This is a genomic window from Streptomyces sp. NPDC005141 (genome assembly GCF_053599975.1).
Genome location: NZ_JBSFYW010000001.1, coordinates 288,237 through 335,990, shown reverse-complemented (window position 1 = coordinate 335,990; position 47,754 = coordinate 288,237). Strand labels below are relative to the sequence as shown.

Below are 47,754 nucleotides of genomic sequence, written 5' to 3'. Positions count from 1 at the left end.
ATCCGTCACACATCAAGGCTGAGACCTGATGCCGAGCCGATTGTGGTGAAGTGGATGATCCTATGCTGTCGAGAAAAGCCTCTAGCGAGTTTCATGGCGGCCCGTACCCTAAACCGACTCAGGTGGTCAGGTAGAGAATACCGAGGCGTTCGGGTGAACTATGGTTAAGGAACTCGGCAAAATGCCCCCGTAACTTCGGGAGAAGGGGGGCCATCACTGGTGATCCGATTTACTCGGTGAGCTGGGGGTGGCCGCAGAGACCAGCGAGAAGCGACTGTTTACTAAAAACACAGGTCCGTGCGAAGCCGTAAGGCGATGTATACGGACTGACGCCTGCCCGGTGCTGGAACGTTAAGGGGACCGGTTAGTCACATTTCGGTGTGGCGAAGCTGAGAACTTAAGCGCCAGTAAACGGCGGTGGTAACTATAACCATCCTAAGGTAGCGAAATTCCTTGTCGGGTAAGTTCCGACCTGCACGAATGGCGTAACGACTTCTCGACTGTCTCAACCATAGGCCCGGTGAAATTGCACTACGAGTAAAGATGCTCGTTTCGCGCAGCAGGACGGAAAGACCCCGGGACCTTTACTACAGTTTGATATTGGTGTTCGGTTCGGCTTGTGTAGGATAGGTGGGAGACTGTGAAGTGCGGGCGCCAGCCCGTGTGGAGTCGCCGTTGAAATACCACTCTGGTCGTGCTGGATGTCTAACCTGGGTCCGTGATCCGGATCAGGGACAGTGTCTGATGGGTAGTTTAACTGGGGCGGTTGCCTCCTAAAGAGTAACGGAGGCGCCCAAAGGTTCCCTCAGCCTGGTTGGTAATCAGGTGTTGAGTGTAAGTGCACAAGGGAGCTTGACTGTGAGACCGACGGGTCGAGCAGGGACGAAAGTCGGGACTAGTGATCCGGCGGTGGCTTGTGGAAGCGCCGTCGCTCAACGGATAAAAGGTACCCCGGGGATAACAGGCTGATCTTCCCCAAGAGTCCATATCGACGGGATGGTTTGGCACCTCGATGTCGGCTCGTCGCATCCTGGGGCTGGAGTCGGTCCCAAGGGTTGGGCTGTTCGCCCATTAAAGCGGTACGCGAGCTGGGTTTAGAACGTCGTGAGACAGTTCGGTCCCTATCCGCTGTGCGCGTAGGAATATTGAGAAGGGCTGTCCCTAGTACGAGAGGACCGGGACGGACGAACCTCTGGTGTGCCAGTTGTCCTGCCAAGGGCATGGCTGGTTGGCTACGTTCGGGAGGGATAACCGCTGAAAGCATCTAAGCGGGAAGCCTGCTTCGAGATGAGTATTCCCACCCCCTTGAGGGGTTAAGGCTCCCAGTAGACGACTGGGTTGATAGGCCAGATCTGGAAGGCGGGCAACCGCTGGAGGTGACTGGTACTAATAGGCCGAGGGCTTGTCCTCAGTTGCTCGCGTCCACTGTGTTGGTTCTGAAACCACGAACAACCGTCGTAGCCATGCCACGGCTCCGGTTGACAGTTTCATAGTGTTTCGGTGGTCATAGCGTGAGGGAAACGCCCGGTTACATTCCGAACCCGGAAGCTAAGCCTCACAGCGCCGATGGTACTGCAGGGGGGACCCTGTGGGAGAGTAGGACGCCGCCGAACTAAAATTAGAGAGCTGGTCCCTGAACTTCGGTTCAGGGACCAGCTCTTTTTTGTTTTGCGTCACTTGCAGTTCACGTTGCGCGACAAATATCCACAGCATGAGTACTGCTGCAATGCTCAGGGCCGCGGGCGTCGGAGCCGGTGACGAGGTCATCGTGCCGGCCTTCGGGAACGTGGAGGTCGCCGACGCCGTGACCCAGGCCGGCGCCACGGCCGTCTTCGCCGACATAGACCCGCTGACGTACTGCCTCGACCCTCGTGCGATCGAGGCCGCCGTGACGCCCCGGTCGGCGGCGGTCGTTGTCGTGCACCGCTTCGGGCGGACGGCCGGCATGGTGCGGCTGCGGGAACTCGGACAGCGGCATGGGCTGCTGGTGCTGGAACAGGGCGAGTCCGAAGCGCCGTACGACGAGATCGCGCAGCGCAGGCAGCGGGCCGCCTATCTCGACGCACGGCTGAGCGGCGTGCGGACACCCGACAGCGGCGACGGGCACACCTACCAGCAGTACGTCGTGCGCGTGCCGGGCAACGGGCGGCCGGACCGGGACGCGTTCGCACGGGCCGTGCGGGCCAGGGGAGTTGAGTGCCGGGTGCCGGTGAAGACGCCGGTCCACCGTGTGCCCGGGTTCCGACGGGACGTACACCTTCCCGAGACCGAGCGGGCCGCGGACGAGACGCTTTCGCTGCCTGTGGACGGGACGTTGACGAAGCGGGAGATGCAGCGGATCGTCTCCGCGTGCAACGCGCTCGGCGGATTGCTGCAGCCGGCCTTCTGATCCGGCCGAATCGGTCGGTGCCGGACTGGTTGGGAGCACGGTTCGGTTCGGGGTATGATCTATTTCGTTGCCGCGAGGGAAACCTCGAAGGTGACAGGCCCCCCTAGCTCAGTCGGCAGAGCGTCTCCATGGTAAGGAGAAGGTCAACGGTTCGATTCCGTTGGGGGGCTCCAGCAGAAAAGGCCTCCGCCCTTGTGGGCGGGGGCCTTTCGCATGTCCGGGGCCGACGGGACCTCAGTCCGTCTGGAGGCCCGGAACCCGCATCGCCAGGATCGCCATGTCGTCCGACGGGGCGTCGGAGGCGAAGCGTTCCACAGCGCGCATGATGCGCGCGGCGACGGCGCCGGCCGTCAGGCCCGTACACGTGGTGAGGACGTCCGCGAGGCCGTCGTCACCGAGCATGCGGGTGCCCTCGCGGCGCTCCGTGACGCCGTCCGTGACGCAGAGCAGGACATCGCCCGGATCCAGCGTGACCGTCTGCTCGTACAGCTCCAGGTCCTCCATGACACCGAGCAGCGGCTGCGGCTCGGCCGCCGGTTCGACCGTGCCGTCCTGGCGCAGGCGCAGCGGCAGCGGGTGGCCGGCGCAGACGACCTTCAGGACGGCACTGCCGTCCTCCTGGGGCCACAACTCGCCGTAGAGGAGGGTCAGGAAGCGGCTGCGGGCGCCCTCGTCGAGGATCGCGGAGTTCAGCCGCTCCAGGACCGCGGGGCCGCCGTAGCCCTCGCGGGCCAGCAGGCGCAGTGCGTGCCGGGCCAGGCCGGTGACCGCCGCCGCCTCCGGGCCCGTGCCGCAGACGTCGCCGATGGCGAAGCCGTACGCGCCGTCGCGGATCGGGAAGAGGTCGTAGAAGTCGCCGCCGACTTCGTTGCCCTCGCCGGCCGCGCGGTAGATGACCTCGACCTCGACGCCCTCGATGTGGGGGAGTTCCGGGGGCAGGAGGCTGCGCTGGAGGGACTGGCTGATGGCCGTGCGCTCCGAGTACAGGCGGGCGTTGTCCAGCGCGAGGGCCGCTCGCCGGGAGAGGTCCTCGGCCAGCTCCAGGATCTCCTGGCGGAAGTGTTCGTCCGACGGCTTGCCGAGGGTCAGCATGCCGATGACACGGTTGCGGGCCACCAGGGGGAGGACGACGGTCTCGCCGCCGACCGCCGCGGCCGTCGCCAGCGTCGTACCGATGCCAGAGGTCATCGAGGCCTGCTCGCCGAGGCTCAGGCTGCGGATGGAGGTCCGCAGGGCCGCCTCGTGGGCCGCCGCGGCGGGGGCCGACCAGACGCGGGCGCCCGGGGTCGTCACCGGATCCGGCGGGGCGATCTTCGAGAGCAACGCCTTGAGGCCGTCGATGCGTTCCTCGTCCTCGTGCAGGACGTACGAGAGGTACGGCTCGGAGGCCTGGTCGGCGATCGTGTAGACGGCGCACCAGGTGGCCAGGGTCGGAACCGTCATCTGGGCCATGAGGGCGAGGGTCTGGTCGCGGTCCAGTGTGCCGGCGAGCAGGTCGGAAGCCTCGACGAGGAAGGACAGCGAGCCGCGGCGCAGGCGTTCCAGCTCGCCGAGGCGGGCCGATTCCACCGCCAGGGCGATGCGGTCGGCGGCGAACTGGAGGCGCAGGGCCTCCTCGTTCGAGTAGCGGCCGGGCGATTCGGCCGCGACGCCGAGGGAGCCGGTGAGGCGGCCTTCCACCTTCAGCGGGACCGTGACGACCGAGCGCATGCCGGTACCGCCGAGGAGCGGTACGGCGCCGGGGACGACCGTCAGGTCCTCGTGGACGGCGGGCATCCTGGCCGAGCCGTAGCGTCCGGGGCCCGCTTCGACGGGGACGCGGGCGAAGCGCTGGCGCGCGGAGGGCAGGCCCGTGGAGGCGCGTACCTCCAACTCCGTTTCGTCGTCGGTCGCGAGGAGCAGGAAGGCGGAGTCGCCGTCGAGCATGTCGCGGGCGCGCTCCACCGTGCGCTGGAGCAGGCCGTCGAGGTCGTCCGGGGCCGGTGAACCGATGAAGACCTCGAACGGGTCCGTGGCCTGGCCCTCGGCGCTGCTGCCCGAGTCGGAGGCGGGCAGGCGCAACGGGGTCTGCAGGACGGCGCGTTCGTGGTCGCGGACCAGGAGGCAGACGGTGGAGGGTTCGCCGCTCGTGTCGCGGACCCGCAGGTGTGAGGCGTACACCGGCGTGACGCGGCCGTCGGCGCAGCGGATGCCGTAGCTGCCTTCCCAGCGGGAGAGCTGGAGGGCCTCGACGATGCCGGTGCTGGTGCCGGGGGTGTGCGGCCAGGCCGCGAAGTCGGTGAGCGGCTTGCCGGTGACCTGCTCGGCCGCGTAGCCGAAGAGCTCCTCGGCGTCTTCGTTCCAGGCGTTGATGGAGCCCGTGCGGTCGATCTGGACGACCGCCACGCGCACGCGGCCGTCGGCCAGGGGGAGGAGGTGGGCCGGGAGCGCAGGGCCGGCGGCGCGGGTGCCGACCGCGCGCTCGGGGAGGTCGAGCTGGAACCAGACCTGTTTGTGGGTGGGTGTGTACTCGACACCCCAGCGGCCGGCCAGGGCCGCGCACAGTTGGAGGCCGCGGCCGCCCTCGCGGTCGGGGCTGCCCATGTTGACGGCCGTTCCCTGGAGTGGGATCTCGCGTTCCGGGTAGTGATCCGCCACCTCGATGCGTACGCCGTCGTCGCTGCGCAGACACAGAACGTCGGCGGAGGTGCCCGCGTGCACGACGGCATTGGTGACCAGTTCGCTGGTCAGAACGACGGCGTCGTCGACGACGTCGGCGAAGCCCCAGCCCTGGAGAGTGTCCCGGACGAACGAGCGGGCGGTCGCGACGGACCGTCCAACGGGCTCGAAACTGGCGGCCGCGCGCGCGGTGATCACAGAACTCCTTGTCCGGCTGTCGGCATGCGGGGTTCCGTGGCCGACCCGCTCCTGCGTGGGCAGAGAGTGGTTCCCCGTCGGCCGGGGATCCTGTGGCGTTCCCCCAGGATGCAGTCCGGTGGTCATGGTGCGGTGCCCCTCCGATGCCTGCCCGCTCGTACTCGTGCCACCGCCCAGGCCGGACGGGACCGGCACGGTTGGACAGCCGCATGCAAGGTTACTTACCTTCGCCGTCCCTGCGGATGCCGGTCACCAGTGTTTCCGTCTTGAAGAGTCCGGTGTTTTTGTTCGGACAGGTGTATGTCGTCGCGTCCGGCCAGGGCCGGGCCGCCGTCCCGATGGTGTGCGGACGATGTGCGAAGCTGCCGAACTGTTATGGCCTGGTTCAGCCGGGGTGAAACACTGGGCAGGCTCCAGGAGAAGGTCCGGGCAGGTCGAGTACCTCCTCTGCACACCGAGCAGAAGTACCCGAGTACGCCGAGCAGTATTGGTCGACCCTTGCGGGAGGGACACAGTGGAGTCTGGCGCAGCGACGCGGGGCAGTAGGACGCGCGCGAAAGGCGGACAGTCCCCGAAGAGCGGGCGCACACCGCGCAATGGCACCACCGAGGTGGACACGGCGGCCCTGAACCGGTTGCTGGCGGCCCTGGTGTCGATGCGGGACGGCAACTTCCGCAAGCGGCTCACCGTTTCCGGTGACGGTGTGATGTCCGAGATCTCGGCGGTCTTCAACGAGGTCGCCGACCGGAATCTGCATCTGACGGGTGAGCTGTCACGGGTGCGGCGCGTGGTGGGCCGTGACGGAAAGCTCACGGAGCGGCTGGAGACGGGCACCTGCGAGGGGTCCTGGGCGGCGGCGATCGACGCCTCGAACGCGTTGGTTGACGATCTCGTACGACCCGTCTCCGAGGTCGGCCGGGTACTGTCCGCTGTCGCGGAGGGCGATCTGTCGCCGCGGATGGACCTGCGCGCGCAGGCCGCGGACGGCAACGGTCATCCGCTGCGCGGTGAGTTCCTGAAGGTCGGGCGGACCGTCAACAATCTGGTCGACCAGTTGTCGACGTTCACCGACGAGGTCACGCGGGTGGCCAGCGAGGTCGGTACCGAGGGCAAGCTGGGCGGACAGGCCCGGGTGCGCGGTATGTCCGGTTCGTGGAAGGACCTCACGGACTCGGTCAACACGATGGCGTACCGGCTCACCGCCCAGGTACGTGACATCGCTCTCGTGACGACGGCCGTCGCCAAGGGTGACCTGTCGCGGAAGGTCACGGTTCACGTGGCCGGCGAGATGCTGGAGCTGAAGAACACCGTCAACACGATGGTGGACCAACTGTCCTCCTTCTCCTCCGAGGTGACGCGAGTCGCGCGTGAGGTGGGTACCGAGGGTGAACTGGGTGGCCAGGCGCAGGTGCCCGGTGTGGCCGGCGTGTGGAAGGACCTCACCGATTCGGTGAACCTCATGGCCGGCAACCTCACGGCCCAGGTGCGCGGGATCGCGCAGGTGACCACGGCGGTCGCGAGCGGCGACCTGTCGCAGAAGGTGACCGTCTCGGCGCGCGGCGAGGTCGCGCAGCTCGCCGAGACGATCAACCAGATGACGGAGACGCTGCGGACGTTCGCCGACGAGGTCACCCGTGTCGCCAACGAGGTCGGTGGCGAGGGCCGGCTCGGCGGTCAGGCGAACGTGCCGGGAGCGGCGGGAACGTGGAAGGACCTCACGGACTCGGTCAACACGGTCTTCCGGAACCTCACGACCCAGGTGCGTGACATCGCCGCGGTGACCACGGCGGTGGCCAACGGCGATCTGTCGCAGAAGGTCAGCGTCGAGGTCGCGGGCGAGATGCTGGAGCTGAAGAACACCGTCAACACGATGGTCGACCAGCTGTCGTCGTTCGGTGTCGAGGTCACGCGGGTGGCGCGCGAGGTCGGTGTCGAGGGTGAACTGGGCGGCCAGGCACAGGTTCCGGGGGTGGCCGGTACCTGGAAGGACCTCACGGACTCCGTCAACACGGCGTTCCAGAACCTGACGGGCCAGGTGCGCAACATCGCCCAGGTGACCACGGCGGTGGCCAACGGCGATCTGTCGCAGAAGGTCACCGTCGACGTGTCCGGCGAGATGCTCCAGCTGAAGAACACCGTGAACACGATGGTGGACCAGCTGTCGAGCTTCGCCGACCAGGTGACGCGGATGGCCCGTGACGTGGGCACGGAGGGCCGCCTCGGCGGTCAGGCCCGCGTGGACGGCGTGTCCGGTACCTGGAAGGAACTCACCGACTCCGTCAACTTCATGGCGGGGAACCTGACTTCGCAGGTGCGGCAGATCGCCCAGGTCACCACGGCGGTGGCCCGCGGTGACCTGTCGCAGAAGATCGACGTGGACGCGCGCGGCGAGATCCTGGAGCTGAAGAACACCATCAACACGATGGTCGACCAGCTCTCCGCGTTCGCCGACCAGGTGACGCGGGTGGCCCGCGATGTGGGCACGGAGGGCCGCCTCGGCGGTCAGGCGCAGGTGCCCGGCGTCGCCGGTGTGTGGCGCGACCTGACCGACTCGGTGAACGGCATGGCCGGCAACCTGACCGCGCAGGTGCGCAACATCGCGCAGGTCGCGACCGCGGTGGCCCGCGGTGACCTGTCGCAGAAGATCGACGTGGACGCGCGCGGCGAGATCCTGGAGCTGAAGAACACCCTCAACACGATGGTGGACCAGCTCTCGAACTTCGCCGAGCAGGTGACGCGGGTGGCCCGCGAGGTGGGCACGGAGGGCCGCCTCGGCGGGCAGGCCGAGGTGCAGGGTGTCTCCGGCACCTGGAAGGACCTCACCCAGTCCGTGAACTTCATGGCCAACAACCTGACGATTCAGGTGCGCAACATCGCCGAGGTCACGACCGCGGTCGCCATGGGGGATCTGTCCAAGAAGATCACCGTCGACGCCAAGGGCGAGATCCTCGAGCTGGTCACCACCGTCAACACGATGGTCGACCAGCTGTCGTCGTTCGCCGAGCAGGTGACCCGGGTGGCCCGCGAGGTGGGCACCGAGGGCCAGTTGGGCGGTCAGGCGCGGGTGCCCGGGGTCACGGGCATCTGGAAGGACCTGAGCGACAACGTCAACCTGATGGCCTACAACCTGACCATGCAGGTGCGGAACATCGCCGAGGTGGCGGCGGCCGTCGCCAACGGCGACCTGACCCGGACGGTGACGATCAAGGCGAGCGGCGAGGTCGCGCAGCTGGCCGACACCTTCAACACCATGGTGAAGACGCTGAGTTCGTTCGCCGAGCAGGTCACCAAGGTGGCCCGCGAGGTGGGTACGGACGGCATCCTCGGCGGTCAGGCGCACGTTCCGGGAGTCGCCGGCACGTGGAAGGACCTCACCGAGTCGGTGAACGGGATGGCGTCCAACCTCACCGGCCAGGTGCGCAACATCGCGATGGTCACCACGGCCATCGCCAAGGGCGATCTGACCAAGAAGATCGACATCGACGCGCGCGGCGAGATCCTGGAGCTCAAGACCACCATCAACACGATGGTCGACCAGCTGTCGTCCTTCGCCGAGGAGGTCACCCGAGTCGCCCGCGAGGTGGGCACGGAAGGGCAGCTGGGCGGTCAGGCGCGTGTCCGCGACGTCGACGGTACCTGGCGCGACCTCACCGAGTCGGTGAACGAGATGGCCGGGAACCTGACCCGGCAGGTGCGCGCCATCGCGCGCGTGGCGACCGCGGTGACCCGCGGCGACCTGAACCTGAAGATCGACGTGGACGCCTCCGGGGAGATCCAGGAACTTCAGGACTACATCAACAAGATGATCGCCAACCTGCGCGACACCACCATCGCCAACAAGGAGCAGGACTGGCTGAAGGGCAACCTCGCCCGCATCTCCGCCCTGATGCAGGGCCGCCGTGATCTCGCCGATGTCGCCTCACTGATCATGAGCGAGCTGACGCCGGTCGTCTCGGCCCAGCACGGCGCGTTCTTCCTCTCGATGCCGCTGGTCGACGGCAAGGACGCGGGGGCCGAGGACGAGGAGGCGTACGAGCTGCGCATGCTCGGGTCGTACGGCTACTCGATGGGTTCCATGCCGACGTCGTTCCGGCCCGGTGAGGCGCTGATCGGGACGGCCGCCCAGGAGAAGCGCACGATCCTCGTGGAGAACGCGCCGAGCGGCTATCTGAAGATCTCCTCCGGGCTCGGCGAGGCGCCTCCGGCGCAGGTCATCGTGCTGCCGGTGCTCTTCGAGGGGACTGTGCTCGGGGTCATCGAACTGGCGTCCTTCACGCCGTTCACGCAGATCCAGAGGGACTTCCTGAACCAGATCGCCGAGATGATCGCGACGAGCGTCAACACCATCTCCGTCAACACCAAGACGGAGGTGCTGCTCCGCCAGTCGCAGGAGCTCACCGAGCAACTGCGGGAGCGTTCGGCGGAGTTGGAGAACCGGCAGAAGGCACTCCAGGACTCGAACGCCGAACTGGAGGAGAAGGCCGAGCTGCTGGCCCAGCAGAACCGCGACATCGAGGTCAAGAACACCGAGATCGAGGAAGCCCGGCAGGTCCTGGAGGAGCGCGCCGAACAGCTCGCGGTCTCCATGCGCTACAAGAGCGAGTTCCTGGCGAACATGTCGCATGAGCTGCGTACGCCGCTCAACTCCCTGCTGATCCTGGCCAAGCTGCTCGCCGACAACGCGGACACGAATCTCACGCCGAAGCAGGTCGAGTTCGCCGAGACGATCCACGGCGCGGGTTCCGACCTGCTCCAGCTGATCAACGACATCCTCGACCTGTCGAAGGTCGAGGCGGGCAAGATGGACGTGTCGCCGACCCGCATCGCGCTCGTCCAGCTCGTCGACTACGTGGAGGCGACGTTCCGTCCGCTGACCGCGGAGAAGGGCCTCGACTTCTCCGTACGGGTCTCGCCGGAACTGCCCGCCACGCTGCACACCGACGAACAGCGCCTGCTCCAGGTGCTGCGCAACCTGCTCTCCAACGCGGTGAAGTTCACCGACTCCGGAGCGGTCGAGCTGGTGATCCGGCCCGCCGGGGCGGATGTGCCGGTGGCCATCCGTGAGCAGCTCCTGGAGTCGGGGTCGCTGCGGGACGCGGACGCCGATCTGATCGCGTTCTCCGTGACCGACACCGGTATCGGGATCGCCGCCAGCAAGATGCGGGTGATCTTCGAGGCGTTCAAGCAGGCGGACGGTACGACCAGCCGCAAGTACGGCGGTACGGGTCTGGGACTTTCCATCTCGCGGGAGATCGCCCGGCTGCTGGGCGGCGAGATCCACGCGCAGAGCGAGCCGGGTCGCGGCTCCACCTTCACGCTGTATTTGCCGCTGCACCCGAGTGAACTGCCGCCGCAGGGCTACGGACAGCTCGCGCCGGCGCTGGAGGCGGGGGAACTGCTGGCCTCCGAGGCGGAGTTGCAGGGCATGGGGATGCCCGCCGAGGTGAAGTCGTACCAGGAGACCCAGAACGGTCCCGCCGCGCTCTTCAGGAGGCGCCGCAGGGCGCTGCCCACGGCCGAGCAGCGCGGTGCCGTCCCCGGGCAGCCGGACGATGCCGCGGGCGCGGCTCAGGAGCCCTGGGCGGCCGCGGGTCAGCAGGACGCGGGACCGCAGCAGCGCCAGGGCATCCGGTTCGAGGGCGAGAAGGTGCTGATCGTCGATGACGACATCCGCAATGTCTTCGCGCTGACCAGCGTTCTCGAGCAGCACGGTCTCTCGGTGCTGTACGCCGAGAACGGCCGCGAGGGCATCGAGGTCCTGGAGCAGCACGACGATGTGACGGTCGTTCTGATGGACATCATGATGCCCGAGATGGACGGCTATGCCACGACCACGGCGATCCGGCGGATGCCGCAGTTCGCGGGGCTGCCGATCATCGCGCTCACGGCGAAGGCCATGAAGGGCGACCGGGAGAAGGCGATCGAGTCGGGTGCCTCCGACTATGTGACCAAGCCGGTCGATCCCGATCATCTGCTCTCCGTGATGGCGCAGTGGATGCGTGAGGGGTGACACACTCGGATGTGGTGACGCGGGCCGTCGCGCGGTGCCGGACACGGGGACACCGTGCGGCACGGCGGTCCGGCGTCGGATAACCGACTGTGCCCGAAGCCGTGTAGAAGCGCGGGATACGGGGAACCTTCTGGTCTCCCGCCGCGTTTCTGCTACGTGCACAGTGACATCGCGGTGACAGGGTGTGGCGACAGGCGGGGTGCAGCTACCATGACCGGCACAAGGACGGGCGGCGCAAGGGAGTCGTCCCCTGGGGCGGCGCCCGGTGCTTCCCCAAGTCCTGCGGACAGGGGAGGCCCCATGCCGGGGCGAGGAGGGCGGGCCATGGTGCAGAAGGCCAAGATCCTCCTGGTCGATGACCGGCCGGAGAATCTGCTGGCGCTGGAGGCGATTCTCTCGGCGCTCGATCAGACACTGGTGCGGGCATCGTCCGGGGAGGAAGCGCTCAAGGCGTTGCTCACGGACGACTTCGCGGTCATTCTGCTGGACGTCCAGATGCCGGGCATGGACGGTTTCGAGACGGCCGCGCACATCAAGCGGCGGGAGCGGACCCGGGACATCCCGATCATCTTCCTCACCGCGATCAATCACGGCCCGCACCACACCTTCCGGGGTTACGCGGCCGGCGCGGTGGACTACATCTCCAAGCCCTTCGACCCGTGGGTGCTGCGCGCGAAGGTCTCCGTCTTCGTCGAGCTCTACATGAAGAACTGCCAACTCCGGGAGCAGGCGGCCCTGCTGAGGCTCCAGCTGGAGGGTGGCGGCAAGGCGGCGCTCGGAGACGCCAAGGAGCCCGCCGGACTCCTCGCCGAACTCTCGGCGCGGCTCGCGGCCGTCGAGGAGCAGGCCGAGGCGCTGTCCAAGCAGCTCGACGACGACTCCGCCGACGCGGCGGCGGTGGCGACCGCGGCCCATCTCGAACGCAAACTCACCGGACTGCGCAGGGCGCTTGACGCACTGGAGCCGGGCACGGGGAGCGGGGCACCCTCGGTGCCGTCGCAGAGCTGACGCGCCCACGGACGCGTCCGCGCCGTGGAACGGCATGAGGACGCGTCAGTTCCGGTACCGGGTAAGGGCGACACGAACGGGTGAAGCAGTAGGCACACGTGTCCGCTGTCGTCTCCACCGGTAACCTCACACACATGGCCTCACGTCAGTCCGCAGCCAAGAAGCCGCCCGCGAAGAAGGCGGCCGCTCCGACGAAGGCTCCGGCGAAGAAGGCCCCCGTGAAAAAGGCAGTCGCCAAGAAGGCGCCTGCCAAGAGGGCCGCGGCGAAGAAGCCCGCACCCGCGCCGGCGCCCAACCCGACCGCGGGCGTGTACAGACTCGTACGCGCCCTGTGGCTGGGACTCGCCCATGCCGTCGGAGCCACCTTCCGGGGCATAGGGCGGGGCGCCAAGGGGCTCGACCCGGCGCACCGCAAGGACGGACTCGCGCTCCTGCTGCTCGGCCTCGGGCTGATCGTCGCGGCGGGTACCTGGTCCAATCTGCGCGGCCCCGTCGGCGACCTCGTCGAGATGCTGGTCACCGGTGCCTTCGGCCGCCTCGACCTTCTCGTCCCGATACTCCTCGGTGTCATCGCGGCCCGGCTCATCCGGCACCCCGAGCAGCCCGAGGCGAACGGCCGCATCGTGATCGGCCTGTCCGCGCTGGTGATCGGTGTGCTCGGTCAGGTGCACATCGCGTGCGGGGCGCCCGCGCGCAGCGACGGCATGCAGGCGATAAGGGATGCCGGCGGGCTCATCGGCTGGGGCGCGTCCACCCCGCTGACGTACACGATGGGCGACGTCCTCGCCGTACCGCTCCTCGTGCTGCTCACGATCTTCGGGCTGCTCGTCGTCACGGCGACCCCGGTCAACGCGATTCCGCAGCGGCTGCGGCTGCTCGGGCAGAAGCTCGGCATCGTCCAGGCCGACTTCGACGAGGACGCGTTCGTCGAGGACGAGGAGCGCTACGACGAGCAGTGGCGCGACGGGCTGCGGGCGGGCTCGCGCAGGCGCTCGCGCGCCCCCGAGTCGTACGACCCCGACAGCGCCGAGCAGGAGGCGCTCACCAGGCGCCGCAGCCGTCCCCGGCGGCCCGGCGCGCAGCAGCCCGACATGAACCGGCCGATGGACGCGGTGGACGTCGCCGCGGCCGCCGCAGCGGCGCTGGACGGAGCCGTGCTGCACGGGATGCCGCCCTCGCCCCTGGTCGCCGATCTGACGCAGGGTGTCAGGGTCGAGCGGGACGGGTACGAGGAGACGACGCCGGTACCTGCCGCCCGGGCCAAGGCCGTACCGGGCGCCAAGCGGCCCAAGCAGGAGGCTCTGGCGGTCGAGTCCGTCGTGCCCGACCTGACCAAGTCCGCGCCCGACGCCCCGCGCGAGCTGCCCCCGCGCGCGGAGCAGCTCCAGCTCTCCGGGGACATCACCTACTCGCTGCCCTCGCTCGACCTCCTGGAGCGGGGCGGCCCCGGCAAGACACGCAGCGCCGCCAACGACGCGGTGGTCGCCTCCCTGCAGAACGTCTTCATGGAGTTCAAGGTCGACGCCGCCGTCACCGGGTTCACCCGCGGGCCGACGGTCACCCGCTACGAGGTCGAACTCGGCCCCGCCGTGAAGGTCGAGCGGATCACGGCGCTCACCAAGAACATCGCCTACGCGGTCGCCAGCCCGGACGTGCGGATCATCAGCCCGATCCCCGGCAAGTCCGCGGTCGGCATCGAGATCCCCAACACCGACCGCGAGATGGTCAACCTCGGTGACGTGCTGCGGCTCGCGGACGCGGCGGAGGACGACCACCCGATGCTGGTCGCGCTCGGCAAGGACGTCGAGGGCGGCTATGTGATGGCCAACCTGGCGAAGATGCCGCACGTCCTCGTCGCCGGCGCCACCGGTTCGGGCAAGTCGTCGTGCATCAACTGCCTGATCACCTCGGTCATGGTCCGTGCGACCCCCGAGGACGTGCGGATGGTCCTCGTCGACCCCAAGCGGGTCGAGCTGACCGCGTACGAGGGCATCCCGCACCTGATCACGCCGATCATCACCAACCCGAAGCGGGCCGCCGAGGCACTGCAGTGGGTCGTACGGGAGATGGACCTGCGCTACGACGACCTCGCGGCGTTCGGGTTCCGGCACATCGACGACTTCAACGAGGCCATCAGGAACGGCAAGGTCAAGCTGCCCGAGGGCAGTGAGCGCGAGCTGACCCCGTACCCGTACCTCCTGGTGATCGTCGACGAGCTCGCCGACCTGATGATGGTCGCGCCGCGCGACGTCGAGGACGCGATCGTGCGCATCACCCAGCTCGCCCGCGCGGCCGGCATCCACCTGGTGCTCGCCACACAGCGGCCGTCCGTGGACGTCGTCACCGGTCTGATCAAGGCCAACGTGCCCTCCCGGCTCGCCTTCGCCACCTCGTCCCTCGCGGACTCGCGCGTCATCCTCGACCAGCCCGGCGCCGAGAAGCTGATCGGCAAGGGCGACGGCCTCTTCCTGCCGATGGGGGCCAACAAGCCCACCCGTATGCAGGGTGCCTTCGTCACCGAGGACGAGGTCGCGGTGATCGTGCAGCACTGCAAGGATCAGATGGCGCCCGTCTTCCGGGACGACGTCACCGTGGGCACCAAGCAGAAGAAGGAGATCGACGAGGACATCGGCGACGACCTCGATCTGCTGTGCGCGGCCGCCGAACTCGTCGTCACCTCGCAGTTCGGGTCCACTTCGATGCTCCAGCGCAAGCTGCGCGTCGGCTTCGCCAAGGCCGGCCGGCTGATGGACCTCATGGAGTCGCGAGGGATCGTCGGGCCCAGCGAGGGTTCGAAGGCTCGTGACGTGCTGGTGAAGGCCGATGAGCTGGATGGAGTGTTGGCCGTGATTCGCGGGGAAGCAGAAGCGTAGAGCCTTCGGCGGAGGGCGACGGGACAGGCCGTTCAGGGAGCGGTGAGCACGTGGCGGGTCGCTCAGGGAGTGGGCGGCTCGCCGACGGATGGCGGAACGTCATGTTCCGCCCCAGGCTGATATGCGAACGTGACTCACCCGTAAGGAGTCGGCGGGCAACCGTTTCTCTTCGCCGCACGTCAAGTTGAGCGAAGGGACGCCCTATGTCCCGGCATCAGGATGACCGGCCATTCTGATGGCGTACAAAGTCCTACCGCCCGGTTGCCCCACCCTTTCGTACCCCCCCTAGACTGAACTTCCAGCACAGGTGGCTACACGCTCGAAAGGCGCCCCCGTGTCCATCGTCAACTCCCCTGACGGCAACTCACCCGAAGACGAGCGTCCGTTCGAAGACGACGTTACGGCCGAGCGGCTCTCGATCGGCCGTGCCCTCCAGCGGGCACGCATCGAGGCCGGTCTGACCGTCGACGACGTCAGCAACGCCACCCGCGTCCGTATCACCATCATCCATGCCATCGAACAGGACGACTTCGCCCCCTGTGGTGGCGACGTCTACGCCCGCGGGCACATCCGGACCCTGGCCCGCGCCGTCCAGCTCGATCCGGTCCCGCTGCTCGCGCAGTACGACGCCGAGCACGGCGGACGTCCCGCGCCGACGCCCGCCGCACCGCTCTTCGAGGCGGAACGCATCCGTCCCGAGCGGCGCGGACCGAACTGGACGGCCGCCATGGTCGCCGCGATCGTCGCGGTGATCGGCTTCGTCGGGTTCACCGCGGTCAAGGGCGGCGACGGGGACGACGGCTCGAAGACCCAGGTCGCCGAGGGGTCCACGCCGACCACCAAGAAGTCCGCCTCGCCCAGCTCGGCCGCCAGCAAGCCCGCCGACCCGAAGCCCGAGCCGTCCGACAGCGCCATCGCGGCCGCCCCGCAGGACAAGGTGACCGTCCAGGTCAGCGCCGCGGACGGACGCAGCTGGATCTCCGCCAAGGACCACAACGGTCGGATGCTCTTCGACGGACTGCTCAAGCAGGGCGAGTCCAAGACCTTCCAGGACAGCTCCAAGATCAACCTCATCCTGGGGGACGCCGGCGCCATCCAGCTGTACGTCAACGGCAAGAAGATCGAGGACGACTTCCAGCCGGGCGCCGTCGAGCGTCTGACGTACACGAAGGGCGACCCGCAGGTCGGATAGGGGTCCGACGGAACAAGCCGGTACGGGGTTGGCCAAGATCGGCCAACCCCGTCGACGTGGGCTGTCGGTGAGACAAAGTAGTCTTGAGCCCATGCCTGAACGCCGTACCGTCGCACTTGTCACTCTTGGCTGCGCCCGTAACGAGGTGGACTCGGAGGAGCTCGCAGGCCGCTTGGAGGCGGACGGCTGGCAACTCGTGGAGGACGCCGAGGAAGCCGACGTCGCCGTCGTCAACACCTGCGGCTTCGTCGAAGCCGCCAAGAAGGACTCCGTCGACGCCCTCCTCGAAGCCAATGATCTCAAGGGACATGGCAGAACCCAGGCCGTCGTGGCGGTGGGCTGCATGGCCGAGCGGTACGGCAAGGAACTCGCCGAAGCGCTTCCCGAGGCCGACGGAGTGCTCGGCTTCGACGACTACGCCGACATCTCCGACCGCCTCCAGACCATCCTGAACGGCGGCATCCACGCCTCCCACACCCCGCGCGACCGGCGCAAGCTGCTGCCGATCAGCCCGGCCGAACGGCAGAGCGCCGGCGAGGAAGTGGCCCTTCCCGGCCACGGCGCCCCGTCGGACCTCCCCGAAGGCGTCGCCCCGGTCTCCGGCCCCCGCGCGCCACTGCGTCGCCGTCTGGACGGATCCCCGGTCGCCTCGGTGAAGCTGGCCTCCGGCTGCGACCGCCGCTGCTCCTTCTGCGCCATCCCCTCCTTCCGCGGCTCGTTCATCTCGCGCCGCCCCAGCGACGTCCTGAACGAGGCCCGCTGGCTCGCCGAGCAGGGCGTCAAGGAGGTGATGCTCGTCTCGGAGAACAACACCTCGTACGGCAAGGACCTGGGTGACATCCGTCTCCTGGAGACGATGCTGCCCGAGCTGGCCGAGATCGACGGCATCGAGCGCGTGCGGGTCAGCTACCTGCAGCCCGCCGAGATGCGCCCCGGACTCATTGACGTCCTGACGTCGACGCCGAACATCGCGCCCTATTTCGACCTGTCCTTCCAGCACTCCGCGCCCAACGTGCTGCGCTCGATGCGCCGCTTCGGCGACACCGACCGGTTCCTGGAACTGCTCGACACCATCCGCTCCAAGGCCCCGCAGGCCGGTGTGCGCTCCAACTTCATCGTGGGCTTCCCCGGTGAGAGCGAGGCCGACCTCGCGGAGCTGGAGCGCTTCCTCACGGGCGCCCGCCTCGACGCGATCGGTGTCTTCGGGTACTCCGACGAGGACGGCACCGAAGCGGCGACGTACGAGAACAAGCTGGACGAGGACGTCGTCGCCGAGCGCCTCGCGCGCGTCTCCCGGCTCGCCGAGGAGCTGGTCGCCCAGCGCGCCGAGGAGCGCGTGGGCGAGACCGTGCACGTGCTGGTGGAGTCCCTCGACGACGAGGACGGCGCGTACGGCCGCGCCGCGCACCAGGCACCGGAGACGGACGGCCAGGTTCTGTTCACGAGCGGCGAGGGTCTGACCGTCGGCCGTATCGTCGAGGCCAAGGTGGTCGGCACGGAAGGTGTCGACCTGGTGGCCGAGCCGCTGCTCCTCGGCTCGCTCGCGTGTACTGAGGAGGCGGCCAGATGACCGGAGTCCCGGCATCCGCGGCAGGCGGCTCCCCCGGCGCCAAAGGGGCGACGGGCGCTCCCGGTGCATCCGGTGCATCCGGTGCCCCCGGGGACGCGAAGCCGGCGCGGGGCGGGAAGCTGGGCGCTGCGGCCGTCAACCAGGCCAGCCTCTGGAACATCGCCAACATCCTGACCATGATCCGGCTCGTCCTCGTGCCGGGCTTCGTGGCGCTGATGCTGGCCGACGGCGGATACGACCCCGCCATGCGCGCCTGGGCGTGGGCGGCCTTCGCCGTCGCCATGATCACCGACATCTTCGACGGTCACCTGGCACGCACGTACAACCTCGTCACCGACTTCGGGAAGATCGCCGACCCCATCGCCGACAAGGCGATCATGGGTGCGGCGCTGATCTGTCTGTCCGCCCTCGGTGATCTGCCCTGGTGGGTCACCTTCGTGATCCTCGGACGGGAGCTCGGGGTCACCCTGCTGCGCTTCGTCGTGATCCGTTACGGGGTCATCCCGGCGAGCCGTGGAGGCAAGCTGAAGACGCTGGCCCAGGGCACGGCCGTCGGCATGTACATCCTGGCGCTGACGGGGGCCCTGGCCACCCTGAGGTTCTGGGTGATGGCCGTGGCGGTCGTCCTGACCGTGGTCACCGGGCTCGACTATGTGAGACAGGCCATTGTGCTCCGCAGGCAAGGAATCGCCGAGCGGCGGGCGGCCGCCGCGGAGGCCGAGCGGTGAGTTCCACGGCCACTGAAGTGGTGCGACTACTCACGGTGAGGGGCGAGACGCTCGCCGTCGCCGAGTCGCTCACCGGTGGTCTGGTGGCTGCGGAGATCACCGCGGTGCCGGGTGCCTCGAAGGCCTTCCGGGGCTCCGTGACCGCGTACGCCACCGAACTGAAGAACGAACTGCTGGGCGTCGACGCCACTCTCCTGGCCGAGCGCGGTGCGGTGGATCCGCAGGTCGCGGCGCAGATGGCGACCGGAGTGCGCAAGGCGCTCGGCGCGGACTGGGGGATCGCGACCACCGGCGTCGCCGGTCCGGACCCCCAGGACGGACAGCCGGTCGGCACGGTCTACGTGGCCGTCGACGGGCCCCCTGGATCAACTTTCCTGACCGATCGTGGCGGGAAAGTGGCGCCGCTGCGGTTGAACGGCGACCGGGCGGAAATCCGTATGGAGAGTGTACGCAGCGTACTCGCGCTGCTCCTGCGGGAGCTCGCGGGCGAACAGACCGGGAATGAGCGGGCACAGGATACGGAACAGAACGGGGGGTTTTGATGTTTGCAGCCCTGAGTGAACACGACATCGCTCCCCGCACGGCCGCGGCGCAAGGCGGTACGGTGGGGCGTGAAGGATGCGGCTACGCGGTCCGAGGAGGGAGCCACCGATGATTCTGCTCCGTCGCCTGCTGGGTGACGTGCTGCGTCGGCAGCGCCAGCGCCAGGGCCGTACTCTGCGCGAAGTCTCCTCGTCCGCCCGAGTTTCACTCGGCTATCTCTCCGAGGTGGAGCGGGGGCAGAAGGAGGCATCCTCCGAGCTGCTCTCCGCGATCTGCGACGCGCTGGACGTACGGATGTCCGAGCTCATGCGGGAAGTGAGCGACGACCTCGCTCTCGCCGAGCTGGCACAGTCGGCTGCGGCCACCGAACCGGTGCCCGCACCGGTTCGTCGCCCGATGCTCAATTCCGTATCGGTGACCGGTGTGCCACCGGAACGGGTCACGATCAAGGCGCCTGCCGAGGCGGTCGACGTCGTCGCCGCCTGACGCCCACCAGCTCGCTTCCATGAGCTGAGCACGCGTAGCGAAAGCCCCGGCCGGGGCTTCTCCAGGGAGACCTGGAGGGGTCCGGCCGGGGCTTTCGCGCTGCACGGGGTCCCTGGCGGTCGCCGGTGGTTCCCTGTCGTCCCCTATGGGTCCATTTGCCGGTCTCCGGCGCGGCCTCCATGGTGGAGGTGCGGCGAGGCCCCTCGGTCGGCGCCGTCCGGCGTCCGACAGGCGTCGTGATCGTCATCAGTGGCGACAGCGATGGCGTCATCAGTGGCGTCGACGGTGGTGTCCTGGATGCCGGCAGCGAAGTCGGCATCGACCGCCGGGGTCCGCGCGGCCCCGGACAGGCCGCCGGAGTCGTCGTGAATCGGAGGATCTGGATGTACGTCGTGAAGAGCTCCCTGTCCGACGCGGACCTGAAGACCGTCGCCGAGGCGCTTCAGGGCGCCCTGGTCGACCTGGTGGACCTCTCGCTCGTGGCGAAGCAGGTCCACTGGAACGTGGTGGGGCCCCGCTTCCGTTCCGTCCACCTCCAGCTCGACGAGGTCGTGGACACGGCGCGGCTGCACTCCGACACCGTCGCGGAGCGAGCCTCGACCCTGGGTGTCCCGCCGGACGGGCGGGCCGCGACGGTGGCATCGAGCAGCGGCATCGGAGCGACGCCCGAGGGCTGGATCAAGGACACCGATGCCGTGCGCACGCTCGTGGAGGCGCTGGGCGCGGTGATCACACGGATGCGGGAGCGGGTGGCCGCCACCGGGGATCCGGATCCGGTGAGCCAGGACATCTTCATCGGGATCACGGCCGACCTCGAGAAGCATCACTGGATGTTCCAGGCGGAGAACGGGTGACGGCCCGGGAGTCGTTCCGCCCCGGTCGCTTCCGTGTGCCGTCGGTGTGCCCTGCTCACGCATGAGATCGGCGGCCCGGTGTCGGGCCGGAGGAGGGCGCCATGGCAGGGCGAATAGTGCGCCGGGGGGCTGCCCTGGTGCTCGGCGCGCTGTGGTGGTGCAGTGCGCTCCGGCTCGCGCTGGCGCCTGACGCCGGGGTGCTCGAAGGGGCGGTCGCGGCGGGCGGATGGGGGCTCAGTCTGCTGCCGGTCCACTGCGTCCCCAAGTCCCGCGCGGCAGGGGCTGTGGGGTCGGACCGATGGCGGACCCACTGGCGGGAGGAGTGGCGCCGACGTGGGAGCGGTCGGGGGCGCGCGTCGGGCGTGGGCTAGGGGCCTCTGGAGCCTGCGGGAGAGCGGTGCGGTCGGGGGCGCAGCGGTGTGAGCGACGGGGCGAGCCGGCGGCCGGAGACGCGCGGGTGCGGGCTGGGCGCGGACGGGGGCTCTCGTGGGCGAAGCCGGGTGTGCGGGACCGCGGGTGGCGGGTGGCGGACTACCAGGGCATGGCGACGCCGCCGTTGGGGCGCAGGATCTGGCCCGTGGTGAACGCCGAGGCGTCCGAGGCGAGGTGCAGCACGGCGTGCGCGATGTCCTCGGGTTCGCCGACACGGCCCAGGGGTGAAAGGCGTGCCATGAACGCCTCCGTGTGTGCCTGCTTCTCACCGTGACGATCGGTCATGGGGGTACGGATCCAGCCGGGCGCCACGGCGTTGACGCGAATGCCGTGCGGGCCGACCTCCGTCGCCAGCGTCTTCGTCAGCTGTACGACGGCCGCCTTGGCCGCGCTGTAGCAGAGCAGGCCCGGGCCGCCGGTGTCGATCGCGCCCGAGGCCATGGTGATGATGCTGCCCCGGGCGCTGTTCGCGATCATGGAGCGCGCTGCTTCCTGGCAGGCGTACAGCACGCCCTTGAAGTTGACGCTCAGCACCCGGTCGAGATCCTCGTCCAGAGTCTCCAGGACCGGGCTGCTGTGCATGATCCCGGCGATCGCCGCCATGACATCGACGCGGCCGCACGACGCGACGGCCTGCTGGACCTGGGCGCGGTCGGTGACGTCGAGCGGGTAGGTACGGGCGATGCCGCCCTGGTCCTTGATCAGCGTCGCCGTCTCGTGCAGGCCCTGCTCGTCGACGTCCGCACAGTGAAGGGTGGCGCCCGCCTCCGCGAGCAGGAGCGCGGACGCGCGGCCGATGCCGCCGGCCGCGCCGGTGACGAATGCGGTGCGTCCGGTCAGGTCGTACGCGGGGAGGGCCATGAAGCGACGGTACGAGGGTTTCTGACGGGTCGTCAATTAGCTGTACGGACTTGATGCGGGGCTCGACGCGTGGCTCTGTGTGCGGGTCGACGTGCGGCCCTGTGCCTGTGTCCAGTGGTGCCGTTGGTCCGGCGTCTAGGTCTCGTGGCCGGTGGGGCGGTACTCCGGAGCGGTGTGGTGGCCGCCGGGTGGCGGGGTGGGTCCCGTCTGGCACCGAGGGCACCAGTACGTGGGGCGCTCGCGGGAACCGTCGCCCTGGTTCGCCGAGCGGATCCGCGTTCCGCAGCGCAGACAGGGGCGAGGGGCGCGGCCGTACACGAAGAGGTTGTGCTCGCGGTGCCCTGTGGTGACGCGGGCCGGACGGTCGCGGTTGAACTCCAGCAACTTCTTGGCGAGGACCGGCAGCTGGGCGGCGAGATCGGTGGGCAGGGCGCCGACGGGGAGCCACGGGGTGACGCCGAGCAGGAAGCACAGCTCGCTCTTGTAGACGTTGCCGATGCCCGCGAGATTCCGCTGATCCAGAAGGGCCTCGCCGAGGGGGCGGTCAGGATCGCGAAGGAGGTTCGCCAGGGCTTTGCCCGGGTCCCAGTCCGGACCCAGGAGGTCGGGGCCGAGGTGACCTACCGCTCGGGCCTCGTCGGTGGTCCGGAGCAGTTCCAGTACGGGCAGCCGGTAGCCGACCGCCGTGCGGTCCGTCGTGCCGAGGATGACCCGGATCTGGTGTGCGGGACCCCCGCTCCAGCGCCGGCCGGTCTCGTACACCTTCCATGAACCGTCCATCCGCAGATGCGAGTGCAGGGTCAGACCGCCCTCGATCCGGGTGAGGAGGTGCTTGCCGCGCGGGGTGACGTCCAGGACGGCGCGACCGGTGAGGTCCGCCGTGGCGTACTGGGGCACCCGCAGGTCGGAACGGGTCAGCACCCTGCCCGCGAGGGCGACGTGCAGCCGCCTCGCGGCCTGCCAGACGGTGTCTCCTTCGGGCATGACTCCAGGGTGGCACGGGTGGGTGGGGCTCGGGGTGGATGCTTCGGCTGGGGGCTGGGGGCTGGGGGCTGGGGGCTGGGGGCTCGGGGCTGAGGGTTGGAGGCTGGGAGTCGGCGACTGTTGGAGCTGAGTGTCGGAGACGTTCGTTGGGCGGCGCATGGCGGGTGCCGCGATGCGCGTGCCGTGTCACGCCTGGAGAGTGGCGACCGGTTGGTGGCGGGCGGGGGCCGGTTCTCAGGCGCGCAGGCGTAGTCCGCGTGGTGTGGCGATGAAGCCCGCTCCTTCCAGAAGAGTGCCGAGGGGGGAGGTGAGGGCCGAGGTGCCGTTGACGCGTTCGACGGTGACCGTGCCGAGCGAACCCGCGCGGGCGGCAGTGGCGAGGGCCTCCGCCGCGGCACGCAGGCGCGTGTCCTCCGAGACCGACCTGTCGGGGTCCGTGGGCCAGGCCAGCAGGGTCTTGCCGCCGCGCTCCATGTAGAGAACCAGCTCGCCGTCGACCAGGACGACCAGGGAACCTGCCTTGCGGCCCGGCTTGTGGCCCGCCTCGGTCGGGGGTTCGGGCCAGGAGAGGGCCGCGCCGTAGGCGTTGGCGGGGTCGGCGGCGGCCAGCACGATGGCCGGGGAGGCCGTACGGGAACGGGCGCCCGGGAAACCCGGGTTGTTGGGGTGGCCGGAGCTGTTCGTCGCGTATGGCGAGCCGTTGCGGTGAGACGAGGTGTCCGGGCGGTGAGGGGCGTTGGGGTAGTGGGAGCCGGCCGAGAAGGCGGAGTCGGCGGAGAAGGTGTGGCCGTCGCCGTCGCCGTCGCCGAAGTCGGGGTCGCCGATGCCCGTGTCGTGTCCGTCGTGAGCAGGCGTACCGGAGGTGTCACGGAAATCCTCGGCGCCCGGGAACGCCGAGAGGTCGGGGAACCCGGGGAGGTCCGTGGGGCCGAGGGCGAATCCCCGTCGGTTCGTCGAGCCGCGGTCGTCGGGAAAGCCGTGGGCGCCGGGGGAGTTGTCCGTGAGAGCCGGGTCGGGCAGGGCGTCGCCCCGGTCCCGTGCGTTCGCCGCCGCGCGGAGGCGGTCCACCGCGCCGTCCATCGCGAACTGGGCGGCACCGAGACCCTCGACCACATAGCCGCGCCGCGCCTGGCCGCTGTCCTCGAAGGCCGACAGGATGCGGTACACCGCCGAGAAGCCGCCCTCGACGCCCTCCGCGGCGACGGCCCCCCGGGTCACCACACCGTGCCGGTCGAGCAGGGTGCGGGCCAGGGCGTGGGCGCGCACGGTGGGGTCGGGCTCGCGCTCGGGCAGCAGGGACCAGCGGCCCGCCACCGTGGGCGGGCCGGTACGCGACTGGGGGCGCGCGCCTCCCGTGAGAGAGCCGTAACGCCCGCGGGGGACCGCGCGCTTGGCACGGTGCGCCGTGGACCCCGCGGTGCGGCCCGAACCCAGGAGGGAGCGCATCGGTGCGAGCGTGTCGTTCGTGAGGCGCCCGGACCAGGCCAGGTCCCAGATCGCGTCGGCGAGTTGCGGATCGGTGGCGTCGGGATGAGTCGTGGCGCGGACCTGGTCGGCGATCTGGCGGAAGAAGAGGCCGTAGCCCCCGGTGAGGGTGTCGAGGACCGACTGGTGAAGCGCGGTCGGCTCCAGAGGGTGCGCGGCGGGAAGGAGCAGTGGGGCGGCGTCGGCCAGATACAACGAGACCCAGCCGTCCTTGCCCGGCAGCGAACCCGCTCCGGCCCAGATCACCTCCCCGGCGGCCGTGAGTTCGTCGAGCAGCGCGGGCGTGTAACCGGCGACCCGGGACGGCAGGACGAGCTTCTCCAAGGCCGACGCCGGAACGGACGCGCCCTGCAACTGCTCGACGGCGCGCACCAGTCCGTCGACGCCGCGCAGCCCGTGACCGCTGCCCACGTGTTGCCACTGCGGCAGGAACTGGGCGAGCGCGGCGGGTGGTACCGGCTCGAGTTCATGACGCAGCGCAGCGAGCGAACGGCGGCGCAGCCTGCGCAGCACCGTCGCGTCGCACCACTCCTGGCCGATGCCCGCCGGATGGAACTCCCCTTGGACGACGCGGCCGTTCGCGCCGAGCCGGTGCAGCGCGCCGTCGGTGACAGCCGTACCGAGACCGAAACGGGCGGCGGCCGCCGTCGAGGTGAACGGTCCGTGGGTGCGCGCGAACCGGGCGAGGAGATCGCCGAGCGGATCCTTGACCGGCTCGGTGAAGGCTTCCGGGACACCGACGGGCAGCGCCGTGCCGAGCGCGTCGCGCAGCCGGCCGGCGTCCTCGATGGCGGCCCAGTGGTCGGCTCCGGCGATCCGGACCCGGATGGCGCGGCGGGCGGCGGCCAGGTCCTTGGCCCACTGCGGCTCCGCGCCCCGCTCGGCCAACTCGGCGTCCGTGAGCGGTCCCAGCAGACGCAGCAGGTCGGCGACACCCTCCACGTCCTTGATACGGCGGTCTTCGGTGAGCCACTGGAGTTCGCGCTCCAGCTCGGTCAGGACGTCGGCGTCGAGGAGCTCGCGCAGTTCGGCCTGGCCCAGGAGTTCGGCCAGCAGACGTGAGTCCAGCGACAGCGCGGCGGCCCGCCGCTCGGCGAGGGGTGAGTCGCCCTCGTACAGGAACTGGGCGACGTACCCGAACAGCAGGGAGCGGGCGAAGGGGGAGGGTTCGGGTGTGGTGACCTCGACGAGCCGCACCTTGCGGGACTCGATGTCGCCCATCAGCTCGGTGAGGCCCGGGACGTCGAAGACGTCCTGGAGGCATTCGCGCACCGCCTCCAGGACGATCGGGAACGAACCGAATTCGCTGGCCACCTGAAGCAGTTGGGCGGCGCGCTGGCGCTGCTGCCACAGAGGGGTGCGCTTGCCGGGGCTGCGGCGCGGGAGGAGCAGGGCGCGGGCGGCGCACTCACGGAAGCGGGCGGCGAAGAGAGCCGAGCTGCCGACCTGGTCCGTGACGATCTGATTGACCTCGCCCTTGTCGAAGGCGACGTCCGCCGCGCCGATCGGCGCCTGCTCCGCGTCCCACTCGGTGCCCGCCTTCGAAGACGCCTGGTCGAGCAGGTCCAGGCCCATCAGGTCGGCGTCGGGCAGCCGCAGCACGATGCCGTCGTCGGCGTGCATGACCTGGGCGTCCATGCCGTACCGCTCGGAGAGCTTGGCCCCCAGGGCGAGGGCCCAGGGGGCGTGGACCTGGGCGCCGAAGGGGGAGTGCACGACGACACGCCAGTCACCCAGCTCGTCGCGGAAGCGTTCGACGACGATCGTGCGGTCGTCCGGGATGTGGCCGCACGCCTCGCGCTGTTCCGCGAGGTACGCCAGGACGTTGTCGGCGGCCCAGGCGTCCAGGCCCGCGGCGAGCAGACGGAGGCGGGCGTCGTCCGTGGGGAGCGAGCCGACCTCGCGGAGGAAGGCGCCCACCGCGCGCCCCAGTTCGAGCGGACGTCCGAGCTGGTCGCCCTTCCAGAAGGGCAGCCTGCCGGGGACACCGGGCGCCGGGGAGACGAGGACCCTGTCCCGGGTGATGTCCTCGATGCGCCAGGAGCTCGTGCCGAGCGTGAAGACGTCGCCCACGCGGGACTCGTAGACCATCTCCTCGTCGAGCTCGCCGACCCGGCCGCCGCCCTTCTTGGGGTCGGCCCCCGCGAGGAAGACCCCGAAGAGTCCGCGGTCGGGGATGGTGCCCCCGGAGGTGACGGCGAGACGCTGGGCGCCGGGGCGGCCGGTCACCGTGCCCGCGACGCGGTCCCACACCACGCGGGGCCTGAGTTCCGCGAAGGCGTCGGACGGATAGCGGCCCGCGAGCATGTCGAGCACGGCGGTGAACGCCGACTCCGGGAGTGCGGCGAAGGGGGCCGCCCGGCGGACCGTGGTGAGCAGGTTGTCGACCTGCCAGGTGTCGAGCGCGGTCATGGCGACGAGCTGCTGGGCCAGCACGTCCAGGGGATTGGCGGGGACCCGGAGGGACTCGATGGAGCCCGTGCGCATCCGCTCGGTGACCACGGCGGCCTGCACCAGGTCGCCCCGGTACTTCGGGAAGACGACGCCGGTGGAGACCGCGCCGACCTGGTGACCCGCGCGCCCCACGCGCTGGAGTCCCGATGCCACGGACGGCGGGGACTCGACCTGGATGACGAGGTCGACCGCGCCCATGTCGATGCCCAGCTCGAGGCTGGAGGTGGCCACCACGGCGGGGAGACGGCCGGCCTTCAGGTCCTCCTCGACCTGGGCCCGCTGCTCCTTGGAGACCGAGCCGTGGTGGGCACGGGCGATGACGGGCGGGGCCCCCTGAGCCGCGCCCGAGCCACCCATCAACTGGGCCGGGGCATGCGCCTCGTCGAGAGGCTCGCCGGTCGCCCTCTCGTACGCGATCTCGTTGAGCCGGTTGCACAGACGCTCCGCCAGCCGACGCGAGTTGGCGAACACGATCGTCGAGCGGTGGGACTGGACGAGGTCGGCGATCCGCTCCTCGACGTGCGGCCAGATGGAGGGCTTCTCCGCGCCTTCCTTGCCGTCGGCGGCCGGGGACCCGCCCAGCTCGCCCAGGTCCTCCACGGGGACGACCACGGAGAGGTCGAACTCCTTGCCGGACGGCGGCTGGACGATCTCCACCTTGCGCTGGGGCGAGAGATAGCGCGCGACCTCGTCCACGGGACGCACCGTCGCGGAGAGGCCGATACGCCGGGCGGGCTTCGGCAGCAGCTCGTCGAGGCGCTCCAGAGTGAGCGCGAGGTGGGCTCCGCGCTTGGTGCCGGCGACCGCGTGCACCTCGTCCAGGATCACCGTCTCGATGCCCGTCAGCGCGTCGCGCGTGGCCGATGTCAGCATCAGGAACAGCGATTCGGGGGTCGTGATCAGGATGTCCGGCGGGCGGGTGGCCAGCGCCCGGCGCTCGGCGGGCGGGGTGTCGCCGGAGCGGATGCCCACCTTCACCTCCGGCTCCGGGAGGCCGAGCCGCACGGACTCCTGCCGGATACCGGTCAGCGGGCTGCGCAGATTGCGCTCCACGTCGACCGCGAGCGCCTTGAGCGGTGACACGTACAGAACCCGGCAGCGCTTCCTCGGGTCCGCCGGCGGTGGCGTCGAGGCCAGCTGGTCGAGCGCGGCGAGGAACGCGGCCAGGGTCTTGCCGGACCCGGTGGGGGCGACGACCAGCACGTCCGAGCCCGCACCGATGGCCGCCCATGCCCCGGCCTGGGCCGCGGTGGGCGCGGAAAAGGCCCCCGTGAACCAGCCGCGGGTCGCGGGGGAGAAGCCGTCGAGAGCTCGGTGTGCGGAGCTGACCATGCGTCCATCCTGCACCCGGTCACTGACAATCGCTCTGACCTGCGAGAACGCCTCGGCAAGGTGAGGCGGGGCGGGGCGGGGGAGGCGGGGCCGGGGGCGGTGGGCTTCGGCCGTGGGTCCTGGCGAGGTGGCGGAGAATGAGGATGTGGCAGGTTCGGGGCAGGAGCGGGCACGGCACTGGCAGTACGCGGAGCTGCCCGGTGTCGATCTGCTGCGCGCCCGCTACGTCGAGAAGATCTTCGTACGGCACACCCACGAGAACTTCGTGATCGCCGCCATCACCGAGGGCGTCGAGGTGTTCCACCACGGCGGCGCCGATCAGTACGCCGGCCCTGGGTCCCTGGCGCTCGTCAACCCCGACACCCCGCACACCGGGCGCGCGGGTGTTCCCGAGGGCTGGAGGTACGGCGCGGTGTACCCCTCGCCGGACATGGTGGCCGGGATCGCCGCCGAGACCACCACCCTTCGCGGCACCCCCGGATTCACCCGTCCGGTACTCGACGACCCCTACGCGGCGAGCCTGGTCCACCAGGTGCTCCGGGCCGCGGAGGAAGGCAACGCGCTGGCCGCCGACACCCTGCTGCGCGTCGCTGTGACCCGGCTGCTGCGCCTGAACGGAGGTCCGCTGCCGCAGCGGGCCGTGCGCACCGCGGGCGGTCGGCTCGCCGCACGCGCGCGTGGCGTGCTGGAGGAGCGGATGGCCGAGCCGCCGACCCTGGAGCGGCTGGCCGCCGACCTCGGCACCAGCTCGTTCGCCTTGCTGCGCGCCTTCCGGGACGCCTACGGGATGCCGCCCCACACCTGGCTGACCGACGCACGCGTGCGTCGGGCACGCCACCTCCTGGACGCCGGTTCCGCTCCCGCCGAAGCGGCCGTGGCCGTCGGCTTCACCGACCAGCCGCACCTCAACCGCCATTTCACCCGGATCGTGGGCGTCCCCCCGGGCGCCTACCAGCGCGAGCGCAAGAACGTACAAGACGTCGCGGGGGGTCTCCTCGTACCGTCCGGTGCGTGGCAGAACAGACAGCTCTCGCAGACATACGCAGTGAAGAAGGCGGAAAACCCGACGCCGCCGTCATCCGCGACGCCCTTGGAGTCGGGGTCGCCGTCGGACTGTCCGGCTTCGCCTTCGGGGTGACCTCGGCCGGCAGCGGGCTCACCCTGCTGCAGACCTGTGCGCTCAGCCTCCTGGTGTTCACCGGGGCGTCGCAGTTCGCGCTCGTGGGGGCGCTCGCGGCCGGGGGCAACCCGCTCACCGCCGCCGCGGGCGCGTTCTTCCTCGGGGTCCGCAACGCCTTCTACGGTCTGCGTCTGTCGCAGCTCCTCGCCCTCCCGCGCGCGGTGCGTCCGTTCGCCGCACAGTGGGTGATCGACGAGACCACGGCCGTCGCGCTCGCCCAGCCCACCCGCCGCGGCGTCCGCATCGGCTTCACCGTCACCGGCCTGTCCCTCTACGTGCTGTGGAACCTCACCACGCTGCTCGGCGCGGCGGGGGCCGAGGCCATCGGCGACACCGACGCGTGGGGCCTGGACGCCGCCGGGCCCGCCGTGTTCCTGGCGCTGCTCGCGCCGATGCTGAAGAGCACCACGGAACGTGCCGTCGCGGGAATCGCCGTCCTCCTCGGGCTCGGTCTGCTGCCCGTGCTGCCCGCCGGAGTCCCCGTGCTGGTGGCCGCCCTGGCCGCCCCCGCCGTGCTCTACGTGACGGGCCGCCGCGGTGCGGCCACCGCCGCCGACGCGCCCGCCGACGCGTCGCGCGAGGCATCGCCCGGCGCTCTCGGGAAGACACCGGCCGGCGCACCGAACGACGTATCAGGGGAAGACCGTTGAACATCTGGATCGCCATCGGCGCCACCGCCGTCGGCTGCTACGCCGTCAAACTCATCGGTCTGCTGATCCCCGCCGGCGTACTGGAGCGGCCGCTCGTGCAGCGCCTCGCCGCTCTGCTGCCCGTCGCTCTCCTGGCCGCCCTCACGGCCCAGCAGACCTTCGCCGACGGGCGCGTCCTCGTCGTCGACGCGAAGGCCGCGGGGCTCGCGGCGGCCGCCGTCGCGCTGATCCTGCGCGCCCCGTTCCTGCTGGTGGTCGCCGCGGCCGTGGTGGTGACGGCCGGCGTCCGCGCGATGACAGGCTGACATCCGGGCCGGACACCCGGCGCCCTGGCCCGGCACCCGGGTCGGCGGTGGCCCGGCGCCCGGGTTCCAGGGCCGGCACCGCGGGCGCCCTGGCCTGGCGCCCAGGCCCGCCGCGGCCTCAGTCGACGGGCCGGCCGTACGCCCGAAGCGTGCACAGCGCCTCGATCGTCACCATGGGGCGGCACTCCAGGGCGGTGCCCGGTGCCCACTGACGCCATCGGATCGGCCATCCGCCGTCCTCCTGCTGCTCGTCCGCGAGGTGGTCGAGCGAGCGCGCCATCTCGTCGTCGGTGAACCACGCGCGCGCGAGCGATCCCGGAGTCCGCGCGTAGTCGTGCGGGAAGTGGTGCTCGCCCGGCGCGTAACCGGGCGCGACCGGGAACGCCTCCAGGCGCCCGGGGTCCAGCGCGGCGAGCCGGTGCTCACGGACGAGACGGCCCAGCCGGTCGGCGCTCGCCTCCGCGCGCGGGCGGTCCGCCGCGGAGTCCAGGAAGGCGACCGCCGCCTCGATCTCGTAGGGATGGGACTTGTCCAGGGACTCGACCGCCTGCCAGCAGAAGTCGGTGGCCCGGAAGAGCCAGGCGTGCCACACCTCGTTGCGGTGGAGCAGGCCCACCACCGGGCCGGTGGCGAGGAGTTCGCTCGGCGGATCGTCGACGACCGGCACGAAGGGGGCCGTCGGATAGCCGCGCTGGCTGGGATGGATCGCGGGCAGCGCGCCGTCCGTCGTCGACACGGAGGTCAGATAGCGGCACACACGCTCCACGCGCTGGCCGCCGCAGCGTCCGATCGAGTCGAGTACGCGCAGCGCGTGCCCGGTGTGCAGCGGCTGGCTGACGGGGCCGCGCAGATCGGGTTCGAGCGCGTGTCCGTACCCCTCGTCGTCGTTGCGGTAGGCGGCCAGCGCGGTCTCCACCGCGTCGGCGTCGCCGTCCAGGAAGTGGTACGCGAAGCGGCGTTGTTCCAGCACACGCGCGGTGAGCCAGACGAAGTGCTCGGCGCGTGCGATCGGGGAGGGTGATGGGGGCGTCTGGGGGAGTGGGGATGCTCCTGTTTCGGCCATGCGTCAGACCGTAGGGCGGAAAGCGGTCTCGGCAGGCGGTCCCCGGCTCGGGCCCACCCTCAGGGGCGGGATACTGGTGTCATGCGGTTGACGGTCTTCTGGGAGCGAATGGCGGATCACTTCGGCGCGGGGTACGCCGAGACCTTCGCGCGCGATCATGTGATGACGGAACTCGGCGGGCGTACCGTCCACGAGGCGCTGAACGCCGGCTGGGAGGCCAAGGATGTGTGGCGTGTGGTGTGCGCGACCATGAACGTTCCGCACGAGAACCGCTGACGGGACCGAAGACCCGGGGCACGTGGATCCATTGTCGGTGGCGTGGGCCAGACTTGCTCCGTGGCCCCGACTGACGAGAACACGCAGGTAGACCGGCAGGCATCACCGTTCGGCACGGCGCCCCCCGACCCGCCGGGCGGCGCCGCCGAGCAGGGCGCGCGCATGCCGCGCTGGCTACCGCGTGCCATGGTGCTCGCCCTCGCGCTCATCGCCGTGTTCCAGCTGGGCAGTTGGGCGTTCCACCAGCTCACCGGCCTGCTGATCAACATCCTGATCTCGTTCTTCCTGGCGCTCGCGATAGAACCCGCGGTCAGCTGGATGGCCTCACGGGGCGTGCGCAGGGGACTGGCCGCGTTCCTCGTCTTCCTCGGCTCGCTGATCGTGATCGCCGGATTCATCACCCTGCTCGGTTCGATGCTCGCGGGCCAGATCATCAAGATGGTCGAGGGTTTCCCGGACTATCTCGACTCGGTCATCAACTGGATCAACACGCACTTCCACACCGACCTGAGAAGGGTCGACATCCAGGACAGCCTGCTCCACTCCGACTGGCTGCGGAAGTACGTGCAGAACAGTGCCACCGGCGTCCTGGACGTGTCCGGGCAGGTCCTGGGCGGTCTCTTCCAGCTGCTGACGATCTCGCTGTTCTCGTTCTACTTCGCCGCCGACGGACCGCGGCTGCGGCGCGCGCTGTGCTCAGTACTGCCGCCGGCCCGGCAGGCCGAGGTGCTGCGCGCCTGGGAGATCGCCGTCGACAAGACCGGCGGCTATCTGTACTCACGCGGTCTGATGGCGCTGATCTCGGGCGTGGCGCACTACATCCTGCTGGAGGCGCTGGGCGTGCCCTACGCGCCCGTGCTCGGCGTGTGGGTGGGCGTGGTCTCCCAGTTCATCCCGACCATCGGCACCTACCTGGCGGGCGCCCTGCCGATGCTGATCGCGTTCACGATCGACCCCTGGTACGCGCTGTGGGTGCTCATCTTCGTCGTGGTCTACCAGCAGTTCGAGAACTATGTGCTGCAGCCCAAGCTGACCTCCAAGACCGTGGACATCCACCCCGCGGTCGCCTTCGGGTCCGTCATCGCGGGCACCGCGCTCCTCGGCGCAGTCGGCGCGCTGATCGCCATCCCCGCCGTCGCCACCCTGCAGGCGTTCCTGGGGGCATATGTGAAGCGGTACGACGTCACGGACGACCCGCGGGTGCACGGGCACCGTACGCGCAACTCGGCCGGGCTCGTCGCGCGCGTGCGGCGGCTGTTCGGCCGGTGACGTTCACCAGGTGAGGGCCGCCAGGACACCGGCAGTGACGACGGCGGTCGCGTAGCAGCCGACGGCCCCGTACACGATCCGTTGTCCGACCTTGTCGCTCCAGCCGGTGTGCGACAGCAGCCAGGCCAGCGCGGGCAGCACCAGCACGGCGTGCAGGCTCACTCCGTGCAGCGGCTTGAGCGGAGCCGTCGAGTGGTACGCGGCCTCCTGGTGGCCGGTCCGGGTGAGGACGACCCCGCGCGCGATCATCGCGGCGCCCGAGGCCAGCGCGACGAGCAGGATCGCGAACCCGGAGCGCACGGCGAGCGGCATGCCCGCGGGGCCCGTGGGCCGGCTCCGGAACGAGGCCACCGCGAACACGGTCAGCAGCACGACCAGAACTCCGCCGCCCACCGCGAGCATCATGGACACCGCCGTGTCGAAGCCGGTCTCCATGTCGAGGTGCGAGGGCACCCGGCGCCACGCCTGGAGGGTGATCCCGCCGACCTCCACCACACAGTCCGCGGCGAACACGACGAGCAGAGCGGTGCGCAGCCTCGCCCCGACCCGCACGTACGACGTGACCCACGTGATGGCGATCAGTGTCAGCCCGAAGGAAAGCCCGAAGGTGACGGGCTTGCGCCAGGAGACGGGACCGTTCCACGGGCCGCCGTCGACGGCGAAGACCAGCAGATGCAGGCATCCCGAGACGACGAGCAGGGCGCCCGTCGCGCAGCAGAGCCACTCGGCCGGTCGGAGCGAGGCCTTGGGCCGCATCAGGGGGCGGGCCGTCGCCGGGGGGCTGGTCCTCGTCGTTCGCATGGCTCACAGCCTGCCGGGCGGGCCGGGCGTCGTCGTCGTACGGCCGAAGGCACCGGCGGTACGCCCGGGAGAGTAGACCGCGGCCGGGACAGGCGCCGGGACGGCCGGCGGGACAGGTGCACGGCCTGGTCCGGCGGGACATTCGGGGCGTTGTCGGAGGGGGAACGTAGTCTCGGAAGTGTCGCGTGGTGCGCTTGACACGAAAATCGAACATCCATTCTTATGGAAGTTCCGGCGGAGCTCTCGACAGGGATTTCGGCATGGTTTCGACAGATATGTGCCCGAGTTATCCACAGGCCGGACGGGCGTCGGGGCGCATTGTCAGTGGCAGGCGTTAGCGTCTTTGACGTGAAGCGATCGACTCAAGCAAACCGGGTGGAACCCATGGCAGGAACCGACCGCGAGAAGGCGCTCGACGCCGCGCTCGCGCAGATTGAACGGCAGTTCGGCAAGGGCGCAGTGATGCGCCTGGGCGAGCGGCCGAATGAGCCCATCGAGGTCATCCCCACCGGGTCGACCGCGCTCGACGTCGCCCTCGGCGTCGGCGGCCTGCCGCGCGGCCGAGTGGTGGAGGTGTACGGCCCGGAGTCCTCCGGTAAGACGACCCTGACCCTGCACGCGGTGGCGAACGCGCAGAAGGCCGGCGGCCAGGTGGCCTTCATCGACGCCGAGCACGCCCTCGACCCCGAGTACGCGAAGAAGCTGGGCGTCGACATCGACAACCTGATCCTGTCGCAGCCGGACAACGGCGAGCAGGCTCTGGAAATCGTGGACATGCTGGTCCGCTCCGGCGCGCTCGACCTCATCGTCATCGACTCCGTCGCCGCCCTGGTGCCGCGCGCGGAGATCGAGGGCGAGATGGGCGACTCGCACGTGGGTCTGCAGGCCCGCCTGATGAGCCAGGCCCTGCGGAAGATCACCAGCGCGCTCAACCAGTCGAAGACCACGGCGATCTTCATCAACCAGCTCCGCGAGAAGATCGGCGTGATGTTCGGCTCCCCGGAGACCACGACGGGTGGCCGGGCACTGAAGTTCTACGCCTCGGTGCGACTCGACATCCGCCGCATCGAGACGCTGAAGGACGGCACGGACGCGGTCGGCAACCGCACGCGCGTCAAGGTCGTCAAGAACAAGGTCGCGCCGCCGTTCAAGCAGGCCGAGTTCGACATCCTCTACGGGCACGGCATCAGCCGCGAGGGCGGCCTGATCGACATGGGCGTGGAACACGGCTTCGTCCGCAAGGCCGGCGCCTGGTACACGTACGAGGGCGACCAGCTCGGCCAGGGCAAGGAGAACGCGCGCAACTTCCTGAAGGACAACCCCGACCTCGCCAACGAGATCGAGAAGAAGATCCTGGAGAAGCTGGGCGTCGGTGTGAAGAAGCCCGAGGAGCCCACCGCCGTGCCGGGCGCGGACGCGGCGGTCTCGGCTGCCCCGGACGACGCCGCGAAGACGGTGCCCGCTCCGGCTGCCAAGGCCACCAAGTCCAGGGCCGCGGCGGCCAAGAGCTAGTCCATGACACGACGAACCGACTGGGCCGAGTACGTCCATCCCCCCGCCCCCGAGGGGCAGGGGTACGGCGGCAGCGGCTCGGCCGGAGACGGTGACAGCTCGTACGACGGTGGTGGGGGGTACGGCGGCGAGCCGTACGGCGCCGGTGACGGGCTCCATGGCGCCGACGGCTTCCATGCCGTCGGTCCGGACGACGGTGGTCCGGACGGCGGCGGTTCGACGGGCGGTGACGCGCGGTGGGGTGACGGCCTGCCGGGCGGTCACGGTTCGCCGGGCGCGGCCTCCCGGCGTGATGGACGCGGTGAGGGCGGACCGCGTGGTGGACGAGGGCGTCGGAGACGGGGCGGTTTCGGTGAGCCGTCCGGCGACCCGCAGGACGGAGGCACCTCCTCCTCGTCGAGGGCCGAGAAGGGGGAGTCCCCGGGGGACCCGGCTGAGCGGGCGCGCGCTATCTGTCTGCGCCTGCTCACCGGGACCCCGCGCACACGCAAGCAACTCGCGGACGCGTTGCGCAAGCGCGAGATCCCGGACGAGGTGGCGGACCAGGTGCTGTCCCGGTTCGAGGAGGTCGGGCTGATCAACGACGGCGCCTTCGCGGACGCCTGGGTCGAGTCCCGGCACCACGGCCGGGGGCTGGCCAGGCGGGCGCTCGCCCAGGAGCTGCGGACCAAGGGCGTGGAGCCGACGCTGATCGACGAGGCCGTCGGACAGCTGGACTCCGATCAGGAGGAGGCGACCGCCCGTGAGCTGGTCGCCCGCAAGCTGCGCTCCACACGCGGACTCGACCGCGACAAGCGACTGAGACGCCTCGCGGGCATGCTCGCCCGCAAGGGCTACTCCCAGGGCATGGCCCTGCGCGTGGTCCGCCAGGCGCTGGAGGAAGAGGGCGAGGACACGGAAGGGCTTGAGGACGAGGGGTTCTGATCCCGCGGACTTCCGTACGAGGGCGGTTCGAGGCACCGGGGTGACCCGGGATGCCGGGGCAGTCGTGTCAGATCACGGGCCCTGAACACGGTGGACGCGCGGGGGCGCCGATCGCGTTCAGGGCCCGGACACATGCCCAGACGGTCAACTCCCCTTGACCGGGGTGGGGTTAACCCCCGGTCCAAGACGCCTGGTCACCGCAGTGCACAGACATCTGTGCACAGACGACTGTGTACGTATGGCACAGGAACCCGGCGCGCGGGAGACAGCACCCCCGAAGGGGCCGCACGCCCCCACCGAACTCTCCGACCTCGCCGCGCTCAAGGCCCTCGCGCAGCCGCGTCGGCAGCGCATCCTGCAGCACCTCACCCTGCACGGCCCGGCCACCTCGGCGACCCTCGCCCGAGAACTGGGACTCAACACCGGAGCCACCAGCTACCACCTGCGCGAACTCGCGCGCTACGGATTCGTCGAGGAACAGGCCGCGGCGGCCGGGCACCGCCGGGAGCGCTGGTGGCGGGCGGTTCCCGGTGACCGGCGCTTCCCGCCGCGCAGCCGGCAGAGCCCCGAGATGCGGCTTGTCATGGACGAGTTGAACCATCACGCCTACGCCGCCGACCTCGAACTCTTCGAGCAGGCGCAGCTGCGGGCCGGTGCGGGCGAGGACCCCTGGGCCGACGCCTTCCCCTACTCGCGCGGCAGCATCCGGCTCACGCTCCCCGAACTCCGCGCGTTCTTCGAGGAGTACATCGCGCTCCTCAACCGCTACAAGCGCCCGGACACCGACACCCCGCCCGGAGCGCGCACCGTACTCACCCGGTTCCTGGCCCTCCCGGCCCCTGACACCGCACCCGGGAGCGAGTCGGCACCCCGGGACAGAGACCCCCGGGACAGAGACGCCCGGGACAGAGACGCCCGGGACAGAGACGCCCGGGACAGAGACGCCCGGGACAGAGAGCCTCACGGCAGAGAGCCCCACAACCGAAGAGAGAGCGACCCGTCATGATGCTGCGCTACGCCCTGAAGACCGTCCGGGCCCGCAAGGGCGCCTTCCTCGGCGCCTTCCTCGCCCTGATGTGCGCGGCCGCCCTCATCACCGCCTGCGGCACCCTCCTGGAGACCGGTTTGCGCGGCACGATCCGCACCGAGCGCTACGCCGCGGCGCCGATCGTGGTCTCCGCCGACCAGAACGTCCACCAAACGACCGTCAAGCACAAGAAGGGCAAGACCAAGGTCAAGCACAAGGCGAAACCGATCGCCGAACGGGCCTGGCTCGCGGACGACCTCGCCGCCCGGCTGCGCCGCGTGCCCGGCGTGGACCGAGTCGTCCCCGAACTGACCTTCCTGGCACAGCCGTTGACCTCCCGGGCGACCGTCGAGAAGGACCGGCCCGCCTACGGTCACGGGTGGGCATCCGCCGCGCTGACCCCCTACAGGATCGTCACCGGTACCGCGCCCGAGGCCGATACCGACCTCGTCGTCGACCGTCGCTTCGCCGAGCGCGCCCGTCTGCGGCCCGGCGACCGGCTCACCGTCCAGTCGACACGGGCACCGCGCACCTACCGGATCAGCGGGATCGCCGCGCCCGCCACCGCCGTGCGCCACCAGACCTCCCTCTTCTTCTCCACCGCCGAGGCCACGCGGCTGGCCGCGCACCCCGGGCAGGTCACCGCTTTCGGGGTGCTGCCCGACAGCGGCACGGACATCACCGATGTCAGGCGGGCCGTGGCCGAGGCGCTGAACGGCACCACCGCACAGGTCAGTACGGGCGACGGCCGTGGACCGGTCGAGTTCCTCGACGCGGCCGCCGCCCGGATCGAACTGGTCAGCATGGGCGGCGCGATGGGCGGCACCTCGCTGCTCGTGGCCGTCCTGGTGGTCGCCGGCACCTTCGCGCTCTCGGTCCGGCAACGCCATCGGGAACTCGCCCTGCTGCGCGCCATCGCCGCGACCTCCGGGCAGATCCGCAGACTCCTGGGCCGGGAGGCACTGATCGTCGGGGCCGCCGCCGGCGTCACCGGCGCACTCGTGGGTCTGCCGCTGGGGGGTTGGCTGCACAGCAGGTTCGTCGCCATCGGTGCCGTCCCGGCCACGCTTCAGCACACCGTCAGCGTCTTCCCCCTGTTCGCCGCTGTCGCCGCCACCCTGCTCGGCGCCTGGACCGCCGCGCGCATCTCGTCCCGTCGCGTCGTCCGCATCCGCCCGGCCGAGGCGCTGGCCGAAGCCCGGGTCGAGGGCGCCCGCCCGGCCTGGGGACGAGTCCTCGCCGGTCTCGCGCTGCTCACCGGGGGAGCCGCCCTCGTCGCCGTGCTCAGCGTGCTGCGCACCGAACCCGCCTCGACTCCCGTGACCTTCCTGGCCGTCGTGGTCCTCGCCGGTGCCGTCGCGCTGCTCGGACCTCTGCTGGTCCGGGCCGCCGCGGCCCTGCTCGCGGGCCCGCTGCGGCTGACCGGACCCGGGGGACGGCTCGCCCGCGCCAACCTGCGCGGCAACGCGGCCCGCATGGCCTCCGTCGTCACTCCCCTCACCCTCCTCATCGGCATGACCTGCACGGTTCTCTTCGTCCAGCCGACCCTCGGGAACGCCGCCCGTGCCCAGGCGCGTGAGGGCATCCGCGCCGACTGGGTGCTCGCCGCCCAGGGACCCGGAGTCCCGGCCGAAGCCGCCCGTCTGCTGCGTACGCGGCACGACGCCGTCACCGAAGTGGTCCGGACGACCGTCCGTGTGGGTCTGGACAAGTACGCGGCTCAGGGCGTCACTCCGGCCGAGTTGTCCCGCACCTGGGATCCGGACGTCACCGCGGGCTCTTTGAAGAACCTCGGGAACAGCACCGTCGCCGTCAGCGAACTCGCCGCGGACCAGCTTCACTTGAAGCCCGGAAGCGCGCTGAGACTCACCTTGGGTGACGGCGTGCCCGTCCGGCTCACGGTCGCCGCCGTCTACGCCAGGGGCCTGGGCTTCGGGGACCTCACCCTGGCCCACGACCTGGTCGCCCGCCATGTCGACAACCCACTCGCCACCTCCGTCCTGGTCGGCACGGCCCGCACACAGACACAACTCGCGACTACGCTCCGTGAGTTCCCGGCCGTGCGCGTTCTCGCTCCGGCCCGGGCCGACTCGATCCAGGCCGAGCGGCAGCAGGCGAACGCCGAGGTGAACCAGCTCGCCATGGGCCTGGTTCTCGCCTTCACCGCCATCTCCGTCGTCAACACCCTCGCCATGTCCGTCTCCGAACGGGTCCGCGAGTTCGCGATGCTCCGCCTCGCCGGAGCGACCCGCCGTCAGGTGCTGCGCATGCTGCGGACCGAGGCGCTGTCGGTGCTGCTGCTCGCGACGGCGCTCGGCAGCGGAATCGCCCTCGCCGTCCTGACCGCGTTCAGCGTCGGCATGACGGGCGGCGCCGCCCCGGCGGTCACCCCGCTCGTCTACGTGACCGTCGTCGGGTTCGCCGGGCTGCTCGCCCTGGTCGCGACAGCCCTGCCCGGACGGGCGGCCCTGAGGACGCGCCCCGTCACGGCGGCCACCGCCCAGGAGTGAGCGGTAGGGGGCAGCACGCAAGGATGGGCGCCCCTTACCTCAAGGGGCGCCCACCCGTGCTCGAGCGGCGGTCAGTCCTCCGCGACGGCAGCCGTCACCGGAAGGCCGGCACTCTTCCACGCCTGGAAGCCGCCGACCAGATCGGTGGCCCTGTGCAGCCCCAGCCGGCGCAGGGACTCGGCGGCGAGGCTCGACGCGTACCCCTCGTTGCAGAACACCACGACCCGCAGGTCATGGCTCGTGGCCTCCGGGGCGCGGTGGCTGCCCGTGGGGTCGAGCCGCCACTCCAGTTCGTTGCGCTCGACGACGAGGGCGCCGGGGATCAGGCCGTCGCGCTCGCGCAGGGCGGCGTACCGGGTGTCGACCAGGAGCGCTTCGCCGGCCCGCACCGCCTCGAACGCCTCCTCGGCCTCCACCCGGTCCAGGCCCGTGCGGACCTGCTCCAGCAACGCGTCGATGCCCACGGGCGGTCGGGTGCTCACTGCCAGTCCTCCGGACGCTCGACGTGCTCCAGACGCAGAACCGGGCCCGTACGGCTGTAGCGGCGGATCTGCGGGAGCGGTGGGTAGTAGGCGTGGACCGAGATCGCGTGCTCCTCGGTGGACTCGTTGAGCACCTCGTGCACGTGATGGCGGCCGAAGGCGCGGCCGGTACCCGCGGGCAGCTTCCGGTGCCGGTCGATCTCTTCGGCCAGTTCAAGGGTCTTCCAGCCGTCGGCGGGCAGCCGGGCGGCGAGTGAGTTCTCCTTGAGTTCGCCCGACGCCGTGAGGAAGGCGCCCACCGATTCGGCGTGGTCGTGCCAGCCGGTTCCGGTGCCGGGCGGCCAGCCGATGAGCCAGGCCTCACTGCCGCCGGGGCCCTCGAGCCGCACCCAGGTGCGGCCCTCGGGGTCGAGGGGGAGCGAGGCGATCAGGTCGGTGTCGGCCGCGGTACGGCGTACGAAGGCGAGCAGGTCGGCCTGCGTGGGGGTATGCGGGGCGGCGGCAGGGGCAGACGCGGAGACACCAGGTGACACAGACACTCGGACCGTCCTGAGGGTTCGCGAGAGGAGCGCGCGGGGGCACGAGAGCGGCGCGCGGGGAGAAGGATGCGAAGTCAGAAGGACGGACGACACACGCAGCCCGCATAGCGGACGAGGTCCATATGGACCCTCCGCCACAGGCGCACGCAGGTGTCGGTCATGATCCGGAGTACACCATGGTGGCGCAGCCCGGTCAACTCACTGTCACTATGTGGACCACGGGGGCCTGAGGAGCTGGGAAAACCCCTGTTCAGGCGGTTACTGACTGTTCAACCGGTTACCGAGCGTTCAACTGCTGCCCGCGGTCGCCGTCGCCTCGGCCGCCACCTCCGCCGGTCCGCCGAGGGTCGCCTCGGCCGCCTCGTACAGGTCGGCCGGGCGGACTCCGGCGAGCGCGGTGACCAGGTGTCCGTCGGGACGGACCAGGAGGACGGTGTGCGCGGCCGCACCCGGGTAGCTCTCCGCGACGAGCAGTTCGGCGGGGTGCGGCAACGCGGTCACGGCGGCGGCGAGCCGGGGCATGATGCCGGCCGTCACCCAGTGCTTGCGCTCCCAGACACCCGTACCCGGAGCGATGAGCACGACGAGCAGGACACCGCGCCCGAGCCGCTCCCGCAGCGGTACGAACGAGCCGTCCTCCGCGGTCACCCGCACATCGACGACCGGTGCGCCGGGTCCGGTGTCGACGGGGGCGTGCGACTCCGCGTGCGGGGGCGCGAGAGGTGAGTCGGGGTACGCCCCCGGCGCACCCAGCGGGCCACGACCCAGGTGGCCGTCCGTGAGCAACGCGTCGTGACCACGGGCGGATCCGGGGACGTAGGCGCGCAGGCCGCCACCGCTCCGTAGCAGAGGCAGTGCCTGGTCGGCGGCGCGCAGCCGGGCGGCGACCACGGCGCGTCGCTCCGCCTGATAACTGTCGAGGAGTGCCTTGTGCGGGCCGTGGTGCCAGGCGAGTGCCAGCTTCCAGGCGAGGTTGTCGGCGTCCCGCAGCCCTTCGTCCAGGCCCTGGGTGCCGAGCGCGCCGAGCAGATGGGCCGCGTCCCCGGCGAGGAAGACCCGGCCGGCGCGCCAACGGCGGGCGAGCCGGTGGTGGATGGTGTGGACTCCGGTGTCGAGCAGCTCGTACGCGGGTGTGGTGCCCCCGCTCCAGCCTCCGAGGGTCTCCCGGATGCGGGCCACCAGCAGGTCGGGCGTGACCAGGTCCTTGCCCGGGGGCAGCAGCCAGTCCAGGCGCCACACGTCCTCGGCGAGGGGACGCGCGGTGACCTCGCCGACCGAGGGGCCGGACGTCCGCCACGGCGGCATCCGGTGCAGCAACGCCTCGCCGGGCCAGGGAAGTTCCGTACGCAGGGCCGCCACGGCGTGCCGCTCGACGGCGGTGCGTCCGGGGAAGCGGATGTCCTGGAGCTTGCGCACCGTCGAACGCGGTCCGTCGCAGCCGACCAGGTAACTGCCCCGCCACCAGGTGCCCTTGGGGCCCCGGGTGTGCGCCGTGACCCCCGATGTCTCCTGCTCGACGGAGTCGAGGCGGCTGTGCGCGGCGACCTTGATGAGCCGCTCGTGGATGATGGCCTCGCGCAGGGCACCGGTCAGCGCGTGCTGGGCGATGTGCAGCGGGGCGGTGAACTCCTCGCCGTCCGCCTGGATTCCCGCGCTCCGGGCGTCGGCGGCGCTCCTCGAGCGGTCCGCGCTCCCTGAACTCTCCGCGCCGAAAGCGATCTCGCGCATCACCTGCTTGCGCCGCATCGACCGCCATCCGGCCCAACGGAAGCCTGCGTCGTCGAGAGGGAGCCCCGTCAGCCGTTCGACGAGCGCCACCGTGTCCTCGCGCAGCACCACGGTCCGCGCGAGCCGCTGCTGGTCCTTGCCGGGCCCCTCGTCGAGGACCACGGAAGGGACCTCCTGGCGGGCCAGCGCAAGGGCGAGCGTGAGCCCCACGGGCCCTGCTCCGACGATGATCACCGGGTCCACGACGCGGTGCCCCCTGCCCGGAGCTGTGTCCTGAGGGACGTACGGGAACAGGCAGGTGGAGCGGGGTGCACGATCACAGAACGTATGCAACCCATTGCCGCTGCTTGCGTCAAGTGACGAGGGCAGTGGCGATCATGCCACTGCCCCCGCCGGTCAGACCGATCGGCTGTTCTTCGGACGATTCGTCAGATGCCGTCCCCCGCTCGGGCGTCAGATGCCGTCCCCGCTCAGGCGTCAGATGATGCCCCCGCCCGGGCCACCGCCCGCGCCCGTGGCCGCGGTACCGGCGATCGTCGCGTCGTTCGGCGAGAGGACCACGCCGGTCGTCCTCTTGCCGCGCCGCAGCCTGCCCTCCAGCCAGGAGGCGAAGCTGGTGATCGCGAAGTTCACCACGATGAAGATCGCGGCGACCACGATGAAACTCGGAATGACGTTGGCGTAGTTGGCCGCGAGGGTGCTCCGTGCGGTGAGGAGTTCCGTGTATCCGATCATCACACCGCCCAGCGCGGTGTCCTTCACGATGACGACGAGCTGGCCGACGATCGCCGGGAGCATCACCGTCACCGACTGCGGCAGCAGGATGCTGGTCATCGTCTGGCCCTTGCGCAGACCGATCGCGTACGCGGCCTCCGTCTGCCCCTTGGGGAGCGCCAGGATGCCCGCCCGTACGACCTCGGCGAGGACCGCCGAGTTGTAGAGCACCAGACCGGTGACGACCGCGTAGAACAGACGTTCCTCGCTGGCGATGTTCCCGGACTTGGCGAAGAGCTCGTTCGCGAACAGCATGAGCAGCAGGACCGGGATCGACCGGAAGAACTCGACCACGGCACCCGCCGGAACACGCACCCAGCGGTGGTCGGACAGGCGCGCGATACCGAAGACCGCGCCCAGCGGCAGGGCGATCACCATGCTGAGCGCGGCTGCCTTCAGCGTGTTGAGGAGACCCGGCCACAGATACGTGCTCCAGGCGTCCGATGTCGTGAACGGCTCCCACAGGGCCCATTTCAGCTGGCCCTTGTCGTCCATCGCCATCCAGATCCACCACAGGAAAAGGGCGAGCAGGACGAAGAAGACCACCGAGAGCAGCAGATTGCGGCGCTTGGCCCGGGGACCGGGCGCGTCGTAGAGAACGGAGGTCATCGCTTCACCGCCAGTCGCTTGCCCAGCCAGCCGAGAATGAGGCCGGTGGGGAGGGTCAGGACCACGAACCCGAAGGCGAAGAAGGCGGCGATGAGGACCGTCTGGGCCTCGTTCTCGATCATCGTCTTCATCAGGGTGGCGGCCTCGGCCACGCCGATGGCGGCGGCCACGGTCGTGTTCTTGGTCAGCGCGATCAGCACGTTCGCCAGCGGGACGATGACGGAACGGAACGCCTGCGGCAGCACGACGAGCCGGAGGGTCTGCCCGAAGCTCAGCCCGATCGCGCGGGCCGCCTCGGCCTGTCCGACCGGCACGGTGTTGATGCCGGAGCGCAGTGCCTCGCAGACGAAGGCCGCGTGATAGCCGATGAGACTGAGGACCGCGAGCCGGAAACCCTGGAGATCGAAGTTGTCGGGCGCGCCCAGCGTGACGCCGAAGATGTCCGCGAGACCGAGCGAGCTGAAGACGATGATCACGGTCAGCGGGATGTTCCGGACGATGTTCACGTAGGCGGTGCCGAACCCGCGCATGAGCGGGACCGGACTGACGCGCATCGCGGCCAGCAGGGTGCCCAGGACGAGGGAGCCGAGGGCGGAGAAGACGGTGAGCTTCACCGTCATCCAGAACGCCTCTAGGACGTCATAACCTTGAAGAAAGTCGAACATCTCCCGCGCTTCCGGGTGGTGGCGTACTGGCGGACGCGGTGTGCCGCCGCCGTGATCGCGGCCGGGCGGCGGCACACCTGCGGAACCTCGCGTGAACCGCGGATTCCTGCGTTACCTGAGGGTCCCCCGCGTTGGCCGAAGGTCCCTGTGGTGCTGGTGATCCGTGACTACGAGACGATCACGCCGATCTTCGGGGCCGGCTCGTTCTTGTAGCCCGCCGGGCCGAAGTTCTTGTCGACCGCCTTCTGCCAGGACTTGTCGCTGACCATCTTCTCCAGCGCGGCGTTGATCTTCTTCTCCAGCTCGGCGTCGCCCTTCTTGATGCCGACGCCGTAGTTCTCGTTGCTCAGCTTGAGCCCGGCGAGCTTGAACTGACCCTTGTACTTGTCCTGGGCGGCGAAGCCCGCGAGGATCGAGTCGTCGGTGGTCACCGCGTCCACGGCGCCGCTCTGCAGGCCCGCGATGCACTCCGAGTAGCCGCTGTACTGACGCAGGTTGGCCTTGGGGGCGATGGTGTCCTTGATGTTCTGCGCCGAGGTCGAACCGGTCACGGAGCAGAGCTTCTTGCCGTTGAGGTCCGTGCCCTTGGTGATGTCCGAGTCGGTCTTGACGAGCAGGTCCTGGTGGGCCAGCAGGTACGGGCCGGCGAAGTCGACCTTCTGCTTGCGCTCGTCGGTGATCGAGTAGGTGGCCGCGATGAACTTCACGTCGCCGCGGGCGAGCGCGTTCTCACGGTCGGCGCTCTTGGTCTCGACGAACTCGATCTGGTCGGGCTTGTAACCGAGCTGCTTGGCCACGTAGGTCGCGACGTCCACGTCGAACCCGGCGAAGGAACCGTCGGGCTGCTTGAGGCCGAGACCGGGCTGGTCGTACTTGATGCCGACCTTGATCTTGCCGCCGCCCGAGGACGAGGACCCGCTGTCGTTCTTGTCGTCCGAACCGCACGCGGTGGCGGTCGCGGCGAGGGCGAGTACGGCTGCCGAGGCGGCGGCTGCCTTGCGGAGCTTCATGGTGAACATCCTTTGAGTGATGAAGAACTGTGGGCCGTCGACGGGCGGGTGACGCGTGTGGTCCACGCGCGGGGAGGTCAGTGGTGCAGGATCTTCGAGAGGAAGTCCTTGGCACGATTGCTGCGCGGGTTGCTGAAGAACTGGTCTGGCACAGCCTCTTCGACGATGCGGCCGTCGGCCATGAAGACGACGCGGTTGGCAGCCGAACGAGCGAAGCCCATCTCGTGGGTGACGACGATCATCGTCATGCCGTCCCGGGCCAGCTGCTGCATGACTTCGAGGACCTCGTTGATCATCTCGGGGTCCAGCGCGGAGGTCGGCTCGTCGAAGAGCATGACCTTGGGGTCCATCGCCAGCGCCCGCGCGATCGCGACGCGCTGCTGCTGGCCGCCGGACAGCTGTGCGGGGTACTTGTCGGCCTGCGTGCCGACACCGACGCGGTCGAGCAGCGCGCGGGCCTTCTCCTCCGCCGCCTTCTTGTCGGTCTTGCGGACCTTGATCTGCCCCAGCATCACGTTCTCGAGCACGGTCTTGTGCGCGAAGAGGTTGAAGGACTGGAAGACCATGCCCACATCGGCCCGAAGCCGGGCGAGCCCCTTGCCCTCCTGGGGCAGCGGCTTGCCGTCGATCGAGATGTCACCCGAATCGATCGTCTCCAGGCGGTTCATGGTGCGGCACAGGGTGGACTTCCCGGACCCGGAGGGGCCGATGACCACGACGACCTCACCACGGGTGATCGTCAGGTCGATGTCCTGGAGCACGTGCAACGCGCCGAAGTGCTTGTTGACGCTCTTCAGGACGACCAGTTCGTCGGTCGCGGCCATGGCGTCCTTGGCCACCGATACTTCGGTCATCGCTTTGGGGCTCCGTCCTCCTCGGTTTCGGAGGACAGTAGTGACGCCGTACGACCAGCGTCATTACATCTGAGGGGAACTTGAGCATCACGATCCGGTAGCAATCGGACACGTGTCGTAGCAGCCCGTACAAATGCGCGTACCGGCTGGGTAACGGAAGCCCCGCGCAACCCGAAGCCTCTTGACGCCGTCCTTGTCCATCGGCGTGACTTCCTTGATGCACGCGAGCGTGCATCGTGTTCTACACGCAGACATCGTACGACCTGTGAACCGGAGGGGGCCGGAATGAGACTGCTTCTCGTCGAGGACGACAATCACGTCGCCGCTGCCCTGTCCGCGGTGCTGGCACGGCACGGTTTCGACGTCACACACGCCCGCAGCGGCGAGGAGGCACTGCAGGCGCTGGTCCCGGAGAGCGACGGGTTCGGTGTCGTGCTGCTCGACCTGGGGCTGCCCGACCAGGACGGCTACGAGGTCTGCGGCAAGATCCGCAAGCGGACCGCCACGCCGGTGATCATGGTCACCGCGCGCGCGGACGTACGGTCCCGCATCCACGGCCTCAACCTCGGCGCCGACGACTACGTGGTGAAGCCCTACGACACCGGGGAACTGCTCGCCCGGATCCATGCCGTCAGCCGGCGCAGCGTCCACGACGACGCCGGGGCTCCCGGCGAGACCATGCTGCGCCTCGGCCCCGTACACATCGAACTCCCCAACCGCCAGGTCACGGTGGACGGTTCGACGGTCCAGCTGACCCGCAAGGAGTTCGACCTGCTCGCGCTGCTCGCCCAGCGTCCCGGAGTGGTGTTCCGCCGGGAGCAGATCATCAGCGAGGTGTGGCGCACCAGCTGGGAAGGAACCGGGCGCACCCTGGAGGTGCACGTCGCGTCGCTGCGCTCCAAACTGCGCATGCCGGCGCTGATCGAGACCGTACGCGGCGTCGGGTACCGGCTCGTCGCCCCGGCCTCGTAGCGGGCACGGGTGCGCACACGTCTCCTTCCGCTGCTCATCGTCCTGATGGCAGCCGTCCTGCTCGCGCTCGGCATCCCGCTCGCGGTGAGTGTCGCGGCGGCCCAGCAGCAGCGCGTGGTGGTCGACCGCATCGACGACACCGCGCGCTTCGCGGCCCTCGCCCAGTACGTCACCGAGGCCGCCGGGAGTTCCCAGGGGGGCTTCCCGGACGAACGCGGCGAGACCCTGCGGACCGAACTCATCCGCTACTACGAGGTGTACGGCATCCGGGCCGGCGTCTTCTACCGCAACGGCAAGCCCATGGCCAACGCGCCGGAGACCTGGAGCGTGCCGAGGACGGGAGTGGCCCGCGACGCCTTCAACGAGGCGCTCGTCAGCCGCCGCAGCCACGACCCGGAGCAGGTCTGGCCCTGGCAGCGCCACCGTCTCGTCGTCGCCTCCCCGGTCATCAGGGACGGTGACGTGGTCGCCGTCGTCGTCACCGACTCGCCCACCGGGCAGATGCGTTCCAAGACCCTCCATGGCTGGCTGATCATCGGCGCGGGCG

The 47,754-nt window shown here is 70.0% G+C and carries 36 protein-coding genes, 1 tRNA gene and 2 rRNA genes (1 of these 39 cut by a window edge); 25 read left to right on the top strand and 14 right to left on the bottom strand.

Annotated elements, in window-relative coordinates; all coding sequences use genetic code 11:
• The 4 genes from ACWD68_RS01365 to ACWD68_RS01350 all read left to right on the top strand — a co-directional run.
• A 23S ribosomal RNA gene (locus tag ACWD68_RS01365) occupies window positions 1–1,410 on the top strand; the annotation flags it as partial.
• 86 nt (window positions 1,411–1,496) lie between these two features.
• A 5S ribosomal RNA gene (gene rrf, locus ACWD68_RS01360) occupies window positions 1,497–1,613 on the top strand.
• Window positions 1,614–1,726: 113 nt separating this feature from the next.
• Window positions 1,727–2,389, top strand: a complete 663-nt coding sequence (locus tag ACWD68_RS01355) for a DegT/DnrJ/EryC1/StrS family aminotransferase (RefSeq protein ID WP_451804411.1) — start codon at window positions 1,727–1,729, stop codon at window positions 2,387–2,389.
• 97 nt (window positions 2,390–2,486) lie between these two features.
• Window positions 2,487–2,562, top strand: a tRNA-Thr gene (locus tag ACWD68_RS01350).
• 61 nt (window positions 2,563–2,623) lie between these two features.
• Here the strand turns inward: ACWD68_RS01350 and ACWD68_RS01345 are convergent.
• Window positions 2,624–5,371, bottom strand: coding sequence for a SpoIIE family protein phosphatase (locus ACWD68_RS01345; RefSeq protein WP_451804396.1), 2,748 nt, complete (start codon window positions 5,369–5,371; stop codon window positions 2,624–2,626).
• 388 nt (window positions 5,372–5,759) lie between these two features.
• On the opposite strand from ACWD68_RS01345, the gene ACWD68_RS01340 reads away from it, so the two are divergent.
• The 10 genes from ACWD68_RS01340 (at window position 5,760) to ACWD68_RS01295 (ending at window position 20,880) form a co-directional block, all read left to right on the top strand.
• Window positions 5,760–11,255, top strand: coding sequence for a HAMP domain-containing protein (locus ACWD68_RS01340; protein WP_451804394.1), 5,496 nt, complete (start codon window positions 5,760–5,762; stop codon window positions 11,253–11,255).
• Window positions 11,256–11,579: 324 nt separating this feature from the next.
• Window positions 11,580–12,263, top strand: coding sequence for a response regulator (locus tag ACWD68_RS01335; protein WP_266763357.1), 684 nt, complete (start codon window positions 11,580–11,582; stop codon window positions 12,261–12,263).
• Between the two features lie 134 nt (window positions 12,264–12,397).
• The gene (locus ACWD68_RS01330; RefSeq protein WP_451804392.1) at window positions 12,398–15,136 is read left to right on the top strand and encodes a DNA translocase FtsK; all 2,739 of its coding nucleotides are present in this window, start codon (window positions 12,398–12,400) and stop codon (window positions 15,134–15,136) included.
• 334 nt (window positions 15,137–15,470) lie between these two features.
• Window positions 15,471–16,328 (top strand): helix-turn-helix domain-containing protein, encoded by an 858-nt coding sequence (locus tag ACWD68_RS01325; protein ID WP_451804390.1) that lies wholly within the window; start codon window positions 15,471–15,473, stop codon window positions 16,326–16,328.
• Window positions 16,329–16,419: 91 nt separating this feature from the next.
• Complete coding sequence (rimO, locus tag ACWD68_RS01320; RefSeq protein ID WP_451804388.1) at window positions 16,420–17,898, top strand: 30S ribosomal protein S12 methylthiotransferase RimO; 1,479 nt, start codon at window positions 16,420–16,422, stop codon at window positions 17,896–17,898.
• The gene (pgsA, locus tag ACWD68_RS01315) at window positions 17,895–18,626 is read left to right on the top strand and encodes a CDP-diacylglycerol--glycerol-3-phosphate 3-phosphatidyltransferase (RefSeq protein WP_451804386.1); all 732 of its coding nucleotides are present in this window, start codon (window positions 17,895–17,897) and stop codon (window positions 18,624–18,626) included. The genes rimO and pgsA overlap by 4 nt, the downstream gene beginning before the upstream one ends.
• Window positions 18,623–19,168 carry a CinA family protein gene (locus ACWD68_RS01310; protein WP_451804384.1) on the top strand — a complete coding sequence of 182 codons (546 nt, stop codon included), beginning with the start codon at window positions 18,623–18,625 and terminating at the stop codon, window positions 19,166–19,168. Before pgsA ends, ACWD68_RS01310 begins: the two co-directional genes overlap by 4 nt.
• A gap of 109 nt (window positions 19,169–19,277) precedes the next feature.
• Window positions 19,278–19,655, top strand: coding sequence for a helix-turn-helix domain-containing protein (locus ACWD68_RS01305; protein ID WP_384789165.1), 378 nt, complete (start codon window positions 19,278–19,280; stop codon window positions 19,653–19,655).
• A 383-nt stretch (window positions 19,656–20,038) separates the two neighbouring features.
• Window positions 20,039–20,509, top strand: coding sequence for a Dps family protein (locus ACWD68_RS01300; protein ID WP_451804410.1), 471 nt, complete (start codon window positions 20,039–20,041; stop codon window positions 20,507–20,509).
• A gap of 101 nt (window positions 20,510–20,610) precedes the next feature.
• Window positions 20,611–20,880 (top strand): hypothetical protein, encoded by a 270-nt coding sequence (locus ACWD68_RS01295; protein ID WP_451804382.1) that lies wholly within the window; start codon window positions 20,611–20,613, stop codon window positions 20,878–20,880.
• Between the two features lie 160 nt (window positions 20,881–21,040).
• On the opposite strand, the gene ACWD68_RS01290 is transcribed toward ACWD68_RS01295, so the two are convergent.
• From ACWD68_RS01290 to ACWD68_RS01280, 3 genes are all read right to left on the bottom strand, one after another.
• Entirely contained in the window at window positions 21,041–21,802 is a 762-nt protein-coding gene (locus ACWD68_RS01290; protein ID WP_451804380.1) for an SDR family NAD(P)-dependent oxidoreductase, read from the bottom strand.
• Between the two features lie 135 nt (window positions 21,803–21,937).
• Window positions 21,938–22,786 (bottom strand): Fpg/Nei family DNA glycosylase, encoded by an 849-nt coding sequence (locus ACWD68_RS01285; RefSeq protein WP_451804378.1) that lies wholly within the window; start codon window positions 22,784–22,786, stop codon window positions 21,938–21,940.
• A 234-nt stretch (window positions 22,787–23,020) separates the two neighbouring features.
• Window positions 23,021–28,057 carry an ATP-dependent helicase gene (locus ACWD68_RS01280; RefSeq protein WP_451804376.1) on the bottom strand — a complete coding sequence of 1,679 codons (5,037 nt, stop codon included), beginning with the start codon at window positions 28,055–28,057 and terminating at the stop codon, window positions 23,021–23,023.
• 145 nt (window positions 28,058–28,202) lie between these two features.
• Here ACWD68_RS01280 and ACWD68_RS01275 point away from each other — a divergent pair, with 145 nt between their 5' ends.
• The 3 genes from ACWD68_RS01275 to ACWD68_RS01265 are packed head-to-tail and all read left to right on the top strand — an operon-like array spanning window position 28,203 to window position 30,192.
• Window positions 28,203–29,195 (top strand): AraC family ligand binding domain-containing protein, encoded by a 993-nt coding sequence (locus ACWD68_RS01275; protein WP_451804374.1) that lies wholly within the window; start codon window positions 28,203–28,205, stop codon window positions 29,193–29,195.
• Entirely contained in the window at window positions 29,096–29,887 is a 792-nt protein-coding gene (locus ACWD68_RS01270) for an AzlC family ABC transporter permease (RefSeq protein WP_451804409.1), read from the top strand. Before ACWD68_RS01275 ends, ACWD68_RS01270 begins: the two co-directional genes overlap by 100 nt.
• Window positions 29,884–30,192 (top strand): AzlD domain-containing protein, encoded by a 309-nt coding sequence (locus tag ACWD68_RS01265; RefSeq protein ID WP_451804372.1) that lies wholly within the window; start codon window positions 29,884–29,886, stop codon window positions 30,190–30,192. The genes ACWD68_RS01270 and ACWD68_RS01265 overlap by 4 nt, the downstream gene beginning before the upstream one ends.
• A 118-nt stretch (window positions 30,193–30,310) precedes the next feature.
• On the opposite strand, the gene ACWD68_RS01260 is transcribed toward ACWD68_RS01265, so the two are convergent.
• Window positions 30,311–31,255, bottom strand: a complete 945-nt coding sequence (locus tag ACWD68_RS01260; RefSeq protein ID WP_451804370.1) for a hypothetical protein — start codon at window positions 31,253–31,255, stop codon at window positions 30,311–30,313.
• 81 nt (window positions 31,256–31,336) lie between these two features.
• On the opposite strand from ACWD68_RS01260, the gene ACWD68_RS01255 reads away from it, so the two are divergent.
• Both ACWD68_RS01255 and ACWD68_RS01250 read left to right on the top strand, forming a co-directional pair.
• Window positions 31,337–31,531: a DUF3046 domain-containing protein gene (locus ACWD68_RS01255; protein WP_451804368.1), complete on the top strand. Its 195-nt coding sequence runs from the start codon at window positions 31,337–31,339 to the stop codon at window positions 31,529–31,531.
• 60 nt (window positions 31,532–31,591) lie between these two features.
• On the top strand, window positions 31,592–32,800 hold the full coding sequence (locus tag ACWD68_RS01250; protein ID WP_451804366.1) for an AI-2E family transporter: 1,209 nt from the start codon (window positions 31,592–31,594) through the stop codon (window positions 32,798–32,800).
• 3 nt (window positions 32,801–32,803) lie between these two features.
• Here ACWD68_RS01250 and ACWD68_RS01245 read toward each other — a convergent pair whose 3' ends face one another.
• Window positions 32,804–33,601, bottom strand: coding sequence for a hypothetical protein (locus tag ACWD68_RS01245; protein ID WP_451804364.1), 798 nt, complete (start codon window positions 33,599–33,601; stop codon window positions 32,804–32,806).
• A 384-nt stretch (window positions 33,602–33,985) separates the two neighbouring features.
• Here ACWD68_RS01245 and recA point away from each other — a divergent pair, with 384 nt between their 5' ends.
• From recA to ACWD68_RS01225, 4 genes are all read left to right on the top strand, one after another.
• Entirely contained in the window at window positions 33,986–35,113 is a 1,128-nt protein-coding gene (recA, locus tag ACWD68_RS01240) for a recombinase RecA (protein ID WP_384789195.1), read from the top strand.
• 3 nt (window positions 35,114–35,116) lie between these two features.
• On the top strand, window positions 35,117–36,037 hold the full coding sequence (recX, locus tag ACWD68_RS01235; protein ID WP_451804361.1) for a recombination regulator RecX: 921 nt from the start codon (window positions 35,117–35,119) through the stop codon (window positions 36,035–36,037).
• Window positions 36,038–36,275: 238 nt separating this feature from the next.
• Window positions 36,276–37,043 carry an ArsR/SmtB family transcription factor gene (locus ACWD68_RS01230; RefSeq protein WP_451804359.1) on the top strand — a complete coding sequence of 256 codons (768 nt, stop codon included), beginning with the start codon at window positions 36,276–36,278 and terminating at the stop codon, window positions 37,041–37,043.
• Window positions 37,040–39,574, top strand: a complete 2,535-nt coding sequence (locus tag ACWD68_RS01225; RefSeq protein WP_451804357.1) for an FtsX-like permease family protein — start codon at window positions 37,040–37,042, stop codon at window positions 39,572–39,574. The genes ACWD68_RS01230 and ACWD68_RS01225 overlap by 4 nt, the downstream gene beginning before the upstream one ends.
• 71 nt (window positions 39,575–39,645) lie before the next feature.
• On the opposite strand, the gene ACWD68_RS01220 is transcribed toward ACWD68_RS01225, so the two are convergent.
• From ACWD68_RS01220 to ACWD68_RS01185, 8 genes are all read right to left on the bottom strand, one after another.
• Window positions 39,646–40,056, bottom strand: coding sequence for a rhodanese-like domain-containing protein (locus ACWD68_RS01220; RefSeq protein ID WP_451804355.1), 411 nt, complete (start codon window positions 40,054–40,056; stop codon window positions 39,646–39,648).
• Window positions 40,053–40,595 carry a cysteine dioxygenase gene (locus tag ACWD68_RS01215; protein WP_451804353.1) on the bottom strand — a complete coding sequence of 181 codons (543 nt, stop codon included), beginning with the start codon at window positions 40,593–40,595 and terminating at the stop codon, window positions 40,053–40,055. The genes ACWD68_RS01220 and ACWD68_RS01215 overlap by 4 nt, the downstream gene beginning before the upstream one ends.
• Window positions 40,596–40,669: 74 nt before the next feature.
• Complete coding sequence (locus ACWD68_RS01210; RefSeq protein ID WP_318722129.1) at window positions 40,670–40,756, bottom strand: putative leader peptide; 87 nt, start codon at window positions 40,754–40,756, stop codon at window positions 40,670–40,672.
• A 127-nt stretch (window positions 40,757–40,883) separates the two neighbouring features.
• Complete coding sequence (locus tag ACWD68_RS01205; RefSeq protein WP_451804351.1) at window positions 40,884–42,566, bottom strand: FAD-dependent monooxygenase; 1,683 nt, start codon at window positions 42,564–42,566, stop codon at window positions 40,884–40,886.
• Window positions 42,567–42,800: 234 nt separating this feature from the next.
• On the bottom strand, window positions 42,801–43,706 hold the full coding sequence (locus ACWD68_RS01200) for an amino acid ABC transporter permease (protein ID WP_451804349.1): 906 nt from the start codon (window positions 43,704–43,706) through the stop codon (window positions 42,801–42,803).
• Window positions 43,703–44,371 (bottom strand): amino acid ABC transporter permease, encoded by a 669-nt coding sequence (locus tag ACWD68_RS01195; protein WP_385698850.1) that lies wholly within the window; start codon window positions 44,369–44,371, stop codon window positions 43,703–43,705. The genes ACWD68_RS01200 and ACWD68_RS01195 overlap by 4 nt, the downstream gene beginning before the upstream one ends.
• 167 nt (window positions 44,372–44,538) lie before the next feature.
• Window positions 44,539–45,381, bottom strand: coding sequence for a glutamate ABC transporter substrate-binding protein (locus ACWD68_RS01190; protein WP_451804347.1), 843 nt, complete (start codon window positions 45,379–45,381; stop codon window positions 44,539–44,541).
• A 77-nt stretch (window positions 45,382–45,458) separates the two neighbouring features.
• A complete protein-coding gene (locus tag ACWD68_RS01185; protein ID WP_451804345.1) occupies window positions 45,459–46,235 on the bottom strand; it encodes an amino acid ABC transporter ATP-binding protein in 777 nt (258 codons plus the stop codon).
• 285 nt (window positions 46,236–46,520) lie between these two features.
• Between ACWD68_RS01185 and ACWD68_RS01180 the strand changes: the two genes are divergently transcribed.
• Entirely contained in the window at window positions 46,521–47,207 is a 687-nt protein-coding gene (locus ACWD68_RS01180) for a response regulator transcription factor (protein WP_451804343.1), read from the top strand.
• 9 nt (window positions 47,208–47,216) lie between these two features.
• A protein-coding gene (locus tag ACWD68_RS01175; RefSeq protein ID WP_451804341.1) for an ATP-binding protein crosses the window boundary here: on the top strand, window positions 47,217–47,754 show its 5' portion. It continues 869 nt past the right edge of the window; the window shows 538 of its 1,407 coding nt (coding positions 1–538); its start codon is at window positions 47,217–47,219; its stop codon lies beyond the right edge, outside the window.

Bases quoted from the DNA above. Each gene is read 5' to 3' on its own strand.
- recA (WP_384789195.1), top strand. From the start codon at position 33,986: ATGGCAGGAACCGACCGCGAGAAGGCGCTCGACGCCGCGCTCGCGCAG.
- ACWD68_RS01260 (WP_451804370.1), bottom strand. From the start codon at position 31,255: ATGGCCGAAACAGGAGCATCCCCACTCCCCCAGACGCCCCCATCACCC.
- ACWD68_RS01190 (WP_451804347.1), bottom strand. From the start codon at position 45,381: ATGAAGCTCCGCAAGGCAGCCGCCGCCTCGGCAGCCGTACTCGCCCTC.
- ACWD68_RS01225 (WP_451804357.1), top strand. From the start codon at position 37,040: ATGATGCTGCGCTACGCCCTGAAGACCGTCCGGGCCCGCAAGGGCGCC.
- ACWD68_RS01185 (WP_451804345.1), bottom strand. From the start codon at position 46,235: ATGACCGAAGTATCGGTGGCCAAGGACGCCATGGCCGCGACCGACGAA.
- ACWD68_RS01335 (WP_266763357.1), top strand. From the start codon at position 11,580: ATGGTGCAGAAGGCCAAGATCCTCCTGGTCGATGACCGGCCGGAGAAT.
- ACWD68_RS01195 (WP_385698850.1), bottom strand. From the start codon at position 44,371: ATGTTCGACTTTCTTCAAGGTTATGACGTCCTAGAGGCGTTCTGGATG.
- ACWD68_RS01210 (WP_318722129.1), bottom strand. From the start codon at position 40,756: ATGACCGACACCTGCGTGCGCCTGTGGCGGAGGGTCCATATGGACCTC.
- ACWD68_RS01180 (WP_451804343.1), top strand. From the start codon at position 46,521: ATGAGACTGCTTCTCGTCGAGGACGACAATCACGTCGCCGCTGCCCTG.
- ACWD68_RS01290 (WP_451804380.1), bottom strand. From the start codon at position 21,802: ATGGCCCTCCCCGCGTACGACCTGACCGGACGCACCGCATTCGTCACC.
- ACWD68_RS01300 (WP_451804410.1), top strand. From the start codon at position 20,039: ATGTACGTCGTGAAGAGCTCCCTGTCCGACGCGGACCTGAAGACCGTC.
- rimO (WP_451804388.1), top strand. From the start codon at position 16,420: ATGCCTGAACGCCGTACCGTCGCACTTGTCACTCTTGGCTGCGCCCGT.
- ACWD68_RS01355 (WP_451804411.1), top strand. From the start codon at position 1,727: ATGCTCAGGGCCGCGGGCGTCGGAGCCGGTGACGAGGTCATCGTGCCG.
- pgsA (WP_451804386.1), top strand. From the start codon at position 17,895: ATGACCGGAGTCCCGGCATCCGCGGCAGGCGGCTCCCCCGGCGCCAAA.
- ACWD68_RS01345 (WP_451804396.1), bottom strand. From the start codon at position 5,371: ATGACCACCGGACTGCATCCTGGGGGAACGCCACAGGATCCCCGGCCG.
- ACWD68_RS01280 (WP_451804376.1), bottom strand. From the start codon at position 28,057: ATGGTCAGCTCCGCACACCGAGCTCTCGACGGCTTCTCCCCCGCGACC.
- ACWD68_RS01230 (WP_451804359.1), top strand. From the start codon at position 36,276: ATGGCACAGGAACCCGGCGCGCGGGAGACAGCACCCCCGAAGGGGCCG.
- ACWD68_RS01330 (WP_451804392.1), top strand. From the start codon at position 12,398: ATGGCCTCACGTCAGTCCGCAGCCAAGAAGCCGCCCGCGAAGAAGGCG.
- recX (WP_451804361.1), top strand. From the start codon at position 35,117: ATGACACGACGAACCGACTGGGCCGAGTACGTCCATCCCCCCGCCCCC.
- ACWD68_RS01255 (WP_451804368.1), top strand. From the start codon at position 31,337: ATGCGGTTGACGGTCTTCTGGGAGCGAATGGCGGATCACTTCGGCGCG.
- ACWD68_RS01285 (WP_451804378.1), bottom strand. From the start codon at position 22,786: ATGCCCGAAGGAGACACCGTCTGGCAGGCCGCGAGGCGGCTGCACGTC.
- ACWD68_RS01245 (WP_451804364.1), bottom strand. From the start codon at position 33,601: ATGCGAACGACGAGGACCAGCCCCCCGGCGACGGCCCGCCCCCTGATG.
- ACWD68_RS01200 (WP_451804349.1), bottom strand. From the start codon at position 43,706: ATGACCTCCGTTCTCTACGACGCGCCCGGTCCCCGGGCCAAGCGCCGC.
- ACWD68_RS01295 (WP_451804382.1), top strand. From the start codon at position 20,611: ATGGCAGGGCGAATAGTGCGCCGGGGGGCTGCCCTGGTGCTCGGCGCG.
- ACWD68_RS01305 (WP_384789165.1), top strand. From the start codon at position 19,278: ATGATTCTGCTCCGTCGCCTGCTGGGTGACGTGCTGCGTCGGCAGCGC.